We start from the raw sequence: 49,038 nt of genomic DNA, 5'->3' as shown, positions 1-49,038 counted from the left end.
GGTCTTTCCAAAAGGTTGTGCTTGAACAACCCAACCCTACCGGAAAAAGCCGATGACCACCGCTATCGACCTACACCACCTCTAGGGACATCATCAGAGCTTTTACTGCAGATCTGCCACGCTTGTGTCCTCGCAACGAATAGAGCACCATTTTGCGTGGATAAGTGAAGGCCTTATGGGAGGTTATCATGATGTATGCACGCGATCGGCCTTCCCGCCCATCGCGCGATGCCCGACGCGTACGTGACCGCACACCATCTGCGGGACATGCTGAACGAGTCCACCTTCGAGCAGTTGGTGGAATGGAGCCGAGAGCCGGGACTGTTGCCACGAGTGCCTTCTGGCACCGAGCGCGGCAAGAGTTGGGATCAACGGGATATTGCGATATTGCAAGTGTTCGCTCGCGATCGCGATACCGATGTCCGCTTCAGTGCGGAGATGGAACTTCGCCGTCGTGGCGACTTGGATGTAGCCGTGATTGACGAAGACGGGCAGGGAACGCTGCTTTAAGAGTGATGCGCCACACAGCGGTGAGGTTTTGATGTCAGAACGAATGTCTGAACGCGCCAAGGGCGACATCGACGCCATTTTAGAACGGCTCTATAGGGCTTCCCCGGAGCTGGATAAAATCGCCGCCGATTGCGAGAGAGCTTTGCGGCTTAACGCCGAAGCCAGAGGCGATTACATCTCGCCGCGAACAGTGCAGGCGTTTTCCGAAATGCGCGATGCGATAGGCAAACTGTACGGTTCCGCACAGAATGCGATGAGCGAAGCTGATAGGTTCTTTAGGCCGAAATCGTCGGTCTGATGTGCTGCGAGTGCGCAAAAGGGGTGTGGTGCCAACGAAATCAGGAAAGGCTGGATGAACTAACCCAGCGCCGTTGGTACTTTGCTGTTGCTTGGCGTGCCACACGGCCAACACCGGCGGGACCGGTGCCTTTTGTGTCAATCGACCAGCTGGATGCCTCTAATGGAGTGCCAGTGGCCGTGCATCTAGTATAAATCTTTCGAATTTCGTTTTCGGCGTTCTGCGCTGCACTCGATATCGCCTTGATGAGCCGCATTGTGAGCTTCTGATGATCCTGTCCCTATCTGGCGTTCGCAAATCCTACACCACCGCCGAGGGGATAATCGACATTCTAACGGGCATCGACCTGGATGTCGCACCCAACGAAAGCGTCGCGCTGACGGGTGAATCTGGGAGCGGCAAGAGTACACTTCTCCATCTGGCGGGCGGCCTCGACCATCCGGATGGTGGATCGGTGATGATGGAAGGGCAAGATCTCGCTGCATTCAGTGATATCGAGCGTGCCAGGTATCGGCGAACGCAGGTTGGCCTCGTCTTTCAGCAGTTCAATTTAGTCCCATCGTTGAACGTGGGCGCCAACATCTCGTTTCACGCCAAGCTTGCCGACAGGTACGACGCGGCCTGGGAGGCGACCCTGACGAAAAAATTGGGCTTGGAGACCTATCTCACTCGATATCCCGAGCAGCTGTCCGGCGGGCAACAACAGCGCGTGGCAATTGGGCGAACGTTAGCGGCACGACCGCGTCTCATCCTGGCTGACGAGCCGACTGGCAATCTGGACGAGACCACCGGCGACGCCGTGCTTGACCTGATGTTGTCACTCGCGCGTACCGCGGGGTCGGCCCTACTTCTCGTAACCCATTCGTCGCGGCTGGCGGACCGTCTCGACCGAAAAGTTGTCCTTCGTGGCGGGAGGATCGCCGATTGAAAATCGTTGCTTTCACCGCGTTGCTGTCGCACTGGCGGCGAAAGCCATTGCAACTCCTGACGCTCGTCATGGGGATCGCTCTTGCGACTGCGCTTTGGTCCGGTGTGCAAGCCATCAACGCCGAAGCTCGCGCTAGCTACGCCCGAGCCGCCTCCGTCTTGGAACAGGCCGCTTTGGCGCAAATCGTATCCAGTGACGGCGGCGGGATTTCCATCCAAACATATGGCAAATTACGCCGGGCCGGCTGGAATGTATCGCCGGTCGTCGAAGGCATGTATCGCTTCGGCACCACGCGGATAAGGCTGATCGGCGTCGACCCGCTCAGCATGCCAAAGGAAGGTCAAGTGGCGTCTATCGCTGACGGCTCCGACCTTTTCAGCTTCCTCTCCGCCCCAGGCCAGCTGATTGTCTCGGCGGCGACGGCGGATATGCTTCGCGGCATGTCCGACATGGGTTTAAAACTTTCGGACAGGGTGCCGGACGGCGCTGCCTTCGTGGACATCTCGATCGCCGACCGGCTGCTTCAGGCACACGGGCGGATAAGTCGACTGGTCGTCGCGGAAGATCAAAGGCCAGGACTGGATCCAATCGATGAAATCGCCCCCGAGGTCGTGGTGCGCGAGAACCGCGATCAACCGGATGTTGCTCGCCTTACGGATAGTTTCCATCTCAATCTTACGGCGTTCGGCTTCCTATCGTTTGTCGTCGGACTTTTCATTGTGTATTCGGCGACCGGCTTGGCGTTTGAGCAGAGGCGAGGAACCTTTCGTACGTTACGGTCGCTTGGAGTTTCACTTGTCGCGCTGACAGCAATGCTGGTAATCGAACTTGCAGGGATAGCACTGATCTCCGGGTTCCTTGGTGTCATATTGGGTTACTTTATTGCGTCGGCGTTGATGCCCGGCGTGGCGACAACTCTCCAGGGCCTCTATGGCGCCAGCGTGCCTGGCTCCTTGTCGATCCGTCCGCAGTGGTGGGTGGCCGGATTGGCGATCGCGCTTGGCGGGACAGCTTTATCATCGGCGCAAAGCCTCTGGCACGTTTGGAGGTTGCCGATCCTGGCCGCTGCCCAGCCGAGAGCTTGGGCCAGAGCGTCGACGAGGGCGCTTATCTTTCAAGCCGGAATCGGAGGGGTATTGCTTGGTCTCGGCTCGATCCTGGCATTGGTGGGTCCGGGCTTCGTGATGGGATTTGCGGTGCTGGGGTGCCTGCTGCTTGGTGCCGCTCTTTTGTTGCCAAGTCTCCTCGCCACCGGCCTTACCGTAGCTGAACGCGTTTCTCGCAACGCGCTGACGCAATGGTTCTGGGCCGATACCCGCCTGCAGCTGCCTGGCTTGTCGCTCGCGCTGATGGCTCTCCTGCTCGCACTGTCGGCAAACATCGGCGTGGGGACCATGGTTTCCAGCTTCCGGTTGACTTTCCTTGGATGGCTGGACCAGCGGCTGGCGGCGGAACTCTATGTCACGGCCAAGGATGAAGATGAGGCCAAACGGCTTCGAGGATGGCTTCCTCAACATGCGACGGCGGTTTTGCCGATCTGGAGCATTGAGGGCAATGTTCTGGGGGAGCAGTTGCAAATCTTTGGCGTGGCTGACGATGCGACCTATCGAGACCATTGGCCCTTGCTCGTGGCAGACCCAAAGGTATGGGACGCGGTCGCCTCTGGGACGGGCGCTCTTATCAATGAGCAAATGTGGCGACGCGGCGCCGTCAGACTGGGTCAAAAGATCGACATGCCAGGTGGCTGGAACGCCACCGTCGTCGGGATCTATTCGGATTATGGTAATCCGAAGGGACAGGTGATCGTCGGGATAGACGCTCTGGTCGCACATTATCCCGATGTCTCCAAGCTTCGTTATGGAGTGCGAGCTCCGCCTGAACGCGCTCAAGATCTGAAGCGGCAGCTCGTTACCGAGTTCGGACTCCCCGAAACCGCCATTGTCGATCAAGCTTCGCTCAAGCAGCAATCCAGGGCGGTTTTCGAGCAGACATTCACCGTCACCGGAGCATTGAACGTCTTGACGCTTGGGGTGGCCGGATTTGCAATGTTCTCCAGCTTGCTGACGCTTTCAGCGATACGGCTTCCTCAACTTGCCCCGGTCTGGGCAATGGGCGTTCGACGGCGCGACCTTGCGCTCTATGAGGTTGGCCGCACATTGGCGCTCTGGCTCGCCACCTTCGTCGCCGCGATTCCGGTCGGCCTTGGATTGGCATGGGTGTTGTTGGCGATCGTGAACGTAGAGGCGTTTGGCTGGCGTCTCCCGATGACGGTTTTCCCCTTGGACTGGTTGTGGTTGGGGGCGATCGCGCTCGTGGCTGCTCTTGTGTCCATTGCAGTGCCGGTTCGACGCCTGGCCATCATTAATCCGGCCGACTTACTCAGGATTTTCTCCAATGAACGCTAAGATGCTGGTTTTTGCACTGGCGGCACTTTCAGTTGTGGTTCCGCTTCAAAGCAGTCGATCCCAAGGCTTCGCTGGGCTCGGCACCAACGCGGAGGGTTTCGCCGTTCCCCGTCAAGGGCACGTTCTCTCGTTCCCAGCCGATCACGGCACCCATCCCGATTTTCGCATCGAATGGTGGTATGTGACAGCCAATCTTGAAGGCGATGATGGCAAACGCTACGGAGCGCAGTGGACGTTGTTCCGATCAGCTCTGGGACCCGGTGATAGCCAGGGTTTTGAGGATCCGCAGATTTGGATCGGCCATGCGGCGGTCACTACGGATCACCAGCATTACGTAGCGGAACGTCTGGGCCGGGGAGGTGTCGGCCAAGCAGGAGTTGTCGCCGCGCCGTTCGAGGCCTGGATCGACGATTGGAAGATGAAAGAGGCCGGGCCGCCGGCCTCCGATGATCTTCGTGATCTCCAGCTCGCCGCTCACGGTACAGACTTTAGCTACAGCCTTGACCTGAAGGCAACGGGCCCCCTTGTCTTGCAGGGAGATCAGGGATTTTCGGTAAAGTCCGCGAAGGGTCAGGCAAGTTACTATTATTCGCAGCCCTTCTATGAGGTGTCAGGGGCGATCGAACTCGCCGGAGCGAAGCTGAGAGTTGCGGGGAAGGCGTGGCTCGATCGAGAATGGTCGTCTCAGCCACTTGCGAGCAATCAAACCGGTTGGGACTGGTTCTCTCTGCATCTCAACACGGGCGAAAAGGTTATGGCCTTCAGGCTGCGTGACGACAAAGAGGGTTTCATTTCGGCAAACTGGATTTCGGCTGATGGGCACAGTACACCGCTTTCGAAGGACGACCTCCAAATTCAGCCGGTGCGACGGGCAAAGGTGGCGGGCCGCGACATGCCAGTAGCCTGGCGCATCCAGGTTCCGGGAAAGTCGTTTGACGTGACCACCGGTCCGTTGAACGATCAGTCATGGATGGCAACGTCCACGCCGTACTGGGAGGGCCCAATCGCCTTCGAAGGCAGCGTGTCGGGGGTAGGTTACTTGGAGATGACCGGATATTGAAGGCGGGCTTAGATTGGATGTGGGGAACATCAGTCCGCTAGACAAACCCGGCCTACTGGTGCTGAGCGAAGCCGTAATGATCGAGTTCGAAAGTTATCAAAAAGCTTGCCGACCAGATGGGACTGCAAAGAGAGAGGGACGGTTCAGTTTTCCGAACCGGCGCCCCGGTTCATCTCCGAAAAGATTACGGCGATAAGCCTCATGACGTGTCGATACCACCTGTTCGGAGGTCGAGCGTCTTGCAATCGCGTCGCCGCCTTAATTCAATAATCAGAGTTTATAGCTCTCGCACTCGATCATCTTCGAACATTGGGCGCTCCCACATTTCCGTCAAGCCAATCATCCGGTTCGGTCGTGATGTGCGACAAATGGTGACGACCTTCCTGACAATCTTGTCAGCGTTGCAACAGGCCTCGGCGACCTGGTTCGCACGAAACGACAGTAGCGGGAAGTTGGTCCCCGTCGGTATCGCCGCGAATCCTGACGAAAGCTATACAGCGGCCTTCGTCACCTGACGCACTGGATTGAATGCATTGTCAGGCAATAGGTACGCCTGAATTCTATTTCCCGATGGCCACCGACCGAGGGGTTACCACAACTGTCTCGCCACGGCACCGAGCGATGCAGCATTCGTCTGTTTTGCGAGCGGTGACTTAACCGGGAATCTTAAGGTTCTGATTTGATGCTTGGGGTCTTTCTCCTTGCTGCAGCACGAATACGGCTTCTCCGAAGATCTCCCGCCGCCGCTGTATCCTGGCGCTGAACGCGCGAGCTTGCTCCGTCTTTGGCTGGTCGGTCTCAAAGGAAGCCTCGTTCTCAACCATATCCAGGAGGAGGTTGCGCATCACCATGTTTTGCTCCCTCAAGTGCATCACCTCTAGGTTCAGTGGAGATGTGGAAAGCTTCCGTGCAATTGCTTCGTCAAGAACGGCCTGAGTGAGCCGCGCCTTGATTACATAGTATCTTCCCACGTAAATCGCGCAGGCAATGACGAACAGGGCAGGGAGGAGGTACAGCATTTCAGGGCTCCGATTGCCAATCTGAGATCGTGATCCTGGGAGCGTATTTCAATATGCCCGCGACGTGAGGCAATCGCAAACGCTGGAGCGCCACGCGCCATGAGGAGCGAAACCAAGCAGCAATCTCATGCCACGTTCAAGCTGCGTTCATCGGCGCGGCGCTATAAATCATTGCAAGACAAATTGGATGAGAGACGCCTCCTAAACGGCTGTCTCCGCTTAACTATTTTATAGTGGCGGAAGCCGTCCAGCGAAGCTCATGGTGACGGCAGAACCGCGCCGATAGGGAGTTGAATGTGAGAAATGCCCTTCTTAAGATTGCGGCAACTGGCTTGCTTTTGCTGGCACCCGCGATAGGTGAAGCCGCCGAAGGCTATTCCACGGCGAACGTCAACATGCGTGCCGGTCCAAGCACCAGCTACCCCGCAGTCGCCGTGATTCCGGTCGGCGAATCTGTCGAAATCCACGGCTGTCTTGCAGATGTTCCGTGGTGTGACGTCGAATTCTACGGCGGCCGCGGCTGGGTCGCTGGTCGCTATGTTCAGGCGGTCTATCAAAGTCGCCGCGTCTATGTCGGCCCGGAATACTATCGACCGCTTGGAATTCCGACGGTGGTTTTTAGCGTTGGCAACTATTGGGACCGCTACTACCGCAACCGTGATTTCTACCGCGACCGAGACCGCTGGCGTCGCGGCCCGGACTTTTACCGCCCGCCGCCGCCCCGCGACTTCGACAGGCGTCCTGATTTCGATCGACGCCAGGACGCTGACCGGCGCCCCGATTTCGACCGCAGGCCCGACTTTGACAGGGTCCCGGATGCCAATCGGCGCCTGGACTTCAATCGCGACCAGAGACGTCAACCTGATTTCAATCGCGATCGCGATAACCGCAGGCCGGACGCCACTGGTGACCAGAACCGGCGCCCGCAATTCGATCGCCAGCCGGATTTCCGCCGCGACGGGAATGATGGCGGCAACCGTGACCGACGTGATTTTCAGCGTCGGGGCAACGACGACGGCGATAACCGCAACATGCGCCGGGGAAGCGATAACCGCGGGCCGGATAACGACCGTAGGAGACCACGTGGCGCCTGCGATCCAGGGGATCCGAATTGCAACAACTGATTTATAAGGGCGCATTTTTGCCGTCCCCTTTCTTTTGCGGGAGCCTACGGTGACGAACTACGTCGCGCTCCCGCAATTGCTCACGTAGTCGGTAAGGGCCCCGTCTCGCGGTCAACAAATGACGCTACGGGGCTCAGGTCGCTTTTGTTTGGTTAGGAGTGAGACATTCTCGGCACGAAAAGCCAAGGAATTGTATTGCGTCGACCTAAGATGGTGGGAAGCGCTGGGATTTGACGTCTGGTGATCTTGAGCGCCTTATAAGGCGGACTGCATCGCCTATCGAACAGCTCGCTACCCTCCCGCCGTCCTCAGGCAGCATCTGCGCGGTAACGTTCCACTAAGTTTGCGATGAAGCGTCCTTATAAAAATGAAATCGGGCGGCCAACTGCTGACGTTCTTCATCAAATCTGAGTTTTAATTCCCCCAAAATTATCGTTACCTTTCCTCTTTCAGTTTTAGGCATGCATGTTTTATGTCCTCAAGACCATCCGCTTGGACTTGAGCATCTCTCAACAAATCTTCCGCGTAGTTTTGCGCATCGACTATGTCTCGGAAATGAAGCCCCAGATTTCGGCCGGCAATCTCGACGCCGCGCAGTATATCTGCGGTCAAGTCTGCCGTTTCCTGTCCGTCGTGGAGACTAAGCAACCTTATCGAGCAACTCAAAGCGATGAGCTCGAGAACAAGAAGACGAGCTTCAATCTCTCCACTTGTTGGTGCAGTGGCAATACTGTGGTCGCCAGAATTTTGGCCTTCAATTTTTGGCATGGCAGAAATCCTTTGGTCAGACGAGAAAGCGGCTCTTTGCTTTCTTCACTTCGCGAAATCTCCCTCGGTTAGCTTGCCGTGGCGCGGCCGCTTACATCGACTATATCGAGCGCAAAGAAAATGTGCGTCTTTGCAACTGCATCTGTCCATCTGGATGGCGGCTTCAAAGCGCCTGGCTCCCACCAATCGAGACGTCGCGCGAGCAGAGACCAAGCCTGATGCTTCTCTTCGCGACTTTCGTCGCCTTCAAGATCAATATATCTCGCGTCGATAATTACACTTTTCCAAGAGTGCTTGCTTTTGAGCTGGTCAATTTGGACGCAAACATTTGGGTTCTGTCTCATGATCTCCAATTTTTTGCCGGGCAAAGTGAAGATATACAGCCTGTCATCGGCACATGCATATTGAACAGGGACAACATAGGGGATGTCGGCGTGAGCGCATGCCAACCTTGCAAGCCGTTGTCTTTTAACGACGGCAATACACTCCTTGTATGGCATTTCCCGAATGTTCATAATTGCTGTACCTTGTTATATGGATCTTCGACGGGTAACGATAGGCCCGCCGGCTCCATGGATTTCGGCGGTTCGAGTGTCCGCCTGAAGCGATATCGGTGACGCGGTAATCAAGACTGATTGACGTGATGACGTCGGATCCTGAAGTCGGCGACAACTGCCTGATTGCCCTTTCCTACTCAGGGCTCAGGACCTCACTGCCTTGGAGCTGCAGATCTACCTGCCCTATCCAGAGCTTCGTCAAACATCTCTTTTGCATATTTCGAAGCAGCGGCGATATCAGCGCCAGGCAATTTCGCCCGCGCACATTTTCGTTCGATAGTGCGCTGAAGTGCCTTTATGAGCTCGGTTTGGCCGTTGGCATCACGACGCCTCAATAGCCTCGTTAGGGAAACAGTCGCCATCACCCGGAGAACGAAGGCACGGCCCTCAAATTCTCCCAAAGACGGTATCGCGCTGCCTTGCGGGCCACCGATACTGTCGCGCTTTGCTCTCAGCATAGTATCGCTCCTGAAGATGGATGCGTTCATCCAAACTGTTAGGATGATCTTCAATTCGATTAGTGCATTGAGGCAAATCAAGGATCATTGTAAAAATGCCGAGTTGGCACCGGCCGTTCGGATCCGATCCGGTTGTGCTTCCTTTGAAGACGGCCGCATGTAGTATCCAGACGTCATCGGACTTAACGATGATTTGGGCGTCCCCGTCCAATGGCAGGAGGCTGGCACACGTCATCGCAGATTACCGACGGGCGGTGCGGCATAAGGAATGCCCTTGAAGCTGACGATGCCGTGCGACGTGCTTCCCTCGAGTTGACCAGAATCGATGGTCGCGCGGGCAAGTAGGTGTGGTTGAGCCCGAACTTTCAGGTGAGCGGTTCCTCTGGGAGCTGATCAACAAAGTGTCGCGTCGCACAAAAGCCGCTGCTGCCGCCGAACATATCAGCGAAGTCGCCCGGGCGCGAAGGATGTAACAGCCGCCGCTCATTCTGGCGCAAGACCCACAGCGTTCTGGGTACTAAAATTGCATCATTGTACTCAAAAAAGGCCGAGATTGCTCCAATCAACAGGGGCATCGTGCGCGTAAGGTCGCACCGGGTGGAAGAACAAATCGTGTTTTGCACCATCCGTCCGCGCACCTATTCATTTCAACAATGGAGCCACTTTCCCGATTGACAGGACCACTTCCGTCGTTATTCTATTATAAAAACCGATATAACATAATTGTGGAACATTAAACCGGGAGTATGAAATGAAGACACTTGTCGCATTCCTTCTCGGCACTGCGCTGGTCGCCTTGCCGACAACTTTGCTGGCTCAGGAAAAGGGTGGCGTTATCAACGTCGCGACGATCGGCGAGCCGCCGACGCTTGACCCTATGTCCTCGACTGCCGACCTCGTCGGCATCGTCACGCAGCACATCTTCGAAACGCTCTACACCTTCGACAAGAAGTGGAATGTCACGCCGCTTCTGGCTGAAAGCCTGCCGGAAATCAGCGCCGACGGTAAGACCTATACGATCAAGCTGCGCACCGGCATCAAGTTCCACGATAATTCCGACATGACGTCTGAAGACGTCGTCGCCTCGCTGAACCGTTGGACGAAGATTGCCTCGCGCGGCAAGCAGGTCGCAGGCTTCATCGACTCCATCACCGCCGTCGATCCGGCGACCGTCAAGATCGCGCTGAAGCAGCCTTATGCGCCATTGACCTCGCTGCTCGCCTTCAACAACTCCGCCGCCATCATCATCCCCGCCGAAAAGCAGGATGAACCGATGAAGGAATTCATCGGCACCGGCCCCTATATGCTAAAGGAGCGCAAGGCGGACCAGTACATCCAGCTCGTCCGTTTCGATGGCTACAAGTCGCGCGATGGCGAGAGCGACGGTTACGGCGGCGCGCGCCACCAGTATCTCGACGAAATCCGCTTCGTGCCGGTTCCGGATGCAAACACCCGCGTCGAGGCGGCCGTTTCCGGCCAGTATGATTATGTCGACTCGATCCCGGTCGAATCCTTCGACAAACTGAAGGCATCAAGCGCGTCGCAGCCGGTCATCCTGAAGCCATTCGGCTATCCGGTCTTCGTCTTCAACACGAAGGAAGGCCTTGCCAAGAATGTCGAAGTCCGCAAGGCAATCCGTCAGGCGCTCAGCATGGAAGACATGCTCGCCGCCGCTTTCGGCAGCACGGATTTCTATACGCTCGACGGCGACATCTATCCTAAGCCCTACGTCTGGAATACCAATGCAGGCGTCGAAGGCAATTACAATGTCGCCGATCCAGAAGGCGCCGCCGAAGCGGCCAAGAAGGCCGGCTACAATGGCGAGCCGATCCGCATTCTGACCAGCCGCCAGTACGAATTCCATTACAAGATGGCGCAGGTTGCCGCCGAATACCTGAAGACAGCGGGCTTTGCCGTTGACCTGCAGGTCGTCGACTGGGCAACGCTGACACAGCGCCGCACCGATCCGAAGCTCTGGGACATCTACATCACCCACAGCCCCTTCCTGCCGGAACCGGCACTGATCGGTTCGCTGTCGCCCAGCTCGCCCGGCTGGTGGGATACGCCGGCGCGCAAGACTGTCGTCGATGCCTTCACTTCCGAGGTCGATCCGCAGAAGCGCATTGCACTCTGGGCCGACGTTCAGAAGGCCATGTATGACGAATTGCCTTACATGAAGATCGGCGATTTCAATGCCGTGTCGGCGAAATCGACCAAGCTCGAAGGCGTCGACCCGGCTCCGTGGCCGTACTTCTGGAACGCCTCCGTCAAGAAGTAATGCTCAATCGCGGGATACCGGTGCGCCTGCGCCGGTATCCTTCTTCCATCGTGCCCGCCCGGCACCGGGACAGACTTCATGATACGTTACATTTTTCAGCGCCTGCTTGGCATGGTTGTCGTGATGTTCCTCGTGGTCACGATCGTCTTCGTCATCGTGCGCGTAACCCCCGGCGATCCGGCTGCCGTCATGCTCGGCCCCGATGCGACGCCGCAGGACATCGCCGATCTGCGGGCCAGCCTTGGCCTCGATAGGTCGATCGGCGTGCAATATCTCTATTATATCGGCCAGTTGCTGAAGGGCGATCTCGGACAGTCGATCTTCCTCAATATGCCTGTTACCTCGGCGCTGCTCGATCGCGCCGAACCGACCTTCTTCCTGACGATCTTCTCGCTTGTTATCGCCAGCCTCATTGCGCTGCCGATCGGCATTTATGCCGCCTATCGCCGAGGTTCCTTCGTCGACCAGGCGGCAACCACGCTTGCAATGTTTGCCGCCAGCATTCCGAGCTTCTGGCTCGGCCTCATCCTGATGCAGGTCTTCGCCGTCCGCTTCGGACTGTTTCCTGTCTCAGGATACGGCGGGCCGGGCTCGACATTCCTCGACCGCATGTATCACCTGACGCTGCCTGCATTTGCGCTGGGCATCGTCTCCTCGGCGCTCATTCTGCGCTTCACGCGCGCCTCGATGCTCGACGTTCTCGGAGACGATTATATCCGCACGGCCCGCGCCAAGGGGCTGATCGAACGCAGGGTGATCCTCAAGCACGCCCTGAAGAATGCGCTGATTCCGATCCTGACCGTTCTCGGCCTCACCGCCGCCGTGCTGATATCCGGTGCGGTCGTGACCGAGACCGTCTTCGGTCTTCCGGGCGTCGGCAATCTAGTCGTCTCGGCCGTCCTGCGTCGCGACTATCCGGTCATCCAGGGAGCGCTTCTGGTGATTGCCGCGCTCTACGTCCTGATCAATTTTGCGATCGACATGCTCTACCTGCTCGTCGATCCGAGGGTGCGCTACTGATGACGGATATCGCGATCAAGCCGGCCGAAAGTGAAGGCCGCAAGTTCCTCCGCCAGTTCATGAAGCGCAAGACAGTCGCCGTTGGCTTGCTCATTCTCACAATTTTCGTGCTGGTGGCGATCCTGGCGCCATGGGTTGCACCCTATTCGCCGTCGAAGCTCTCGATCATCAACCGTCTGAAGCCACCGAGCGGGACATATTTCTTCGGCACGGACGAGTTCGGCCGGGATGTGCTGTCGCGCACCATCTTCGCCGGCCGCCTGTCGCTGCTCGTCGGCGTCGCGGTCGTCGCACTTTCGGCGGCGATCGGGGTCACGCTCGGACTGCTTGCGGGCTTCTTCAAGAAACTCGACACTCCAATCGCTCGCCTGATTGATGCGATGATGGCCTTCCCGGATATCCTGCTGGCGATTGCGCTTGTCGCGGCTCTCGGCCCCTCGCTGACGACTGTCATCATTGCGCTCTCGATCGTCTATGCACCGCGTCTAGCCCGCATCGTCCGCGCCTCGACGCTTGTTATCCGCGAGTTGCCTTATGTCGAGGCCGCACAAGCGCTGGGGATCTCGACCTTCCATATCATGACGCGTCATGTGCTGAGGAACCTGCTCTCGCCGATCATGGTGCAGGCGACTTTCCTCTTTGCCAGCGCCATGCTCGCCGAGGCCGGCCTTTCTTTCCTCGGCCTCGGCGTCAGCCCGGAAATCCCGACCTGGGGCACGATGATTGCCGCTGGCCGGCAATATATCGGTCAGGCCGACTGGATGACGCTGTTTCCGGGCGTCGCCATCATTCTCTCCGTGCTTTCGCTCCAGATGGTCGGTGACGGTCTGCGCGACATGCTCGATCCCAAACTTCGAAAGGACCTCTAAATGACCGGTGAAAAAGTGGGCAAGCCGCTCCTCCTCACCAACGTAAAGCCTGTTGGCTTCGGTGCCGGCACGCCAGATGGGGCAATCGACATTCTGGTCGATGCCGATGGCAAGATTGCCAAGCTTGGCCCGTCCCTGGCTGTGGCCGATGACGTGGCGCGCGTCGACGGCAAGGGTGCCTTCGTCTCGCCCGGCTGGGTCGACCTGCATGTGCATATCTGGCATGGTGGCACCGACATCTCCATCCGCCCGTCCGAATGCGGCGTTGAGCGTGGCGTGACGACGCTGGTCGATGCCGGTTCTGCCGGTGAGGCCAATTTCCACGGTTTCCGCGAATATATCATCGAGCCGTCGAAGGAACGCATCAAGGCTTTCCTCAATCTCGGTTCCATCGGCCTGGTTGCCTGCAATCGTGTTGCGGAACTGCGCGACATCAGGGATATCGACCTCGACCGCATCCTCGAATGCTACGCTGAAAACAGCGAGCACATCGTCGGCATCAAGGTGCGCGCCAGCCACGTGATCACCGGTTCCTGGGGTGTTACCCCGGTCAAGCTCGGCAAGAAGATTGCCAAGATTCTCAAGGTGCCGATGATGGTGCATGTCGGCGAACCGCCGGCGCTCTATGATGAAGTGCTGGAAATCCTCGGCCCCGGCGATGTCGTCACCCACTGCTTCAACGGCAAGGCCGGTTCGAGCATCATGGAGGACGAAGACCTTTTCAATCTCGCTGAGCGCTGCGCGTCTGAAGGCATCCGCCTCGACATCGGCCATGGCGGTGCCTCCTTCTCCTTCAAGGTGGCGGAAGCGGCAATCGCCCGTGGCCTGTTGCCATATTCGATCTCGACCGACCTGCATGGTCATTCGATGAACTTCCCGGTCTGGGATCTGGCAACGACCATGTCGAAGCTCTTGTCGGTCGGCATGCCCTTCGACAAGGTGATCCATGCTGTGACCCATGCGCCGGCATCCGTCATCAAGCTGTCGATGGAAAACCGTCTGAGTGTTGGTGCTGCCGCCGAGTTCACGATCTTCGATCTCGTCGATTCCGACCTCGAAGCCACCGATTCCAATGGCGACGTCTCGGTGCTGAAGAAGCTCTTCGAGCCGCGATATGCGGTGCTGGGCAACGAGGCATTCACCTCCAGCCGCTACGTGCCGCGTGCCCGCAAGCTGGTGCGCCACAGCCACGGTTATTCCTACCGGTAAGACCAGAACACAAGACATAGCATCACAGGAGTTTGCGTGAACCAGTCTTCCGCCACCGCCGGCCCGCCCGTTACCGCAGGTCAGCCCAGCACGTCGCCCTACGAGCGGCTAGTAGCGCTTGGCATCGAGCTTCCGGCCCCACCGCCGCCGATCGCTAATTTCGTCACCCATGTGCAGGAGGGCAACATGCTTTACCTGTCGGGGCAGGGCCCCCGCGAGCCGGACGGCTTCATGCATGTCGGCAAGGTCGGCGCCGAGGTCGGCGTCGAAGCGGCCTACGCGCACGCAAAGCTCACCGGCATTAATCTGCTTTCCGTCATGCATGAGGCGCTCGGCGACCTTTCGCGTGTCAAGCGTGTCGTCAAGCTGCTCGGCATGGTCAATGCCGTACCGCATTTCGTCGATCATCCCTCGGTCATCAACGGGTGTTCGGATCTCTTCATCGACGTCTTCGGCGACGAGGTCGGACAGCATGCCCGTTCTGCTGTCGGCTTCGGATCGCTGCCAGGAAACATCACCGTCGAAATCGAGGCCATCGTCGCGCTCAGGGATTAATGAGGATGCGCATAATTGCTCCGGCCCAACAGATTGAAATTGGAGACACCCATGTCTGAGGACATCCGCACATCGATCGGCCTTCGCCCGGTCATCAACGTTTCCGGCACCATGACCAGCCTCGGCGCCTCAATCGTCGTTCCCGAGGCCATCGCCGCTATGTCGTCGATCCTGCCGCAGTTCGTTGAGGTCAACGATTTGCAGCGCAAGGCAAGCGGGGTTATCGCGCGGCTGACCGGCGGCGAGGCGGGCTTCGTGACCGCCTCGTGCTCGGCAGGCATTTCGCTCGCCGTCGCTGGCGCCATCACCGGCAACAACCTGCTCGCTATCGAAAAGCTGCCGGATGTGGTGCCGGAGAAGAATGAAGTCCTCGTCCAGATGGGCCATATCGTCAGCTACGGCGCACCCGTCGATCAGGCGATCCGGCTTGCCGGCGGCAAGGTTGTGATGGTCGGACAGGCAACATCCACCCATCGCTTCCATATGGAGAACGCGATTACCGAGAAGACGGCCGCCGCCGTCTATGTCGTTTCGCACCACGTGGTTGACTACGGCTTGCTGAACCTCAAGGAATTCGTCGAGATTGCCCATGCCGAGGGCGTTCCTGTTATCGTCGATGCGGCCTCGGAATATGATCTGCGGATATTCCTGGAGCAGGGGGCTGATGTGGCGCTCTATTCCGGCCACAAGTTCCTGGGCGGCCCGACCTCGGGCATCGTCGCCGGCAAGAAGGAGCTGGTGCGCAACGCCTTCCTGCAGAATATGGGCATCGGCCGCGGCATGAAGGTCGGCAAGGAAAGCATTTTCGGCGTCATGGCGGCGCTCGAAGCCTGGGAAAAGCGCGACCACGCCGGTATCCGCGAGCGTGAGACTGGTTATCTCAACCTCTGGAAACAGACGCTCGACGGCCGCCCCGGCGTGACCGCACTGATCGAGCCGGACCCGACCAACAACCCGCTCGATCGCATGCGCGTGATCATCGATACCGATGAGGCCCACATCACCGCCTGGGACCTCGCCGATGCGCTCGGCCGCGGCTCACCGCCGATCATCGTGCGCGATCATGAAGTCGAGCATCGCTACTTCTACCTCGATCCCTGCAACCTGCACCCGGGCCAGGAGAAGATCGTCGCCAGCCGCCTGGCCGAGGAGCTCGACAAGGCGCGCGCCTCCAACGAGATCATTGCAACACCGATCGAAAACCGCAGCAAGCGACGTTTTGAAGGTGCGCTGAAGTGGCCGGATTGATCCGAGAAACAAGGCGCGAATTCTAAGGAAGCGATCATGACAGGCATCCAGGCACAATCCATCGCAACGGCGGAGCCGGTTCTCTCCGTCCAGAACCTGACGACATCGTTTCTGGTCGATGGCGCCTGGAAGCCGGTCGTTCGCAATGTCTCCTTCGATGTCGCACCGGGAGAGACGGTCGCGATCGTCGGCGAGAGCGGCTCCGGCAAGAGCGTGACTTCGCTATCGATCATGCGCCTTCTGCAGGCGGATTCGAGCCGCATCGAAGGCAAGATCATACTCGGCGGGCGCGACCTTCTGGCGCTGCCGGAAGGCGAGATGCGCAAGGTTCGCGGCAATGATGTCGCGATGATTTTCCAGGAACCGATGACGAGCCTCAATCCGCTCTTCACGATCGGCGACCAGATTTCAGAGGCGTTGTTGTGCCACCGGCCGATGTCGAAGACCGAAGCCCGCGCCGAGACGATCCGCTTGCTCGAAAAGGTGCGCATTCCTTCGGCTGTCTCGCGCTTTAACGAATATCCCCACCGCTTCTCCGGCGGCATGCGCCAGCGTGTGATGATCGCCATGGCGCTTGCCTCACGACCGAAGCTCCTGATCGCCGACGAACCGACGACGGCACTCGACGTGACGATCCAGGGCCAGATCCTCGATCTGATCAAGATGTTGCAGGAAGAGGAGGGTACGTCGGTTCTGTTCATCACTCATGATATGGGCGTGGTTGCCGAGATCGCCGATCGTACCGTCGTCATGTATCGCGGCGAGCAGGTGGAAACGGGAGCGACACCCGATATCTTCCATCGTGGCAAACATCCCTACACCCGTGCCTTGCTGTCGGCTGTACCGGTGCTCGGTTCCATGCAAAATTACCGGCGGCCGTTACGCTTCCCCGTCGTCAATACGGCGACGGGAGAATCAGACATTCCGGTCGAAACGGCTGATACGGTCGCCGCAACATCTCGCCCGGTTCTAGAGGTGAAGAACCTCACCAAGCGCTTCGACATTCATTCCGGGCTCTTCGGCAAGCTGACTGGTCGCGTACACGCGGTCGAGAACGTTTCCTTCGATCTCCATGCCGGCGAGACGCTGTCGCTCGTCGGCGAGTCTGGCTGCGGCAAGTCGACGACCGGGCGCGCAATCATGCGGCTGATCGAGGCGCAGAGCGGTTCTGTCATTGCCGATGGCAAGGATGTGCTGGCGCTCGGCAAGGCGGGCATGCGCGAGATGCGCAAGACCGTGCAGATGATCTTCCAGGATCCCTTTGCCAGCCTCAATCCCCGCATCCGTGTCGGCGACGCCATTGCCGAGCCTTATCTCGAGCACAGAATGGGGACGGCAAAGCAGGCGAGGGAACGCGTCGCAGACCTCCTCACCAAGGTCGGCCTGACGCCCGACATGGCCTCGCGCTTCCCGCATGAGTTCTCCGGCGGGCAACGCCAGCGTATTTGTATTGCGCGTGCGCTTGCATTGGAGCCGAAGGTCATCGTGGCGGATGAAAGCGTCTCGGCGCTCGATGTGTCGATCAAGGCGCAGGTCATCAACCTGATGCTGGACTTGCAGCAGAGCCTCAATCTCGCATTTCTGTTCATTTCTCACGACATGGCCGTCGTCGAGCGCGTCAGCCACCGCGTCGCGGTCATGTATCTCGGTGAAATCGTCGAAATCGGGCCGCGCGCTGCCGTCTTCGGCGACCCACAGCACGACTATACCAAGAAGCTGATGGCAGCCGTCCCGGTTCCCGATCCTGATCGCCGTCGCGAAAAGCGGTCAGTCGCGAATGACGAGATCAAGAGCCCGATCCGGCCCGTCGATTACAAGATCAAGCCGCTCGGGTACCGTGAGGTATCGCCGGGGCATCTGGTGGCAAACTGAGCGCAGTTCGGGGGCGACAATTTCAGCCGCCACGACGCTTAACGCCGCGTCAGGGAATCTTAGTGGGTGATATCGTCGGCTCGAAGCTGGTCGATCGCGTCAAGGGCTTCGTCTGCCGTCCAACCGGCGCGCAATGCCGCGGCAACGAGCCGGACCTCAGCCTCCATTTCGAGCCTTAGGTAAAGTCCCTCCAGGGCCTCTTTGGCCGTAACCACGTGATCGTCATGCGGCACAACATCAGCAGTCCGTAAGGTCATAGACACGTTCCTTTCCTTCCTCGAAGTGGGGGTTGTGCTTCTTGTTAGCGCGATAACAGGCTTTCTTGCGTCCCAGAGAGGATTTACGCAGCAGCGCCGATTTTGTTCCACACATTTTGCTTCAATCGGCGCGCGCATGAAGATTTTTTGCGGCGATGATACCCGACGCCCGGGAATGACACGACCGATGGACCATTGATAAAATTGCGGTAGAACGACAGACCTCCAAAAAAATCCGGAGGCCGAAGGACATGACCATGCCCCGCTTGCAGGAACTGATAGACTGGATCATCGCCGAAGGACTATCGACAGATACCATTGAGACCATTTTGCAGGGCGTCGCAGAACGACTGACGGATCTTGGATATCCAATCCTTCGTGCGTCGATAGCGATGCCGTCGATCGATCCCCTGCAGCGGGGATTTTCGCTTGCGTGGTATCGTTCTTCCGGCTTCTCGACGGAAGTTCAAGGGCATGACGAAGCGGGTCAGGAATTGTTCCGGCGCTCTCCCATTTCCTTCCTCCTGGAGAATAATCTGCAATATGCCCGTTGGCGATTGCCGCCGGGACCGGATGCTCCGGCGATTCCGCTACTGACTGAATTGACGGAGCTCGGAGCCACCGATTATCTGATGAAGCTCGTTTCATTCCCCGGCGATACCGCGCTGGCGGGCGTCAGCTTCTCGATCGCCGTTGATGACCCCGATGGCTTTTCGGACAGGCTGATTGCCGATCTGGAGAGGTTGGTCCCGGCGCTGTCACTCGCCTGCTGCCGCATCGCTACCACGCGGGTTGCGAGCGATGTGCTGGCTGTCTATACGGGCACACGGACCAGTGGACGTATTCTGAGCGGTCATATCAAGCGCGGGGACGGTACCGCGGTCTATGCCGCGATCCTCCTTGCCGATCTCAAGAAGTTCACTTCGCTCAATGAACAGCATCAGCCTGAACGCATCGTTGCCTGGCTCAACGAGCATTTCGAAGCGATCGGCGCTCCGGTCGAGCAGGAGGGCGGTGAGATCCTGAAGTTCATGGGCGACAGTCTGCTCGCCATCTTCCCTGCCGATGTCGATAACCCTGCCGAGGCATGCGGCCGCGCCCTGGCGGCTGCACGAGCTGCCATGGACGCCAATGGCGATGTCAATCGCAGGCGAGCGGAAGCCGGAGAACCGGGGCTTCTTGTCGATATCGTCCTTCACGTCGGCGAAGTGTTCTATGGAAATGTCGGTGCGGCTCGCCGCCTCGACTTCACCGCCATTGGCAGAGCGGTCAACGAGACAGCACGCATGGAAAAGCTGGCCGACGAGATCGGCCACAGCCTGCTGGCATCCGCCGATTTCGTTTCGCAGGCGCCAGGCCGTTTCGAGAAAGCGGGCATTTTTCCGCTCAAAGGTGTCGCTCGTCCAGCCGCGATTTACGCCTGGCTGGATTGAAGCGACTGTCGCCAGCGGCGCCGTTATCGGCGCCGTGGGAGTTACCGGGCCGTCGCTGCGGCTCTCACTCAAAGTCATAGAAAAGTTTGTACCAGCCGCTGCTCGATACGGTGGCCATCATTTCGACCCGTCTCGGCCATGGACCGGGCTGCGGACAAAGATGACAGGTCGACCTCGTAGCGCGCCCGCACGCGCCAGGAGTCCATTCATCAGCAGCCGGACCATGAATTTCACTGTCGTACCCCTCCGGTTCAGGCGGCCGATTTGCTGCGCATATAGTTCCGCCAGCCGCCGAGAGCAGTGATCTCCTCGGCTCCCTTCACAGCATGGGCTTCGCAGAGGAAGCACGACACGCTCGAACCGTCCTCCAGCGTGACCTTGCCGATACCAAGCGGGGCAGGGATCTTGGCAACGAAACGGCCGAAGCCCTCTGGGGGCAAGGCCCAGACCTCAATCTCTAGTCCGAGACCGTCCTGTCCCGGTTCGCGCACGAGGCCGGGCTTCTGCGGGGTCGTATTAGGCAGCACGAAGAGGCGATAATCACCTGCTGTGCGGCAGGCCTTTACCAACGTGCCGCCCAATGTGGTCAGTTCGTGATTGAGCGGCATGCCCGTCAGATGCGCACCGACCACGGCGATGGCGATGGTATCGTCTGTCAATGAGGCGACACGGCTCTGCTCGGGGATGACCGCAGCGCGATCGACGCCCATGCCGGCGGCGGCAGCGCGGTGCAGCGCATCGGCAAGGGGAGCCAGCGCATCGTCGGTGAAGGCTGGCGAAATCAGCGTCACACCGCCCGGCAGGCCATTGGCGCCGAAGCCGGCGGGAACGGCAATCGCGGCGCAATCGAGCAGGTTGACGAAGTTCGTGTAGCGGCCAAGCCGGCCGTTGAGCACGATCGGATCGGCCTGCATGTCGGCAACCTTGTAGGTCGTCGGTGCCGTCGGCAGCAGCAGGACATCCGCCTTCGCCCATTCGACTTCCGTCTTACGGCGCAGCTCTTCGAGCTTGTAGCGGCCATTAAAAGCTTCGACGGCCGTCTTGCCTTTGGCGCCTTCGATGATCTTGCGAACCGTGGGATCGAAATCGGCGGCGTTGCTCGCCAGGAAATCTTCGACGGCTGCCAGGCGCTCGGCAACCCATGGGCCGTCATAGAGGAGAGAAGCTGCCTCACGGAAGGGCGCATAATCGAAGGGAACGATCGTCGCGCCGAGCACCTTGGCCCGCTCGATTGCCTGATCGTAGAGCGCTTCGACATCGGTATCGCCGAAGAATTCCCGCTCTGCGCCGTCGAGAACGCCGACGCGCAGGCCGGCAATCGGAAGGGAAGCCGGCTTGGCGCGCCTGGAGAACGGGTCGGCGGCATCGAAGCCCTCGGCAATCTTGCGGATTGCGACGCCGTCGCCGACAGTCGCGGCAAAGATGGTTATGCAGTCGACGCTCTTGCAGGCTGGCACGGCGCCGGTATTCGACAGCAGGCCCGGAGTGGGCTTGATGCCGACGAGATTGTTGAAAGCGGCCGGCACGCGGCCTGAACCGGCCGTATCCGTGCCGAGCGCGAAGGTGGCGAGGCCGGATGCCACCGTCACTGCAGAACCGGAGCTCGAACCGCCTGAAATATAGTCGGCATCGAAGACCGATCGTGGCGCTCCATGGGGTGAGCGCGTGCCATTGAGGCCGGTCGCAAACTGGTCGAGATTGGTCTTGCCGATTACGATCGCACCTGCCGCCCGCAGTCGTGCAACGACAGTTGCGTCCTTCTCGGGATTATAAGCGAAAGCCGGGCAGGCGGCGGTGGTCGGTAGCCCCGCCACGTCGATATTGTCCTTCACCGCGAAGGGAATACCCCAGAGCGGCAGGCTGTTCGGCTCGGGTGCACGTTCCATCAGAGCTCGTGCTTCAGCCCGCAATGTATCATCAGGCGCCGGTGTGATGAAAATTGCCGGATCCTTCGAGGCGGCACGACGCGTAATGACGGTCTCGATGACATCGAGCGGACTTTGGCCTGCCTCATAGGCTGCGCGAAGGCTTGTCAGATCAAGAATGGTCGGCAGCATGGTTCAGCATTCCTCCAGAACAACAATGATATCGCCCGCTTTGACGTTTCGTCCGGGGCCGGCGCGCAGGTCGCGAACACGGCCCGGCGCATGTGCGGTGACGTTGATTTCCATTTTCATGGATTCGATGATGGCAAGCGTGTCACCGGCCGCGACCGGTGCGCCCGGCTCGACCAGAAGTTTCCAGATATTGCCGGGTACGGCGCTGGCAACGCCGAAGCAGCCTTCGGGAATATCTCCGTCAGGGCTTTCACCAGTGCCTTCGTCGGTGACGAAGCTGTCGAGGCCCGCCTCCTTCCAGCGCTGGCGCTCGGAATCGAAAGCCGCCTGCTGGCTCGCCTTGAAGGTCCCGATCGAGGCGGCATTCGCCTGCAATTCCTTCTCGTATGCTGCGTAGGAGAATTCCGTCTCCTCGATTCTCACAGGATAGCCGCCATGGAGGAAGGCGCTACGCGCCTCCGTCAGCTCCTGGTGGGTGACAGGAAAGAAGCGGATCTGATCGAAGAAGTTTAAAAGCCAGGGCTTGCCCTTGGCAAAGACCGGTGTCTGCCGCCAGGTGTTCCACACCTGGATGGTGCGGCCGAAAAGCTGGTATCCGCCCGGGCCTTCCATGCCATAGATGCACATATAGGCCCCACCGATACCGACGGCATTTTCCGGCGTCCAGGTGCGGGCTGGATTGTACTTTGTGGTCACCAGCCTATGGCGCGGATCGACCGGTGTTGCGACCGGCGCGCCAAGATAGACGTCGCCGAGGCCGAGCACGAGATAGCTCGCATCGAAGACGACGTCGCGCACCGCCTGCTCGTCTGCCAGCCCGTTGATGCGGCGGATGAACTCGATATTGGACGGGCACCAGGGCGCATTCGGGCGGACGAGTTCCTGATACTTGCGCATGGCAAGTTCCGCATCCGGATCGTTCCAGGAAAGTGGCAGATGCACGATGCGGCTCGGCACCTTGACGTCCTGGGCTGCCGGCAGGCTCGCCTCGGTCTCCGCCAGCAAGCCGAGCAGGCGTTTGCGGGTCAAAGACGATCCGTCATAGTGGATCTGCAGCGAGCGGATGCCGGGCGTGAGATCGATGATCCCGGGCAGGCGGGCCTGCGATACGGCCTGCATCAAGAGATGTACCCTGAGCCGCAGGGCGATATCGAGCGTCATCGGTCCATATTCGACCAGCAGATTGTCATCACCCTGGCGGCGGTAGACGACAGAGACAGGTCCGCCGTCGCTCTTGCTAATAACAGGCGAGCCTGTCTCTTCTTTCGCCCGATGCACGACCGGCCCGGCAATCGGGTCCTCAGACCGCGTGACGGGATGGAAGCGGATGCGATCGCCCGGCTTGAACTGGCCCATCTTCCATTGCTCGTCGCGAGCGATCACCGCTGGGCAGACGAAGCCGCCGAGGCTTGGGCCGTCCGGTCCGAGGATGATCGGCATGTCGCCGGTGAAATCGATCGCGCCGATCGCATAGGCATTGTCATGCAGGTTGGAGGGATGAAGGCCGGCTTCGCCGCCATCGCTGCGCGCCCATTTCGGCGCGGGACCGATGAGGCGTACGCCGGTGCGCGCGCTGTTGAAATGCACCTCGTAGCGCGTCGAAAACAGCGTCTCGATATCGCCATCCTGAAAGAAATCAGGTGCGCCATGCGGACCGTAGAGAACGCCGACCTCCCATTCGCGCGTCAATTCCGCTGGTTCGATTGGTGGCTTTGGCGGTTCGGCGGCGGCCTGACGGGCAAGATGCAGCACATGGCCGGTCTTCAGCGTGCCGGTGGCGTTGCCGCCGAACTGGCCGAGCCCGAAGGTGGCGCGGGAGCCCAGCACGACGGGAGCGGAAAAACCGCCCGCCACGGCGAGGTAAGCTCGCTGCCCTGGCCCATCGACGCTGCCGATCGAGAGGATCTGGCCAGCGCGGATTGTTGCGGCTTCGTCATGCGGCAGTTTCACGCCGTCGACGCTCATCGCCATCCTCGCGCCGGCAAGGGCAACCACCGTGTCGGTATGGAAACTCAGCACCGGGCCCGAGACCGTCAGTTCCAGTGCCGCGACCATATCACCATTGCCGACGAGACGGTTGGCATGCCGGAATGAGCGCTCGTCCATCGGACCGCTCGGCGGCACGCCGACATGCCAAAGGCCGAGCCTGCCCGGCAATTCCTGAATGCTCGACTGCGCGCCCGGGGCGATCACCTCGATAACGTCAGGCACGAAGGAAAAGTCCCGCAACGCTGTGGTGGCCACCTTGCCGCTGGCGAGAAGCTCGGAGCCTGCGATGGCGCGAAGATAGTCGAGATTGGTCTCGATACCCGATATCGACGTGCCAGAGAGTGCTGCCCTCAGCTTCTCGATTGCCGCCGGACGATCCTCGGCGGAAACGATCAGCTTGGCGAGCATCGGATCGTAGAAAGGCGTCACCTCTGTGCCGGTCTCGATCCAGCCATCGAGGCGGACATCTTCGGGGAAGACAACCTCCGTCAGCAGGCCGGCACTCGGGCGGAAATCGGCATGCGGCATCTCGGCATAGACGCGCACTTCGATCGCTGCTCCCTCCGGCTGTAGCGCCTCGGAGCCCGAAAGCACGTCCTCGCCGGCGGTCTGGCGGATCATCCATTCGACGAGGTCGATGCCGAACACGGCTTCCGTAACGGGATGTTCGACCTGCAGGCGGGTGTTCACCTCGAGGAAGTAGAATTCCTCACGTATGGGATCATAGATAAATTCGACGGTACCGGCGGATTCGTAGGAGACAGCCGAGCCGAGGTCGATGGCTGCCTTGTGCAGGCGAGCGCGGGTTGCAGCCGAAAGACCGGGAGCGGGGGTTTCCTCGACCACCTTCTGGTTTCGCCGCTGCAGCGAGCAGTCGCGCTCGCCGAGCGCGATGACCTTGCCTTTGCCATTGCCGAAGATCTGCACCTCGACATGCCGCGCCTCCGCCACGAAACGCTCGATATAGACGCGCGCATCGCCAAAGCTTGCCCGCGCGGTGCGTTGCACGCTTTCGAAGGATGCCTTCAGGCTTTCGGGATCAGCGCAGAGCTGCATACCGATGCCGCCGCCGCCGGCCGTACTTTTCAGCATCACGGGATAGCCGATCGTTTCTGCCGCCGAGAGCGCTTCATCGGCGCTCGAGAGCAGGCCGGTGCCGGGCAGGAGTGGAACGCCGCTCGCCTTGGCGAGTTCGCGCGCCGTATGCTTCAGGCCGAACGCGGAGAGGTGTTCGGGCCGCGGGCCGATGAAGGCGATGCCTTCGGCGGCGAGCCGCTCGGCAAAACCGATATTTTCCGAGAGAAACCCATAGCCGGGATGCACTGCTTCCGCCCCCGTCGCCTTGCAGGCGGCGATGACGGCATCGACATTGAGATAGCTTTCGCTCGCCGGTGCCGGCCCAAGGCGGATTGCTTCATCGGCCACCATTGCGGGTTTGGCGAAGCGGTCGGCATCGGAATAGACGGAGACCGACGCAATGCCCATGCGCCTCAGGGTCTTGATGACCCGGATGGCGATTTCGCCTCGGTTGGCGATCAGGACTTTCTTGAACATGTCAGTCCTCGCCATCCCAGATCAGCACCCGGATCGGCGTCGGATCGAAACCGTTGCAGGGATTATTGATCTGCGGGCAGTTGGAGATGACGCAGAGCACGTCCATCTCGGCGACGAGTTCTACATAGTCACCCGGCGCGGAAATGCCGTCGACGATTGTCATCTCGCCATTCGGCTTGATCGGCACGTTCATGAAGAAGTTGATGTTCGGCACGATATCGCGCTTGCCCATGCCGTGCTTGCTGACTTCAAGCACGAAATTGTCGCGGCAGGCGTGGAGATATTTTGTGCCATGGCCGAAGCGCACGGTGTTGCTCTCGCAGGAGCAAGCGCCGGCCGAGGTGTCATGGCGGCCGCAACTGTCGGCCGTCATGGTCAGCATGACATTGCCTTCGTTCGACACGATTTTCGTACCGATGCCGATATAGGCGGCACCCTGCATGCGCATCGTATCCTGATTGGAATAGCGCTCGGAGACATCATCGGCACGATAGAAGAGCGTGTCGATCGCCTGCTGGCCGTAGCTGTCCTCGATGCGGATTGTCTGGCCCTTGCGCACGATGCCGGACCACGGCGCTTCGGCCGCGATGAAATGATCCTGGGCGGCATTTTGGACGCTGCGGGCAGGGGAGGTCTGGATGAAATCGGACATCGGTCTCTCCTCAAGCCTGCATCAGGATGTTGTTTTCGAAGCCGCGTACGGCTTCGGCAGTTGCCGTGCGGCAAAGATCATCCGCAGCCGGAGCCGCCACCTTGTAGCGGGTGATGACAACAGGCTTCGGTTGGTAGGTCGGATCCGGATCGAGGGGATGCGGGCAATTGGATAAGCCGACCAGCATGTCCATTTCGGAACGCAACTCGACGTAATCGCCGCTGTTGGAGCGTTTGCCCTGCCAGCCAAAGCCACCGGCCTCGGCAAGGCGCACTGGCGCGAAGAGATTGAGGATGCCTGGAATATCGCGACGGTCGAGGCCGAGCTTGACCGCAGCGAGGACGAGGTTGTCGCGGGTGTTTCGGGTCTTCTGGCCGGCATATTTCGCTGCGTTCGAGGCGGCCGTCGAGCCACCCATCAGGCAGTCGTGGGCGCCGGAACTGTCCTCGATCATCGAGAACATGACGCGGCCCATGTCGGAGAAGATCACGCGCCCCTTGCCGAGCGCCGTCGTCCACTGGACCTTGGCGGTATCGACGAGATTGATCCGCTCGCTCGTATCATCGGCATTCCAGGCGACGAGCGCCACGGTGGAATTGCCTTCGGCCTGATCGACGCGGATCGCCTCGCCACGCAAAAGCTTCGTCGACCAGTACCAACCACCGGGGATGGTCTCCTGGTGGATGACGGTGTTCGCATCGATGGCCGGTGCCGGCAGCGGGCTTGGGCCGGGCAGGGCCTTGGGGGCGAATTCCAGGCCCTTCTTCTGATGCTCCTCGTAGCGCGCACGATTGGCGGCGATCTCCTCGGGGGAGCGTCTTACATGCATCATTGCATCTCTCCTGACGGTGCCAGGTCGTCCCGGCTGTGCCCCGGGGAAGCGACCGGGCCGTCCCGGTCGGGGCTGAAGATCGTTGACTGGCCGGCAAGGCGCGGCGGCCAGATGGAAATGTCCTTTGTAATGGTGGCGCCGTAACGCTCCTTCTCTTCCGGCCGGTCGCGACGGCGTTCGAAGGCGACGACGCGGCTGGCGAGTGTGAAGGCCTCGCGCATGTCATGGGTAACCATGACGACGGTCATCTGCGTTTCGTGCCAGAGCCGCTTCATCAGCGTGTGAATTTCGGCGCGGATGCCGGGATCGAGCGCGCCGAAGGGCTCGTCGAGCAACAGTACCTTCGGCTTCATGATGAGTGCCTGGGCGAGCGCAAGGCGCTGCTGCATGCCGCCGGAAAGCTGGGCCGGATATTTCCCCTCCGAACCGGCAAGCCCGACCTCGGCGATCAACTGGCGCGCTTCCGCGATGACGTTGCGACGTGCCGCGCCAAAGAGCTTGGCCTTGTAGCGCGCGGCGGACAACTCCTTGCCGAGCAGCACATTGCCGAGCACCGTCAGATGCGGAAAGACGGAATAGCGCTGGAAGACGACACCGCGATCCGGTCCCGGCTCCTGTGGCAGCGGCACGCCGTCGAGCAGGATCTTACCCTTCGTCGGCCGTTCCTGGCCAAGCAGCATGCGCAGGAAGGTGCTTTTACCGCAGCCGGAGGGGCCGACGAGGGCGACGAAGGCCCGCGAGGCAACGGTCAGCGATACATCCTCGAGCACGATTTGGTCGCCATATTCCTTCCAGACCCTTTCGATCCTGAGTTCGCTCATGCCTGCTTCTCCAGTTCTGACCAAGGGAAGACGGCAATGCGCAGACGGTCGAGCAAAGTGTTCATCACCACGGCGAGCAGGGTGATCCAGACCACATAGGGAAAGATGATATCCATCGAGAGATAACGGCGGACGAGGAAGATGCGGTAGCCGAGGCCGGAATCCGAGGAGATCGCCTCGGCCGCAATCAGGAACAGCCAGGCCGGGCCGAGCTGCAGCCTGAGGCAGGTAATCAGCCGCGGCAGGATCTGCGGCAGCACGACGCGCAGGCCGATCTGCCAGGAGGAGCCGCCAAGCGTCTCGGCCTTGACGATCTGTTCGCGAGGCAGTTCCAGCGCCTTCAGTGCCAGGTCGCGGATCATCGTCGGAGCGACACCAATGACGATGAGGGCGATCTTCGAAGTCTCTCCGAGACCCATAACGATGAAGAGGATTGGCAGAAGCGCCAACGGCGGAACCATGGAGATCACGGCGACAAAGGGGGAAAGCAACGCCCTCAGATAGGGCAGCATGCCGATCAACATGCCAATTGCGAGCGCAATTGCCGTCGAGATGCCGAGGCCGGAGAGCAGGCGGATCAGGCTCGCGCCCGTGTCCGACCAGAGCAGAAATTCGCCGGTACGCTGGTCGGCGACGAAGGCCAGACGGTTGATCGCATCGGCAAAGCCGGCAAGGCTTGGCAGAAGCTTGTCATTGGCATTTTCCGCCAGTCGTGCGGCCGAGCCAAAGGCATAGGCGACAACGAGCAGCACGAAGGGTAGCAGCATCAAGGCAAATTGCGTGCCCCGGCTCGGCCTCGTGTTGATCCAACGCATGGGAAATGCTCCGCTGGTGAAGGGAAGGGGCGCGGCTAAGCCGCGCCGCCATTGCGATCAGAGCGAACCGTCGGCGGCTGCCTTCATGTAGGTCTCGGTGAAGCGCAGCTTCACATTGCCCGTGTCGCCCAGTACCTTGCCATCGGGCATTTCAATGCCGATGACGTCAGCGGACGGCGCGCCATTGCCGAGCAACCCCTTCTCGAAAAGGAAGGTGCGCACCAGATCCATGGTCTTCGGCAGGCCGGGCGAGGCGGTGAAGGCAACGGCATCGGCCGGCTTGTCGAAGAGCTTGGTGGCGGCCAGCTGAGCTTCGAAGCCGGCGAGATCGGTGCCCGAAGCGGAGCCCATGGCCTGGCGGGCCGCCTTGCCTTCGGCAGTATCGGCTCGCAGCAGGGCAGCCGTCTCGTACCAGATGCCGGCGAGCGCCTTGCCGAAATTCGGATTGTCCTTAAGCACGCCGCTATTGGCGACCATCAGGTCGATGATTTCGCCTGGCACCTGCGAGCTGTCAAAAACCTTCTTGGCTGTGGGATCTTCGAGGATGGTCGAGACCAGCGGGTTCCAGGTGACAACGGCGGAGACATCGGCGGTCTTGTAGGCCGCGACCATGTCGGCATCAGACGTGTTGACTACCTTTACGTCGCGCTCCGTCAGCTTGATGCTTTCGAGCGCTCGGGCGAGCAGATAGTGCGAGACGGAGAATTCGACGAGATTGACGTTCTGGCCCTTGATATCGGCAAGGCTCGCCTTGTCCTTCAGGATGACGGCGTCATTGCCATTCGAGAAGTCGCCGACGATGACGGCGGTCGTATCGACGCCGCCGGCGGCCGGGATCGACAGGCCGTCCATGTTGGTCAGCGTCACGGCATCGAAGGCGCCGGCCGTATACTGGTTCATCGACTCCACGTAGTCGTTGAACTGGGTGACATCGATCTTGATGTCGTATTTGTCGGCCCATTTCTTGACGATGCCGTGGTCAGCCGCATAGCCCCAGGGCATCCAGCCGACATAGATCGACCAGGCGACCTTGAATTCGGTCTTCTGCTCGGCCCTGGCGATGGAGCCAAAGCCCAGCGCCAGCGAGGCGGAAAGAGCGGTAATGGAAAGGATCTTCGAAAAAGTCTGCATTGAAATTCCCCTTTTGCTTTTCTTCAAAAGGGATCGGCAATGACCATCGTGCCGCCAATCCCTTGGCTTACGAGGTCTCCCGGGCTTTTGTCCCGCCGTGCACCCGACAGGATTTCTCCCCCACCGGTAGTAGCTCTCGGACCAGTCGCGCTTTTTTGAAAAACGCCGGAACCCTAGCCACCAACTCTACCTGTCTCGTAGCAAGCGCTATGCCAGATCGCGTATGTGTTTGATTTTCAAAGATTGGCGTGTGTCGCGCATTATTCAGCGCTGTGAAAGTGCATACTGATGCCCATCTGATGGGCAATTCGTGAAATGGCGTAGATAAAACGCACAAGATTTGTGCGGCCGCAAGAGACCGGCTAAATTAGGAAGTAGTCGGTTTCTGCAGCAAAGTGACCAGCACGTAGATCGTCAAAATACTCCTGAGAAAGAGGTAGTTCATTCGGTACCTCACTGCTGCTATGACATGCGTGAAGAGGGTTGATGAACGCATGTTCACCCCAGAGAATTGAGTACAGCATTTGGTCCACAGACCTCGAGTCTTTGATGCTCTTCTGGCGCGCCGCGAGCCGATCGTCGTTCTCGATGCGCCCGCCGGCATGGGCAAGACGTCGGCTCTGAATGAGATTGCCGCTCATTTCGGCGCCGAGATTCACGCCGATGAAACGGCACCCGCATGGCGACCTGATCAGGTCTGCATCTGGGATATCCCACCCCATGGCAAGCCGGCCGCCTTACCTGAAGCCTTTCTGTCGACTCAGGCGCGGATTTTTATCGCAAAGCGCCCCGATACGTTGCTGCCAGGCCTCTCGCGAGCTATCGCCTATGGTCAGGCCTATGTCGTGGACCAAGCCTTTCTGCTCATCGATCAGCACGAAGCAGCAGAGATTTTTGCCGATGGTGCGTTCGATATCATGCATGTATCGGGCGGGTGGCCCCTGATTGCATTCAATCCGACATTGAGCGCTGAACGCTTGAGCGCATTCCTCGAAAGCGAGCTTCTTCAATCCGCGCCGCCCGAAGTCCTTGTCGATCTCCGTATCGTTCTGGATACGGGCAAAGGGGATTTTCGCGAACAATTCCATTTCCTTCCCCTCGTTGCGGAGAACGGCCTGCGCGTAAAGGCGATCGCCAGCGAGATCGATCGTGCGCTCGATGCCGTGATAGCGGAGCGGATCAAGGTGCTAGCAGACGCGAAGGCGATTGCGGACAGTTTTGCAGCCCATGGCCATCCGATACGAGCGATCGAGATATTCCAGCGCATTGGCCTATACGACAACGCGCTCAAGGTCTTCACAGAGGCGAAAGGCATCTTCCTCCTCTATTTCCATGGGCCGGAAGCCTATGATCGAATTCTCGCCGGATTTCCGCGAAGCTACGCGCTGCAAAGCGAAGTCCTCGTGCTCGCACTCGCACTGCAGGCATTGAAACTCGGGGATGTGTCGCGTGCGCGTCGACTGCTTGCCGACCGTTTCGGCGATTTGGCCAACGATCCGGAGGCAGTCTTTGCCCAGAATGCCGTGTTTTCTCGGGAATTCAGGGCATTCCGGCTGCTGATGCTTATCTATGAAGACTACTTCTTCTCCGAAAAGCTCCTGGAAACCTGTTTCGCGCTCGTTGCCGAATTCCCGCTCGACGACCATCTCTTTCGCGGCAGCTTCTACAATTCCGTGCTCGAATTCTACATCCGCAACCGGCGTTTTGCGGAGGCGGAGGAAGTGGCGCAACGTGCAATGCACCATTACGAGCGCGCCAATGCCCCGATGCTCTGCTTTTATGTCAGCCTCCATCAGGCGCTGATCCGTCTCTTGATGGGTGATGCGCTGGCGGCCCGCAAACATTCGCTTCGGGCTGCGGAAAGTCTTCGCGAGCTTCCATTCGAAAGCCGAAATGATCAGCGTCTTCAATTGCTCCTTGAGGCCTGCGTCGAATACGAGACCGGACGGGCTGAACCGCTTGCGCGGTTTCTCAGCCTCGAGATCGACGATTTCTCCCATAGCGAGATCTGGCCAAGTCTGCTGGAGTTTGCGTTGCATTACGGCAGCCAGGCACTTGGAGACCATTTCTCGACGATCGCGGCGCGTAGCTTTCTCGATCGCTGGCGAGTTTATCAGGTGTCCAACCGCCAATTCCAGGCGATGATCGAAATCCGCGAAGCGGCCATCCTGCAGAATGCAAATCGCTGGCAGGAGGCTTCGCAATGCCTTGCAGCAATCATGTCGCGCGTCGACCGGAACCGGGTGGTGAGCAATGACGGAGAGCTAGTCCATTTGCATGATCGCGACGAAATAGCGCTCGCGCTCGCATGGCTGCGCCAGATAACGTATGAGCAACCCGCACGCCCTGGCCTGGAAGGCCTGATCGAAGGCATTATCGGCAACCTGCATCTGACCGACCGCCAGCGCCTGAGTGGGCAGATCTGGCTTGCCTATATTGCCAAGCGCCAGCGCAACCTGACGCGTGCCCGCGCCATCCTGCAGAAGATCTTCGAGGATTGCGCCCGGCTCGGCGCCATTGCTCCGCTTTCGGAAGAGCGTGTTTTCCTGGAGGAGTTGATCGACAACCAGCGCATCGGTGGCTTCCTGGCGACGTCGCTGCCTATCAGGCAGATCATCCGCAAGCTGCGCGACAGCGGAAGGTTGTCGAGCCGCTCTGCCGGCGGGCGCAATGACCTGTCGCGGCGCGAGAGCAAGATCCTGCTAATGATTTCGGAAGGCGCTGCCAACAAGTTCATTGCCAGCACCCTCGGCCTCAGCGAGGCGACGGTAAAATTCCATCTCGGTAATGTCTATCGCAAGCTCGGCTGCCGCAACCGGCAGGAGGCGATCAGCGCGGCAAGGGCGCTCGGTTTTGTCAGCTGATTCAGAATTCGGGCGAGATTGGCGTCTCCACGGACACAAAACCTAGACCATTTAAACGAAAACCTAGACCCGTCATCTGTTGAGCAGGTTGCTTTGCATATGCAATCTTCTTCTCAGACCTCCTCTGGCGGACAATCGGATGGGTCAGCGAAGGGAATGCGGCAAACCGGCAACCCAAGTGCTGGATGCTCCTCTCGAGCAGACCGTACGGTTTAGTGCCGGGTGGAAGGCGGTCCAACAAAAGCGATCAAAATGGTCGCAGGGAACTTTTGAACCGGGAGATATCATGAGCAGATTACAGCTGATTGCTTCTACCGCTATGGCCGTGCTTGCCGCCGGCTTTGCGGGCTCGGCCGCGGCCAAAACGACCGTGACCATGAATACCGTCCAGATCTTCGGTACGATTGATCCCGCCAAGATCTCTGATTACACCGACTATATGGCTGCCGTGAACCTCTATGATGGTCTGGTGACCGTCGATTCCAGCGGCAACCTGCAGCCTGAGCTCGCCGAGAGCTGGACGGTCTCGCCGGATGCCAAGGAAGTGACCTTCAAACTGCGTTCCGACGCGCATTTCAGCGATGGTTCGCCGGTCGAGGCCGCTGACGTCGTCTATTCCTTCGACAGGCTTTTGAAGATTAATCTCGGGCCGGCCAACCTCTTCGCAGACGTGCTGAAGCCGGGTTCGGTCGTGGCCGTCGATCAGCACACCGTTAAATTCACCCTCTCGAAAGCCTTCGCGCCGTTCCTCAGCACGGTCCCGGCCGTCTTCATCGTCAATGCTGACGTGGTCAAGGCCAATGCCGGCAGTGATGACGGCCAGACCTATCTTTCGACGAAGACTGCCGGTGCGGGTCCCTACACCCTGAAGAACTGGGACCGTGGCGCGTCAATGACGATCGAACGCGATCCCAAATACTACAAGGGCTTCAATGACGGCCCGATCGACGAAGTGCGTTGGATCATCACCAATGACGAGGCGACCGTACGCTCGCTTGCAGCCTCTGGCGAACTCACGATGAGCAGCCAATACCAGGCGCCTGATACCTATAAGGCGCTGCAGGAGATGGGCCGCTTCAACATCGTCAGCGAAGATACGACTATCGGCTTCTACCTGAAGCTCAATACCAAGGTACCGCCGACCGACGATATCCATATTCGCCGTGCACTTGCCTATGCAACCGACTACGACACGATCCGCAGCGTCATCGTGCCGGGCGGTCAGCTGAACGGTCCCCTGCCTTCAGGTTTTGCTGACTATTATGCGAGCGACCTGCCGGCACCGAAATACGATCTCGAGGCTGCCAAGGCGGAAATTGCCCAGTCGAAATATGCCGGCGGCGAGATACCGATCACGCTCGGCTATGTTGCCGGCACCAAGTTCGAGGAAGAGCTCAGCCTGCTGATGCAGTCGAACCTCGAACAGCTAGGCTTCAAGGTGACACAGCAGGCCGATCCGTGGAACCGAGTGACGGAAATTGCCGGCAAGGTCGAAACGACGCCAAACGTCAACCAGATCTTTTTCGGCCCGACCTATCCTTCGCCGGATTCCATGTTCTTCACGCAATATCATTCGAAAGCGGCCGGCACCTGGGCTTCGGCCGAATGGCTGCAGGATCCGGCAATCGATGCCCTGATCGATCAAGCTCGCGAAACGCCCGACAAGGCCAAGCAGGCCGAGATCTACAAGGAATTGCAGCACAAGATCGTCGATCTGCAGCCGGATGTCTTCCTGGAAACGCAGACGGTACAGCATGCCATGGACAAGTGCCTGGAAGGCTTCCATGCCGTGCCGATGCAGTCCTTTGACTACAAGTTCACCCGTTACCGCTGGACCTGCAAGTAACGGCTGAGCGCGTTTCGGGCAGTGTCACCCTCATGACGAACTGCCCGGAAAGGACGGCCCGAAAGGGCCGTCCACATCCTCTATCATGAATTGAAACAGGGCTGGAACATTGGAATTCCTCCTCTTCCTGGTCAGGCGCGCCTTGTGGTCGCTGCTTGTTCTTTTCGGACTGTCGGTGGTGATCTTCACGATCGCTCGCGGCATGCCGGGGGATCCGGTGAGATTGGCGCTCGGACCGCGTGCCAGCAATGAGCAGGTCGAGCAATTTCGCCAGACACTCGGCTTCGACAAGCCGCTGATCCAGCAATACGGGATTTATGTTTCCGGGCTCGTCGGCGGCGATCTAGGCCTGTCGCTGTTGACCAAGCGCCCGGTCAGTGACGATATTCGCGAGACCTTTGCCGCGACCTTCGAACTGGTGCTCGCCACGATCACCATCGCCTTCCTGTTCGGTGTTCCGTTGGGTGTCGCTGCCGCGCGCTGGAAGGACAAATGGCCAGATAATCTCGTGCGGCTGATTGCGATCTTTTCCGCCGTGACGCCGAGCTTCTTCCTCGCGCTGGTACTGCAGATCCTTGCCGGCTATGTGCTGCATATCCTGCCGACGACCGGGCGCCTGCCGCCAGGCATGGTCTTCAGTGCCGATATTACCGGTCTCGTCACGCTCGATTCCCTGCTGCACGGGCGGCTGGACGTTTTCGGCGAGGGCCTGCGCTATCTCCTTCTTCCCTCACTCGCGCTCTCTGCGGCGACCATGGGTCAGATCGCCCGCATCACGCGCTCCTCGATGATCGACGTCGCCAGTCAGGACTATATCGAGGCGAGCCGTGCCTTTGGCGTTCCCGAGCGTGTGCGCGTCTTCAAATATATGTTGCGGCCGAGTTTCGTCCCGCCGCTCACCATTTCCGGCCTCGAATTCGCATCGCTGATCGGCAACGCCTTCGTCGTCGAACTCGTCTTCGCTTGGCCCGGCATGGCCGCCTATGGCGTGCGCACCATCATGCAGAAGGACCTGAACGCAGTCATGGGCGTGGTGATCGTCTCCGGCGTCTTCTTCGTCATCGTCAATCTCGTCATCGATGTGCTGGTCGGCATTGTCGATCCGCGCATTCGTATCCGGGGGAGGCGCTGATGTCCGATACGCCTGTTATCGAGGCAGAACGCCTCTCGAATGCCTATCAGAACTGGTATCGCTTCTCGCGCAATCCGACCGCCGTCATCGGTGCAGCGATCGTCATCATCTGCGTGCTCGCCGCGATCCTCGCGCCATGGATCACGCCGCATCCCGAACATGTCGGGGCTGCCGTCAATTTTCGCGCCCGCCATCTGCCGCCATCAGGCGACTTCTGGTTCGGCACGGACAATGTCGGCCGCGATATCTTCAGTCGCGTGATCTTCGGCATGCGTATCTCCTTGCTTCTGGCGCTGGTCGTGCTCGGCACGGCCGTTCCGATCGGCACCATCCTCGGCATTCTCGCCGGCTATTTTGGAGGCTGGGTCGAGGTGCTGATCATGCGCGTGACGGATATCGCGCTCGCCATCCCGCCGCTCGTCATGGCGCTCGCCGTCGCCGCGGTGCTGTCGCCAAACCTCATCAATTCGCTGCTTGCCATATCGGCGCTCTGGTGGACCTGGCATACACGACTGATCTATTCGATCACCAAGCAGATCCGCGCCCAGGAATTCATCGAGGCGGCGGAGACACTCGGTGCGAGCAAGTTCCATATCCTCTTCCGCGAGATCCTGCCGAACTGCGTCTCGGCAATCGCCGTGAAGACCTCGCTCGATTGCGGCTTCGTCATCCTCGTCGGCGCCTCGCTCTCCTTCCTGGGCCTTGGCATCCAGCCGCCGACGCCGGATCTCGGCACGATGGTCGCCCAGGGCGCCGCCTTCCTGCCGGATTACTGGTGGGAATCGGTTCTGCCTGGCTCCGCCATTCTTTTCGTCGCGCTGGGCTTCAACCTGCTGGGTGATGGCCTGCGAGACCTCTTCGACGTCCAGGAGGTCCGATGAGTTTCCCTCTCCTGTGTGTCAGCAATCTCTCGGTCGAGTTCTCCACCTATGGCCGCACCAGCCGCGTGCTGCACGACGTCAGCCTCGACGTCCCGGCCCGGTCGCAAGTTGCCCTTGTCGGCGAAAGCGGCTCTGGCAAGACGGTGACGATGAAGGCGATCATGGGCCTGCTACGCCAGCCACCCGCCCGCATCACATCCGGCGAGATCTATTATGATGGCGCGGATCTGCTCACCATGCCCGAGAAGAACCGGCTGCGGCTGCGCGGTACCGCCATGTCCATGGTGTTCCAGGACCCGATGAGTTCGCTCAATCCGGTCTTCACCGTTGGCGACCAGATGGGCACGATCCTGAAATATGCGGATAAGCGTCTCGGCCGCTCGCGCTCGCGCAGGGAGCGCGTGGTGCGCGTCCATCAGGTGCTCGAACAGGTTCGCATGCGCGATCCCGAGCGCGTTACGCAGGCCTTCCCGATCATGCTGTCAGGCGGCATGCGCCAGCGCGTGCTGATCGCCATGGCGCTCTTGAGTGAACCGCAGCTTTTGATCGCCGATGAACCGGGCACCGCGCTCGACGTCACCACGCAGGCGCAAATCCTGAAGCTGCTGAAGGATCTTGTTGAAGAGCGCGGTCTGGCGCTGCTGATGATCACCCACAATCTCGGCGTTGTGCGCGAGACCTCGAACTATGTCTATGTCATGAACAAGGGCGCCATTGTCGAACACGGCGAGACCGCCGGTATCTTCGACAATCCGCGCGATCCCTATACCCGCAGCCTGATCGATGCCGTTCCGCGGCTGACGGGTGGCACGCGCTCTAGCGGGGAGGTGACCGCATGAGCACGCCGATGCTTGAGATCCGCAATCTTGCGAAATCCTTTCCCGTTCGCAATGCCTTCGGCCGCCAGATCGGCGAGGTGAGGGCGGTTGACGACGTTTCCTTCTCGATCGAGAAGGGGAGGGTCTACGGCCTCGCTGGGGAAAGCGGCTCCGGCAAATCGACCATCGCCCGCATGATCATGGGGCTCGAAAAACCGGATGCCGGCGAAATCCTGATTGATGGCGAAGGTCTTGCGAAAACGGGACGTCACCATTCGCGACATGTGCAGATGGTCTTCCAGAATCCAGGCTCCTCGCTCAATCCGCGTCGTACCGTTGGCCAGTCCGTCGCCGTGCCGCTCGATGCGCATGGTTTTCCCGGCAACAGGCGCCAGCGCATTTCCGAGCTCCTGGAGATGGTGCAACTGCCGGCGAATTTCGCCGAGCGTTATCCGCACGAGCTTTCCGGCGGTCAGAAGCAGCGCGTGGCGATTGCACGCGCCCTTGCCGTCGAGCCGAAACTGCTCGTGCTCGACGAACCGACCTCGGCGCTCGACGTCTCGGTACAGGCGCGTGTCATCGACCTGCTGACCGATCTCGCCCGGCGCATGGATCTCACCTATCTTTTCATTTCCCACGATTTGAGCCTGATGCGCAATTTCGCCGGCACTGTCGGCGTGCTCTATCGTGGCCAGATCGTCGAAACGGGGGCGGTATCCTCCGTCTTCGAACACCCATCCCACGATTATACACGGCTTCTCCTCGCCTCCGCTCCCGTCATTTCGAAGGAGGAGGAGGCGATGCGCCCGAAGATTCCATTGATCGACGGGGAGATCCCGACAGCCGAGAAATTGCTGGCGCTCAGGGAAGTCGATCAACAAGCAAGTCACCAACGAGGTTAGGACTGATGATCAGAATTGGTATTGACGTCGGCGGCACCAATACGGACGCCGTCATCATGAATGGACCGGACGTGATTGCCGGCGTGAAGTCGGCGACAACAGCAGATGTCATGAGCGGTGTCGTCAACGCGCTGCGTGACGTGCTCGCAGCCTCAGGGATGGAGGCATCCGCGGTCGACTTCGTCATGATCGGCACGACGCATTTCACCAACGCTGTCGTTCAGCGTCGCGATCTCGCCCAGACGGCTGCTGTCCGTCTTGGCCTGCCGGCCACCGCCTCACTGCCGCCGATGGTCGACTGGCCGGAGGATCTGAAGCAGGCAATCGGCAATCATGCCTATCTCGCTCACGGCGGCAATGAATTCGATGGCCGGGTGATCTCGCCGCTTGACGAGGAAGAACTGCTGAAGATTGCCGCCGACATCAAGGCGAAGGACATCGACACGATCGCCATCACGTCCGTCTTCTCGCCTGTGAGCACTGACTTTGAAAAGCGTGCTGGCGAGATCTTCGAAAAGGCTCTTCCAGGCGCTCATATTACGCTGTCCAGCGAGATCGGCCGCATAGGCCTGCTCGAACGCGAGAATGCGGCGATCATGAACGCCTGCCTGCGCGATCTCTCGGCCCATGTGATCGATGCCTTCCGCAAGGCGATCGCGGAGACCGGCATCAAGGGCAAGTTCTTCCTGACGCAGAATGACGGCACGCTGATGGATGCCGCCTTCGCCGAGAAATTCCCAGTCCTGACCTTCGCCTCGGGTCCCACCAATTCCATGCGCGGTGCGGCCTTCCTCTCTGGTGTCAGCGATGCAATCGTCGTCGATATCGGCGGCACGACATCGGATGTCGGCTCCCTGTATAAAGGTTTCCCACGGCAGGCCACGGTCGCCGTCGAAGTGGGTGGCGTGCGCACCAATTTCCGCATGCCCGACGTCTTCTCGATCGGCCTTGGCGGCGGTTCGCATGTCGTCGAAACGGAGAATGGCATCAAGGTCGGTCCGGTGTCGGTCGGCTACCGTATTCAGACGGAAGCGCTCATCTTCGGTGGAAAGACGCTGACAACGACCGATATCACCGTTGCTGCCGGCAACGCGACACTCGGCGATCCTGCCAAGGCTTCCCATCTTCCGGCCGATCTGCTGCAGCGCGTACAGCAAAAGATCCACGACATGCTCGAGGATTGCGTGGAGCGCTCCCGCCTGTCTCCCGATCCCTTGCCTGTCATTGTTGTCGGCGGGGGCTCCATCCTCGTGAATCGGCCGATTGCAGGACTCGAAGTGATCAAACCATCGCATTTCGGCGTCGCCAACGCCGTCGGCGCGGCGATCGCGCAGGTCTCGGGTGAAGTCGACCGGGTCTATGCACTCGCCGAAATGGGACGCGAGAAATCACTCGAAGATGCCAAGAGCCGAGCCATCGAAGCAGCGGTTGCGGCAGGCGCTGCACGCGACTCCATCGAGATCGTCGATGTCGAGGATGTGCCGCTCGCCTATCTGCCGGGCAATGCTACCCGCATCCGCGTCAAGGCTGTGGGAGAGCTCAATGCCCGCTGAAGGTTACCTGCTTAGGGAAGAGGATCTGTTGCCGCTGTCGATCGGTGCCGCCCTGCTCGGTACCGGCGGTGGCGGCAATCCCTATATCGGCATGCTGCGCGCCCGCGAATTGATGCGCAAGGGAGCGCAGGTGCGAGTGATACCGCTGGAGGCGCTTGCGGAGGACAGCTGGGTCGCTGAAGTCGGCGGCATCGGCGCGCCCGTTGTCGGTGTCGAGAAGATCGAGGAAGGCGGCGAATGCTATCGCGCAATGCGCGCGGTCGAGGAGACCGCGGGTGTCAAGGTTTCGGCAGTGATTTCCGCCGAAATCGGCGGCGCCAATTCCATCGAACCGATCATTGCCGCCGCAATGGCCGGACTGCCGGTCGTCGATGGTGATGGCATGGGTCGCGCCTTCCCCGAGGTACAGATGACGACTTACATGATCTACGGCGCACCGGTTTCGCCGGCGGCTATCGCCGATGAGAAGGGCAATGTCGTCGTTTTCAAGGACGTCATCGACATGTTCTGGCTCGAGCGTTTCGCCCGCGACACGGCTGTCGCCATGGGGGCAGGGGCCGGCTTCGCCACCGCGCCGATGCGCGGCGACTTCGTCCGCCGCACCGCCATTCCCGGCACGGTCAGCCAGGCACTGGAAATCGGCCGCACCGTGCTCGATGCCCGCGCCAAGCGTCAGAATGTGGTTGAGCGTGTGATTGAAAGCGCCGGCGCCAAGCTCTTCTTCACCGGCAAGATCGTCGATATCCGCCGTGAACTGAAGGGCGGCTTTGCGCGTGGCCATGCCATCATCGCCGGCACTGGTGACTGGACGGGTGCGGAAGCCCGCATCGCCATCCAGAACGAAAACCTCGTGCTCTGGATCGACGAGAGGCCCGTCATCATGGTGCCAGACCTGATCATGAATCTCGAAATCGATACTGGCGAGCCGATCACCACCGAGATGCTGCGCTATGGCCAGCGCGTCGCCGTCATCGGCCTGCCGGTGCACGATTTGATGAAAACGCCGCGCGCACTCGAAATCGTCGGGCCGAAAGCCTTCGGCTTTCCGGAGCTGACATTCGAGCCGCTGGTTACGCGCGAAATCGCGCGATAGGGGGAATGATGAAGACGTTGAGAACGATCCATGCCGAAGATCTCGAAGACATCGCGATCGGCGGCGCTATTCTCGGCACAGGTGGCGGCGGCGATCCCTATGTCGGCAAGCTGATGGCGCAGGAGGCGATCCGCAAGCATGGCCCGGTCAAGCTTGTCGATGTCGACGAACTGCCTGACGACGCGCTGGTCGTGCCCGTCTGCATGATGGGCGCTCCAACCGTCATGACCGAAAAGCTGCCCCAGGGCGACGAACTGATGAATGCTTTCCGTCAGCTCGAGAAAGTGCTGGGGCGAAAGATCGACGCGGTGCTCTGCGGCGAGGCAGGCGGCATCAATTCGACCACGCCTTTCGTTGTCGCCGCAGCAAGCGGCCTGCCGCTCGTCGATGGTGACGGCATGGGGCGTGCCTATCCGGAACTGCAGATGGAGACCTTTACGCTGCACGGCGTCTCGGCAACGCCGATGGTGCTTTGCGACGACAAGGGCAATTCACTGGTTCTGGAAACAGTGAGCAACGGCTGGACGGAACGTCTGGCGCGTGCCGCAACCGTCGAAATGGGTGGTTCCGCGCTGCTCGCCTTCTATCCGATGAGCGGGGAGGTCGCTAAGAAGGCGGTTGTGCGTGGGACGCTGTCGCTCTGCGTCAACCTCGGCCGCACGCTGCGGGAAACCCGAACAGCACATGCCGATCCCGTGGCTGCCATCACCAGGTTGCTCGGCGCGAGCATCATCTTCCACGGCCGCGTCAAGGATGTCGATCGCCGCACCATCGGTGGCTTTGCCCGGGGCAGTGCGCGTTTCGACGGTCTCGACGAATGGAAGGGCCACGGCTTCAGGCTGGATTTCCAGAACGAATTCCTGATGGCTGAGCGGGATGGCAAGATAATCTGCACGACGCCTGATCTCATCACGCTGCTGGAGGCTGAGACGGGGGCTCCCGTGACCGCAGACTCCTTGCGGTATGGATTGCGCCTCGTGGCGCTCGCCTTCCCGTGTAACCCGCAATGGCAGACACCGGCCGGGATCGCCTTGGTGGGGCCGCGCTACTTCGGTTACGATACGGATTACAAGCCCTACGCGTTCACCTAGGTGTGGGACGGTTTGTTGTGGTGGTTGGAATGTAGCGATGGTTCGAGTGTTCGGCGCGGTTTTGAATGCGCTGAACACCGAAGTCGTGGCACCTTCCGCATGAATACAGACATTTAACTGTATGGCCTGCCTGGCGATCTATGGAATGTCTCTCGACTCCAGTTCCGGGCAGCTTGCCTCGTTTCCGAAGGTGATCTCCTTGCGATCCCCGTTAATGGTCAGCCCTCTGAAGGTCAGCACGTTCTCGTCGCGATAGACGATCTCGCTGCGGTAAATGCCGGCGCGTATTGCTCTGTTCCTGGCCCGACTGACGTTGCACTGCCCGATTGGCGGCGTCACATGCCAATTGGATGTGCCTTGCGTGTCGGTCTGCCAGCCGCCCGCGGAAGCAAGCGTCGAACTGGCAAGCAACGCAAATGCTGAAAGTACAAGTTTGGACGACAATCGAGACTTCACGATGTTACTCCGAGGCAATTCCGCTATGGATGCCTCTGCTATTATCCGAAATTGCTCAATAGATCATCCAACGGCGCCCCAACCGGCTTTGACTTCTCGGCGAATGGTGAACAACCACTCTAACAACATGCTTCCTCTTTAGCCCGGGTCATCCCGACTTATGTTGCTGCTTCGCAGTAGCGGGTTTGGGAGTCTGAGGTTCGGGCTATGGTTTAGGTGCGGCTGTAGTTCCATAAGATAGATTATGCGATCCTCATGTGTAGCCGCAAAGTTGAAGTGTCCTGTTTCTGCAAAGTTGGAATGTCACTCTCCCCGGGTTTTAATGACCTGGGAGATTGCGGATGGGACTGATTGCGATGAGCGAGCGTGATCTGCAGCGGATCGAGATTTTGTCCAAGGTGATGGCCGGCCGGATGACGATGGTGTCGGCTTCGCATGTGCTTGATCTGAGCACGCGCCAGGTCCGCCGTCTTCTGGAGCGGATGCGCACTGACGGCGCAGCATCAATCCGGCACAAGGCGATCGGCCGGCCGTCGAACAACCGGATCAGCGATGGTGTTCGGGATTACGCGGTGACGCTGGTTCGTGAACGCTACGCGGACTTCGGTCCGACGCTGGCGGCCGAGAAGCTTGCCGAGCGTGATGGATTGCGGGTGTCGCGCGAGACATTGCGTGGCTGGATGTCGGAGGCCGGGCTTTGGCTGTCGCGCAAACAGCGTCGAACGTTTCATCAGCCGCGGCTGCGACGCGAGGCCTATGGCGAGCTGGTGCAGATCGATGGGTCCGAGCATCGCTGGTTCGAGGATCGCGGTGACCCGTGCTCGCTGCTGGTCTTTGTCGATGATGCGACTGGTCGATTGATGCAGTTGCGCTTTGTGCGATCGGAAAGCGCCTTCACTTACTTCGAGGCATTGGAGCTCTATCTCGAGCGTCATGGCGCACCGGTTGCCTTCTATTCGGACAAGCATTCGGTGTTCCGGGTGGCGAAGAAGGAAGCCAAGGGTGGCCAGGGCATGACCCAGTTCGGGCGTGCGCTTTGCGAGCTAAGCATCGAGATTCTTTGCGCAAATTCCAGTCAGGCCAAGGGGCGTGTCGAGCGGATGAACCGGACGCTGCAAGATCGGCTGGTCAAGGAGTTGCGGCTGGCCGGGATCTGCAACATGGAGGCAGGCAATGCGTTGTTGCCTGGCTTCATGGAAGACTACAACGCACGCTTTGCGATTGCCCCTGCCCGGCCCGACGATCTGCATCGTCCAATGAATCTTGCACCGGATCGGTTGAAGGAGATCCTGTGCAAACGAGAGCAGCGCTATGTCGGATCGCAGTTGACGTTTTCGTTCGAGCGCAAGCGGATCATGCTGGAGGAGACTGAGGTGACGCGTGGTCTGGTCGGACGCTATGTCGAGACCTATGCCTATGCTGACGGACGCCTGGATGTGCGCTGGAAGGGGTATTGCCTGCCCTACACGGTGTTCGACAAGGATCAGCGAGTGACACATGCGGCGATTACCGAGAACAAGCGGCTTGGCGATGTGCTGGCCTATATCAAGGAACGCCAGGATCAGCCGCAGCCGAAGGTGAAGACCAACAGCGCCAAGAATGGCTATACGCCGCGTGGCCGCAAGCCTGGGCCAAAGACGGATTTCATGAACGATCCGGCGGTGATTATGCGGCGCGCGAAGGCGTTATCGCGACCTGCTGCGGAGTGAATGGTCGATCGGATAGTCTCAAAGCTAAAGCCGAAGGGGTGTGCCTCACCCGCCCCGATCTGATCTTGCAAGCGGGATCAGCCGCTCAGATCGGAGCTAATCGCCGTGCCGTGCCGAAGCGCAAAGTGACATTTTAACTTTGCCAACCAGCGGACATTCCAACTTCCCCGCCACATTGTATGTAGCGGGGTACATTCTATTTTCAAGTGCGACATGCGAATGATGCTAATGGGTTATCAATCGCAAGGAAAATGCAATGAAACGCACCTGCTCCCACATTGGACTGGGCGAACGACGCAAGATTGCTCGCTGGCGAACGGCTGCCTCAGTGCTGCGGTCACCGCAATATGCGATACCCACTTCAATTAAGGGGCGCTTTGTCATCTGAAACAGGCAGTCCGGCGGCCTTCAATCCGGCAAGGAAACGCTCCTGGTCCTCGGTCCGGGCCAGCCGCTTGGCGACTTCTTGCCTGACGTTCGGGATCAGTGCGGGTGACCGAAGCTGGATCCAATCGAGTTGCTCCTCTGCTTCGGCCGTTTTTCCAAGGGTGCCGAGGATGGAGAGCAAGACAAGGCGATGCATCGGATTATAGTTCAAGTCCGACATGCGCGACCAAAGTTCCGCGGCTTGCGTGTCACCCCGCATGAAGGCACAGAGCGCCATCCCGACCTCGTAATAGCCGCGCGGCCCGGCGTTCCTGCTGATGGCCTCGGAAATCAGTTCACAGCCTCTGCTCCATTCTCCCGACATCGACAGACGCAAGCCGTATTCACCCGCCACTTCCGTGTCGTTCGGATTGCTGGCATAGGCGGCCTCGCCGGCGCGCAGGGCTGCGACCATGTCATTGCTGAAAAAGTTGGCCAGCATTAGCGCTTGAAGGGCGCGCGCATTCTTCTGGTCGAGCTGCACGGCGCGTTCGGCAAGCTCCTTTGCAAGATTGAGCGTGGCGGCGGTCGGCTTGGTATTCAATTGATACGGAAAGCGGAACTCATCGAGATGAACCAGCGAAAGGAAGGCAGCAACATTGGAGTCGTCGGGTGTCTTCTCGACGGCCCGCTGCAGACAGGACTTCGCAACCTCATGGGCCTTCACGGTCATCTCGCTGCGATAGCTATAGTAGGACAGAATGCAGGAAAAAGCGTCCGGGCTCCCGGCAATGCTTGCGGTGTCCGCCTTGAACATGACGCCGAACGGCCGCGCTACCGCCGTCGCGATGTGGTCTGCAAGGCTCGCCTGCGTTTTCAGGATGCCCTGCACTTTCATGTCGGCATTATAATTGTTTGCCCAGATGACAACTCCGTCCATCCGTCGCACGAGCCTTGCCGTTGAGCGCACGGTGCTGCCTTCCAAGCGCACGCTTCCCTGGAGAGCATAGAGTGGCTGCGACGCCTGGCCTTCTCGATTGCGCGGCAGGGGAGCGACCACGATAATATCGTTGAAAGGGACAAGCTTTTCGATAATAGCGTCTGTGATACCCCGCGAAATATCGGATGCATGTCCGCCATCAGAGGCGCTTTCAAAATGCTCGACAACGATGGTTGGGCGACTGGTTACTCCCCTCGCCGCCTTGGTTTCCGTGTCGAACAAGCTGGCATGCTGAAGTATCGCTGCCATCGGAACGAGGACGATCCCCACGCCTCCCGCAAGAAGCCAATATCGGAGGCGCCAAAGATACCTGCCCGCCCCATCTCGGTTGGTCGTGCTTCTGATAACATTGACCTGCTCAGTGTTATTTCGTCCGGATATAGGCCGAGGGATTCGTCCGAAGCTTGAGATATCCGCGTGCTCGATATCCTGTTGCACGTCGAAGACCGGTACATAGCCGCCGCGGGGAACCGTGATGATGATCCGGTCAGTGCTGCCGGCGGTCAGGTAATAGTGTTCCAGCTCCCGCCTCAGCCGCCCGGCCTCGATGCGGACACATGGATCCTGCTGGGCATCGAAGTTTGCATCCCTGCCGAAAACAGCCTGTGCTATGGTAAAGGCCTTCAGATACTCGCGACGGCCCGCAAGTGTTTCGTTCACAATAAATTCAAGGAATCGCCCCGCCCGCTCGGGAAGTCGAAACTCCGGGCTGGATAGAATGCGCTCAAGTTGCTGCAGCACCTCCTCCTGCGAAAATGCGCTGCCGCAAGCGCTGTCAACGCCTGCATTTGCCATCGGTTCCCCCGAATCCGATTGATCACAACCTGCAGTATGCAGTCGTCGACGATAGTCCCATGTCGCCATGACGGCAACGAGATTTAGTAGAAACGGCTAATTTAAAGGAAGGATTTCGGAAATCGATCGCATGATCGTTAGGGTGACTACAGCTGGACATAAGCTGGCGTAAAATACCGTATCCTACCGCAATGGACGTGTATTTTACTGCCCTCGTCTTCCCGTGCGCTCTATCATCATCCTCATTCTGGAGGAGCCGGCGATGACATTAAATGGGACGCCCACATCCCAATCTGTGACGAGCACAGAGGACCTGCGGAAACACGCTCTGGAACTCCAGCTTCTGGAAATGGAGCGCAACGAAAAGATCAGGGCACGTGAGGCAAAGAAACATGCCGAATTCGTCGAGGATTTTTTGCGCAAACAGATCGGGGAAACGGAACGCGCCGTCATTAAGCGGCTGGTTACGAAAGCGGCCGCAGACGGTAAATACGAGGCGCTGATCTACAGTTTTCCATCGACTTTCTGCACGGATAGCGGCCGCGCCATCAATAACAACCTGCCCGGCTGGCAGAAGACATTGCAGGGCAAAGCAAAGGCGCTTCTCGAACTGTTCGAGGAGGTCGCCAAACCGCAGGGTTACGGGCTAAAGGCGATGATCATCAATTTTCCCGATGGCATGCCCGGAGATGTGGGCTTCTTCCTCACCTGGGAACCGCCTGTCAACTGACCGGCAACAGCAGGCTTGAGCGAAGGAATATCGAATTGAAAGCGACCGAGATCGAGCGAAAGTTTCTGGTCCGCAACGACAGCTGGCGCGTTTGCGCCGGCGAGCCGCATGTGCTGCAACAGGCCTATCTTTGCCGGCGCGATCAAAACCCTATCCGTGTCCGCCTGATCGATGGGTGCTCGGCGCGCCTAACGATCAAATTTCGTACGCCGGGCCTTGCCCGGGAGGAATATGAGTATGAGACTCCGGTTGAGGAGGCGCGCGATCTCTTGCTCCGGGCGGCAGGCCGAATCATCGAAAAGACCCGCTACCGCGTTCTCCACGATGGCAAGAGTTGGGATGTGGATGTCTTTGCCGGCGCGTATGAGGGACTGACGCTCGCCGAGATCGAAATGGCGAGCGAGGATGAGCAACCGAACCTGCCTCAATGGCTGGGGCGCGAGGTCACGGGCTAGAAGCGATACTCCAACCGCGCGATGGCGGCTGCATTGCGTCTTTCGCCGGCGGCGCAGGACCCTGCCGGCTGAATTCTATTCGCTTACCACGGTCCAACTGGCGTCCGGGTTGAAATCCTTGATCGCCGCCGCGCGCACGTCCGTTTGGGGCCCAAGATCACTCTGGTAGATGACGTTTGCGCCATTGACCATGAATGTCTGTACGCCCGTGACCCTGTATTTGACCGGCCAGGCAATCAGCGCAAAGCCGCCGGTCATATAACCGTTGATGACGTAGCTTTGCTTGCCGCCAAGTACGTTGTCACCCTGAGATGTTAGGATGCGGTAACGGTAGCCGAAATAGCCCTCCCCGCGCTTGGCGGCACCGAAGGCTGCCGTCTCGACGAGCGCGCTTGCCGGACTTTCCTCAGGATAGAGGTTCGGATCCCAATACAACCCGTCAAGCTTGCCAGGACTGCTGATCAATTTCTTTGCGAATTCATAGATGCCGTCGCCGTCGCGATCCTCCGATGCATATTGATACTGGGCCGACACATATTCATGTATGGTGTCGATGGTGGCGAGTTCGTTTTCGCCAATGCGGCGATTGACGATCTCTTCGAGGCCGCGCTCAGTGTTGAAGGACCATTTGCCGTCCTTGCCTTCAGTCAGCGGAAACGGCAACGGCCAGAGCCGATCGCCGATCGCAACAATCCTCATGCCTTCGAAATCCCGCAAGACCGCCTGCCGCTCGGCGCCCTCGCGGATCAATCCGTAAGCGATCATCGCCTCGTTGCTGGAGCGCAGCTTGTCCGCCTTAAGGCCCAGCAGAGCGGCAAGATCGTCGATATTGCTGGAGCCCAGCACCGATTTCAGCTTGTCGAGCGCGAGCTCCGGACTGTCGAATTTCGGTGAGGACGTTGCCGCTTTGTATTCGGCGAGATTTGTCTGCGCTTGCGAAAGCGCCGGCGCAGCTGGCATTGCGCAAAGCGCTGCTGCCAACATGAGCGGAATTATGGTCGATTGGCGTCTCATCATGTAGCTCCCTGAGCTGGAAAGAGGTCTCACCGCCGTCCGCCACCACGGCCGCCACCGCCGCCACGACCGCCGCCACCCTGCGGGCGCGGCCGATGCTGGGCGGGGCGAGCTGACTGGCGATGGGCGCCCATGCTCTGTGCTCCCCGTTTCGAGGCGACAGCTTCACGGCGACCGGACTGGACGTTGCCAAGTGCGCTTGGTTGCCGACCGCGATTGTCGGGTCTGGAGGCCATTTGCGGCTTGTTGGGCTTCTTGACGGATTTCTGCGCAGGCTTGGATGGACGATTGGCTGCTCTCTCCGGACGAGCCTCGGGTCGATTTGCAGCCGTTGGGCGATTTGCGGCCGCCGGCCTATTTCCCGCCGTTGGCCGATTTGCCTGTGGTCTGTCCTTCAGGCCCTGCGCCGTGTTTTTCCGAATATCCTGCGCACGTGCCGCGTTGGCCCGATTGCCGGGCAACTGGCTCGCCTGGATGTCCTTGGCCTTGTTGCGCAGCTGGTTGCGATTATCGCCTTGCAGGCCGGACTTGATCGCCGACCGGTCGATTTTCGCAAGTTGGTCCTTGCTGATGTTCAATTTGCTGCGGTCGACATTGCTCCAGTCGACGTCATT

General features: G+C 59.6%; 40 protein-coding genes, 2 pseudogenes and 1 riboswitch (1 of these 43 running past the window's edge). Of the genes and pseudogenes, 26 read left to right on the top strand and 16 right to left on the bottom strand.

All coding sequences use genetic code 11. The annotated features are described in order from the left end of the window. Positions 1–195 precede the first annotated feature (195 nt). From J2X71_RS33285 to J2X71_RS33265, 5 genes are all read left to right on the top strand, one after another. Positions 196–510, top strand: a complete 315-nt coding sequence (locus J2X71_RS33285) for a hypothetical protein (protein WP_310389153.1) — start codon at positions 196–198, stop codon at positions 508–510. 31 nt (positions 511–541) lie between these two features. Next, the gene (locus tag J2X71_RS33280; RefSeq protein ID WP_310389151.1) at positions 542–808 is read left to right on the top strand and encodes a hypothetical protein; all 267 of its coding nucleotides are present in this window, start codon (positions 542–544) and stop codon (positions 806–808) included. Between the two features lie 268 nt (positions 809–1,076). After that, positions 1,077–1,736, top strand: coding sequence for an ABC transporter ATP-binding protein (locus J2X71_RS33275; RefSeq protein ID WP_310389149.1), 660 nt, complete (start codon positions 1,077–1,079; stop codon positions 1,734–1,736). Further along, entirely contained in the window at positions 1,733–4,141 is a 2,409-nt protein-coding gene (locus tag J2X71_RS33270) for an FtsX-like permease family protein (RefSeq protein WP_310389147.1), read from the top strand. The genes J2X71_RS33275 and J2X71_RS33270 overlap by 4 nt, the downstream gene beginning before the upstream one ends. Then, positions 4,131–5,201 carry a lipocalin-like domain-containing protein gene (locus J2X71_RS33265; protein ID WP_310389145.1) on the top strand — a complete coding sequence of 357 codons (1,071 nt, stop codon included), beginning with the start codon at positions 4,131–4,133 and terminating at the stop codon, positions 5,199–5,201. Before J2X71_RS33270 ends, J2X71_RS33265 begins: the two co-directional genes overlap by 11 nt. Positions 5,202–5,854: 653 nt before the next feature. Here the strand turns inward: J2X71_RS33265 and J2X71_RS33260 are convergent. Continuing rightward, positions 5,855–6,220 (bottom strand): hypothetical protein, encoded by a 366-nt coding sequence (locus J2X71_RS33260; RefSeq protein WP_310389143.1) that lies wholly within the window; start codon positions 6,218–6,220, stop codon positions 5,855–5,857. Between the two features lie 296 nt (positions 6,221–6,516). On the opposite strand from J2X71_RS33260, the gene J2X71_RS33255 reads away from it, so the two are divergent. Further along, positions 6,517–7,344, top strand: coding sequence for an SH3 domain-containing protein (locus tag J2X71_RS33255; protein ID WP_310389141.1), 828 nt, complete (start codon positions 6,517–6,519; stop codon positions 7,342–7,344). Positions 7,345–7,779: 435 nt separating this feature from the next. Here J2X71_RS33255 and J2X71_RS33250 read toward each other — a convergent pair whose 3' ends face one another. The 3 genes and pseudogenes from J2X71_RS33250 to J2X71_RS38190 form a co-directional block, all read right to left on the bottom strand. Beyond that, positions 7,780–8,112 (bottom strand): hypothetical protein, encoded by a 333-nt coding sequence (locus tag J2X71_RS33250; RefSeq protein WP_310389139.1) that lies wholly within the window; start codon positions 8,110–8,112, stop codon positions 7,780–7,782. 68 nt (positions 8,113–8,180) lie between these two features. After that, complete coding sequence (locus J2X71_RS33245; protein WP_310389137.1) at positions 8,181–8,627, bottom strand: pyridoxamine 5'-phosphate oxidase family protein; 447 nt, start codon at positions 8,625–8,627, stop codon at positions 8,181–8,183. 734 nt (positions 8,628–9,361) lie between these two features. Next, positions 9,362–9,457 (bottom strand): annotated as a pseudogene (locus tag J2X71_RS38190) (carboxylesterase family protein); the annotation flags it as partial. A gap of 421 nt (positions 9,458–9,878) precedes the next feature. Between J2X71_RS38190 and J2X71_RS33240 the strand changes: the two are divergent. From J2X71_RS33240 to J2X71_RS33210, 7 genes are all read left to right on the top strand, one after another. Next, positions 9,879–11,405: an ABC transporter substrate-binding protein gene (locus tag J2X71_RS33240; protein ID WP_310389135.1), complete on the top strand. Its 1,527-nt coding sequence runs from the start codon at positions 9,879–9,881 to the stop codon at positions 11,403–11,405. Positions 11,406–11,483: 78 nt separating this feature from the next. Further along, positions 11,484–12,425 (top strand): ABC transporter permease, encoded by a 942-nt coding sequence (locus J2X71_RS33235; RefSeq protein ID WP_310389133.1) that lies wholly within the window; start codon positions 11,484–11,486, stop codon positions 12,423–12,425. Continuing rightward, the gene (locus J2X71_RS33230) at positions 12,425–13,294 is read left to right on the top strand and encodes an ABC transporter permease (RefSeq protein ID WP_310389131.1); all 870 of its coding nucleotides are present in this window, start codon (positions 12,425–12,427) and stop codon (positions 13,292–13,294) included. The genes J2X71_RS33235 and J2X71_RS33230 overlap by 1 nt, the downstream gene beginning before the upstream one ends. Then, a complete protein-coding gene (locus J2X71_RS33225; protein WP_310389129.1) occupies positions 13,295–14,503 on the top strand; it encodes an amidohydrolase/deacetylase family metallohydrolase in 1,209 nt (402 codons plus the stop codon). A gap of 36 nt (positions 14,504–14,539) precedes the next feature. Beyond that, positions 14,540–15,058, top strand: a complete 519-nt coding sequence (locus tag J2X71_RS33220) for a RidA family protein (RefSeq protein WP_310389127.1) — start codon at positions 14,540–14,542, stop codon at positions 15,056–15,058. 51 nt (positions 15,059–15,109) lie between these two features. Beyond that, a complete protein-coding gene (locus J2X71_RS33215) occupies positions 15,110–16,306 on the top strand; it encodes an aminotransferase class V-fold PLP-dependent enzyme (RefSeq protein ID WP_310389126.1) in 1,197 nt (398 codons plus the stop codon). A gap of 36 nt (positions 16,307–16,342) precedes the next feature. After that, positions 16,343–18,178, top strand: a complete 1,836-nt coding sequence (locus J2X71_RS33210) for an ABC transporter ATP-binding protein (protein WP_310389124.1) — start codon at positions 16,343–16,345, stop codon at positions 18,176–18,178. A 59-nt stretch (positions 18,179–18,237) separates the two neighbouring features. Here J2X71_RS33210 and J2X71_RS33205 read toward each other — a convergent pair whose 3' ends face one another. Further along, positions 18,238–18,435: a hypothetical protein gene (locus J2X71_RS33205; protein WP_310389122.1), complete on the bottom strand. Its 198-nt coding sequence runs from the start codon at positions 18,433–18,435 to the stop codon at positions 18,238–18,240. A 251-nt stretch (positions 18,436–18,686) separates the two neighbouring features. Here J2X71_RS33205 and J2X71_RS33200 point away from each other — a divergent pair, with 251 nt between their 5' ends. After that, positions 18,687–19,868, top strand: a complete 1,182-nt coding sequence (locus J2X71_RS33200) for an adenylate/guanylate cyclase domain-containing protein (RefSeq protein WP_310389120.1) — start codon at positions 18,687–18,689, stop codon at positions 19,866–19,868. A gap of 251 nt (positions 19,869–20,119) precedes the next feature. Here J2X71_RS33200 and atzF read toward each other — a convergent pair whose 3' ends face one another. From atzF to J2X71_RS33165, 7 genes are read right to left on the bottom strand one after another with little or no spacing between them, the layout of a single operon-like run. Then, positions 20,120–21,925 (bottom strand): allophanate hydrolase, encoded by a 1,806-nt coding sequence (atzF, locus tag J2X71_RS33195; protein ID WP_310389118.1) that lies wholly within the window; start codon positions 21,923–21,925, stop codon positions 20,120–20,122. Positions 21,926–21,928: 3 nt separating this feature from the next. Continuing rightward, positions 21,929–25,468 (bottom strand): urea carboxylase, encoded by a 3,540-nt coding sequence (uca, locus tag J2X71_RS33190; protein WP_310389116.1) that lies wholly within the window; start codon positions 25,466–25,468, stop codon positions 21,929–21,931. Position 25,469: 1 nt separating this feature from the next. After that, entirely contained in the window at positions 25,470–26,120 is a 651-nt protein-coding gene (locus J2X71_RS33185) for an urea amidolyase associated protein UAAP2 (RefSeq protein WP_113319994.1), read from the bottom strand. A gap of 10 nt (positions 26,121–26,130) precedes the next feature. Beyond that, positions 26,131–26,952: an urea amidolyase associated protein UAAP1 gene (locus tag J2X71_RS33180; protein WP_310389114.1), complete on the bottom strand. Its 822-nt coding sequence runs from the start codon at positions 26,950–26,952 to the stop codon at positions 26,131–26,133. Continuing rightward, on the bottom strand, positions 26,949–27,773 hold the full coding sequence (locus tag J2X71_RS33175) for an ABC transporter ATP-binding protein (protein WP_310389112.1): 825 nt from the start codon (positions 27,771–27,773) through the stop codon (positions 26,949–26,951). The genes J2X71_RS33180 and J2X71_RS33175 overlap by 4 nt, the downstream gene beginning before the upstream one ends. Further along, a complete protein-coding gene (locus J2X71_RS33170) occupies positions 27,770–28,588 on the bottom strand; it encodes an ABC transporter permease (RefSeq protein ID WP_310389110.1) in 819 nt (272 codons plus the stop codon). The genes J2X71_RS33175 and J2X71_RS33170 overlap by 4 nt, the downstream gene beginning before the upstream one ends. A gap of 57 nt (positions 28,589–28,645) precedes the next feature. After that, positions 28,646–29,719, bottom strand: a complete 1,074-nt coding sequence (locus tag J2X71_RS33165; protein WP_310389108.1) for a putative urea ABC transporter substrate-binding protein — start codon at positions 29,717–29,719, stop codon at positions 28,646–28,648. A gap of 74 nt (positions 29,720–29,793) precedes the next feature. After that, positions 29,794–29,907: riboswitch (guanidine-I (ykkC/yxkD leader) on the bottom strand. Between the two features lie 336 nt (positions 29,908–30,243). Here J2X71_RS33165 and J2X71_RS33160 point away from each other — a divergent pair. The 9 genes from J2X71_RS33160 (at position 30,244) to J2X71_RS33120 (ending at position 41,899) form a co-directional block, all read left to right on the top strand. Beyond that, positions 30,244–32,583 carry a LuxR C-terminal-related transcriptional regulator gene (locus J2X71_RS33160; RefSeq protein ID WP_310389106.1) on the top strand — a complete coding sequence of 780 codons (2,340 nt, stop codon included), beginning with the start codon at positions 30,244–30,246 and terminating at the stop codon, positions 32,581–32,583. A gap of 286 nt (positions 32,584–32,869) precedes the next feature. Then, on the top strand, positions 32,870–34,429 hold the full coding sequence (locus J2X71_RS33155) for an ABC transporter substrate-binding protein (RefSeq protein ID WP_310389104.1): 1,560 nt from the start codon (positions 32,870–32,872) through the stop codon (positions 34,427–34,429). A gap of 109 nt (positions 34,430–34,538) precedes the next feature. Continuing rightward, positions 34,539–35,561, top strand: a complete 1,023-nt coding sequence (locus J2X71_RS33150; RefSeq protein WP_310389102.1) for an ABC transporter permease — start codon at positions 34,539–34,541, stop codon at positions 35,559–35,561. Beyond that, positions 35,561–36,442 carry an ABC transporter permease gene (locus J2X71_RS33145; protein ID WP_310389100.1) on the top strand — a complete coding sequence of 294 codons (882 nt, stop codon included), beginning with the start codon at positions 35,561–35,563 and terminating at the stop codon, positions 36,440–36,442. Before J2X71_RS33150 ends, J2X71_RS33145 begins: the two co-directional genes overlap by 1 nt. Then, positions 36,439–37,281, top strand: coding sequence for an ABC transporter ATP-binding protein (locus tag J2X71_RS33140; RefSeq protein ID WP_310389098.1), 843 nt, complete (start codon positions 36,439–36,441; stop codon positions 37,279–37,281). The genes J2X71_RS33145 and J2X71_RS33140 overlap by 4 nt, the downstream gene beginning before the upstream one ends. Beyond that, positions 37,278–38,162, top strand: coding sequence for an ATP-binding cassette domain-containing protein (locus J2X71_RS33135; RefSeq protein ID WP_310389096.1), 885 nt, complete (start codon positions 37,278–37,280; stop codon positions 38,160–38,162). The genes J2X71_RS33140 and J2X71_RS33135 overlap by 4 nt, the downstream gene beginning before the upstream one ends. 5 nt (positions 38,163–38,167) lie before the next feature. After that, positions 38,168–39,715 (top strand): hydantoinase/oxoprolinase family protein, encoded by a 1,548-nt coding sequence (locus J2X71_RS33130; protein ID WP_310389095.1) that lies wholly within the window; start codon positions 38,168–38,170, stop codon positions 39,713–39,715. Continuing rightward, positions 39,705–40,808, top strand: a complete 1,104-nt coding sequence (locus J2X71_RS33125) for a DUF917 domain-containing protein (RefSeq protein ID WP_310389093.1) — start codon at positions 39,705–39,707, stop codon at positions 40,806–40,808. Before J2X71_RS33130 ends, J2X71_RS33125 begins: the two co-directional genes overlap by 11 nt. Positions 40,809–40,813: 5 nt before the next feature. After that, positions 40,814–41,899, top strand: a complete 1,086-nt coding sequence (locus J2X71_RS33120) for a DUF917 domain-containing protein (RefSeq protein WP_310389092.1) — start codon at positions 40,814–40,816, stop codon at positions 41,897–41,899. A 138-nt stretch (positions 41,900–42,037) separates the two neighbouring features. Here J2X71_RS33120 and J2X71_RS33115 read toward each other — a convergent pair whose 3' ends face one another. Next, entirely contained in the window at positions 42,038–42,355 is a 318-nt protein-coding gene (locus J2X71_RS33115) for a hypothetical protein (protein WP_007823507.1), read from the bottom strand. Between the two features lie 341 nt (positions 42,356–42,696). Here J2X71_RS33115 and J2X71_RS33110 point away from each other — a divergent pair, with 341 nt between their 5' ends. Beyond that, positions 42,697–44,064: an ISNCY family transposase gene (locus J2X71_RS33110; RefSeq protein WP_222350584.1), complete on the top strand. Its 1,368-nt coding sequence runs from the start codon at positions 42,697–42,699 to the stop codon at positions 44,062–44,064. Between the two features lie 361 nt (positions 44,065–44,425). Here the strand turns inward: J2X71_RS33110 and J2X71_RS33105 are convergent, their stop codons facing one another. Next, positions 44,426–46,225 (bottom strand): hypothetical protein, encoded by a 1,800-nt coding sequence (locus J2X71_RS33105; protein ID WP_310389087.1) that lies wholly within the window; start codon positions 46,223–46,225, stop codon positions 44,426–44,428. A gap of 262 nt (positions 46,226–46,487) precedes the next feature. Between J2X71_RS33105 and J2X71_RS33100 the strand changes: the two genes are divergently transcribed. Then, complete coding sequence (locus tag J2X71_RS33100) at positions 46,488–46,955, top strand: hypothetical protein (RefSeq protein WP_310389085.1); 468 nt, start codon at positions 46,488–46,490, stop codon at positions 46,953–46,955. A gap of 35 nt (positions 46,956–46,990) precedes the next feature. After that, positions 46,991–47,407, top strand: a pseudogene (locus J2X71_RS33095) (CYTH domain-containing protein); the annotation flags it as partial. Positions 47,408–47,485: 78 nt separating this feature from the next. Here the strand turns inward: J2X71_RS33095 and J2X71_RS33090 are convergent. Beyond that, on the bottom strand, positions 47,486–48,424 hold the full coding sequence (locus tag J2X71_RS33090) for a DUF2950 family protein (RefSeq protein WP_310389176.1): 939 nt from the start codon (positions 48,422–48,424) through the stop codon (positions 47,486–47,488). Between the two features lie 29 nt (positions 48,425–48,453). Continuing rightward, positions 48,454–49,038: the final stretch of a DUF3300 domain-containing protein gene (locus J2X71_RS33085; protein WP_310389174.1), read on the bottom strand. 819 nt of this gene lie beyond the right edge of the window; only the last 585 of its 1,404 coding nucleotides appear in the window; its start codon lies beyond the right edge, outside the window; the stop codon is at positions 48,454–48,456.

Origin of the sequence: Rhizobium sp. 1399, from assembly GCF_031455475.1 — a bacterium.
GTDB lineage: Bacteria > Pseudomonadota > Alphaproteobacteria > Rhizobiales > Rhizobiaceae > Rhizobium.
This window is presented reverse-complemented; position numbering and strand designations above follow the sequence as displayed.

Excerpts from the sequence above, each read along its gene's own strand:
- J2X71_RS33285 (WP_310389153.1), top strand. The coding sequence starts at position 196 with ATGCACGCGATCGGCCTTCCCGCCCATCGCGCGATGCCCGACGCGTAC.
- J2X71_RS33280 (WP_310389151.1), top strand. The coding sequence starts at position 542 with ATGTCAGAACGAATGTCTGAACGCGCCAAGGGCGACATCGACGCCATT.
- J2X71_RS33275 (WP_310389149.1), top strand. The coding sequence starts at position 1,077 with ATGATCCTGTCCCTATCTGGCGTTCGCAAATCCTACACCACCGCCGAG.
- J2X71_RS33265 (WP_310389145.1), top strand. The coding sequence starts at position 4,131 with ATGAACGCTAAGATGCTGGTTTTTGCACTGGCGGCACTTTCAGTTGTG.
- J2X71_RS33260 (WP_310389143.1), bottom strand. The coding sequence starts at position 6,220 with ATGCTGTACCTCCTCCCTGCCCTGTTCGTCATTGCCTGCGCGATTTAC.
- J2X71_RS33250 (WP_310389139.1), bottom strand. The coding sequence starts at position 8,112 with ATGCCAAAAATTGAAGGCCAAAATTCTGGCGACCACAGTATTGCCACT.
- J2X71_RS33245 (WP_310389137.1), bottom strand. The coding sequence starts at position 8,627 with ATGAACATTCGGGAAATGCCATACAAGGAGTGTATTGCCGTCGTTAAA.
- J2X71_RS33240 (WP_310389135.1), top strand. The coding sequence starts at position 9,879 with ATGAAGACACTTGTCGCATTCCTTCTCGGCACTGCGCTGGTCGCCTTG.
- J2X71_RS33235 (WP_310389133.1), top strand. The coding sequence starts at position 11,484 with ATGATACGTTACATTTTTCAGCGCCTGCTTGGCATGGTTGTCGTGATG.
- J2X71_RS33230 (WP_310389131.1), top strand. The coding sequence starts at position 12,425 with ATGACGGATATCGCGATCAAGCCGGCCGAAAGTGAAGGCCGCAAGTTC.
- J2X71_RS33225 (WP_310389129.1), top strand. The coding sequence starts at position 13,295 with ATGACCGGTGAAAAAGTGGGCAAGCCGCTCCTCCTCACCAACGTAAAG.
- J2X71_RS33215 (WP_310389126.1), top strand. The coding sequence starts at position 15,110 with ATGTCTGAGGACATCCGCACATCGATCGGCCTTCGCCCGGTCATCAAC.
- J2X71_RS33210 (WP_310389124.1), top strand. The coding sequence starts at position 16,343 with ATGACAGGCATCCAGGCACAATCCATCGCAACGGCGGAGCCGGTTCTC.
- J2X71_RS33205 (WP_310389122.1), bottom strand. The coding sequence starts at position 18,435 with ATGACCTTACGGACTGCTGATGTTGTGCCGCATGACGATCACGTGGTT.
- J2X71_RS33200 (WP_310389120.1), top strand. The coding sequence starts at position 18,687 with ATGACCATGCCCCGCTTGCAGGAACTGATAGACTGGATCATCGCCGAA.
- atzF (WP_310389118.1), bottom strand. The coding sequence starts at position 21,925 with ATGCTGCCGACCATTCTTGATCTGACAAGCCTTCGCGCAGCCTATGAG.
- uca (WP_310389116.1), bottom strand. The coding sequence starts at position 25,468 with ATGTTCAAGAAAGTCCTGATCGCCAACCGAGGCGAAATCGCCATCCGG.
- J2X71_RS33185 (WP_113319994.1), bottom strand. The coding sequence starts at position 26,120 with ATGTCCGATTTCATCCAGACCTCCCCTGCCCGCAGCGTCCAAAATGCC.
- J2X71_RS33180 (WP_310389114.1), bottom strand. The coding sequence starts at position 26,952 with ATGATGCATGTAAGACGCTCCCCCGAGGAGATCGCCGCCAATCGTGCG.
- J2X71_RS33175 (WP_310389112.1), bottom strand. The coding sequence starts at position 27,773 with ATGAGCGAACTCAGGATCGAAAGGGTCTGGAAGGAATATGGCGACCAA.
- J2X71_RS33170 (WP_310389110.1), bottom strand. The coding sequence starts at position 28,588 with ATGCGTTGGATCAACACGAGGCCGAGCCGGGGCACGCAATTTGCCTTG.
- J2X71_RS33165 (WP_310389108.1), bottom strand. The coding sequence starts at position 29,719 with ATGCAGACTTTTTCGAAGATCCTTTCCATTACCGCTCTTTCCGCCTCG.
- J2X71_RS33155 (WP_310389104.1), top strand. The coding sequence starts at position 32,870 with ATGAGCAGATTACAGCTGATTGCTTCTACCGCTATGGCCGTGCTTGCC.
- J2X71_RS33145 (WP_310389100.1), top strand. The coding sequence starts at position 35,561 with ATGTCCGATACGCCTGTTATCGAGGCAGAACGCCTCTCGAATGCCTAT.
- J2X71_RS33140 (WP_310389098.1), top strand. The coding sequence starts at position 36,439 with ATGAGTTTCCCTCTCCTGTGTGTCAGCAATCTCTCGGTCGAGTTCTCC.
- J2X71_RS33135 (WP_310389096.1), top strand. The coding sequence starts at position 37,278 with ATGAGCACGCCGATGCTTGAGATCCGCAATCTTGCGAAATCCTTTCCC.
- J2X71_RS33130 (WP_310389095.1), top strand. The coding sequence starts at position 38,168 with ATGATCAGAATTGGTATTGACGTCGGCGGCACCAATACGGACGCCGTC.
- J2X71_RS33125 (WP_310389093.1), top strand. The coding sequence starts at position 39,705 with ATGCCCGCTGAAGGTTACCTGCTTAGGGAAGAGGATCTGTTGCCGCTG.
- J2X71_RS33120 (WP_310389092.1), top strand. The coding sequence starts at position 40,814 with ATGATGAAGACGTTGAGAACGATCCATGCCGAAGATCTCGAAGACATC.
- J2X71_RS33110 (WP_222350584.1), top strand. The coding sequence starts at position 42,697 with ATGGGACTGATTGCGATGAGCGAGCGTGATCTGCAGCGGATCGAGATT.
- J2X71_RS33105 (WP_310389087.1), bottom strand. The coding sequence starts at position 46,225 with ATGGCAAATGCAGGCGTTGACAGCGCTTGCGGCAGCGCATTTTCGCAG.
- J2X71_RS33100 (WP_310389085.1), top strand. The coding sequence starts at position 46,488 with ATGACATTAAATGGGACGCCCACATCCCAATCTGTGACGAGCACAGAG.
- J2X71_RS33090 (WP_310389176.1), bottom strand. The coding sequence starts at position 48,424 with ATGAGACGCCAATCGACCATAATTCCGCTCATGTTGGCAGCAGCGCTT.